Raw genomic sequence first — 57671 nt, 5'->3', positions numbered from 1 at the left:
TGGCAGGTGCGTTAAACACAACCCCCAAGGCTACGGTCGCCAGCAGTGTCGTTAAAATTCTTGTGCCCTTAAACAATCGGAAGCCCCTCGCCGATTAAATCCCATCCCGGCATTCATATACTGCGGCGATTTCGTTGGGAAGTATTATCATTTCTAATTCAGTGACCCAAGCCTGCTTCCGATATTCATCATCCTAGGGTTAATTACCAAATGGAAACCATGCATCCATTTGTTTTTTAATAAAAAATTTATAAAACCAACTGATTGGACGCAAAAGCAGATGATCCCCTCCGCTTTCTCAGGCGTATACATTTACCTCTTGTGTAGCCGCCGAGACACATGGAGACCGCTCTTCCCTGTGCACGGATACACTCGTTCCACGCCCACTAATTGTATAAATCTAGAACAGTCCTCTCCGGTTCAAATTCTTTTACAAGACATTACTTAAACAAGAAAAGGCGCTTCCGCGCCTTTTCTCTGGTTTCGACTTGCAACAACGTTCACTTTATACGTGCGAAATGTTCGCCGAGTGCTTGTCGTCGTCGAAGAGGATCTTGACGGCTTCTGTGTGGTTCTGAAGCACGGCGACGTCCTTCCAGCTGTCGGTCGCGACCTGGACGCTGACGGTCGTGTCATTACCGGCGATCGTGGTGCGAACATTCGCAGCAGCCTCTTCACCGCTTGCCTGATGGCCAAGCAGGGTGTCGAGAAGCTTCGAGACATCGACCGCATCGCCTTCGCTCGACTTGTAGTCGGTGATGATGTCGGCCATGTCGAGTTCGTGCAGCGCCGAAGGATCGAGCACGAACGTATCCGCGCCGGCACCGCCGGTCATCTGCGTCAGACCCGGCATGGCGGCGAGGATATCGTCACCGTCAGTCCCGACCAGCACGTGGTCAGGCGCATCGCTGAACAGAGTGTCGAACCCGACCTCGACGAAGGAACCGGTCGAACCGTCGGCATAGGTGAACGAGCCCTCAGCAAACAGCGCCTGGCCGTCGATATAACCTTCCGCGCTGTCGGCATCGAGCGAGATGCCGGTGATGCCGTAGTCGTGGAGGCCCTTGAGCTCGCCGGCATCGCTGATGCCGTTGCCATTGGCGTCCTGCCAGACCAGCAGCTTGTCGAAGCCGGTATCGGACGCATCGATCTTGCCGTCATGATTGACGTCAAGCGTCGAAAGCGCGGCCACACCGCCGGCATGAGCGCCACCGGCAAAGTTCGGGGTGAAGATTTCCGAACCGTTGTCGATCTTGCCGTTGCCGTCGACGTCAAAGGCAAGGATGCCGTCGGTCTTGGTCCAGGCAACCTGATCCTTGTGGCCATCGGCATCGATATCGAACTTCACGCCGTCTTCGACCGAGGTGAAGGTGAAGCCGTTGTGGTCGAGGTCGAGGATGATGGGATCCTGACCAGGCGCCTTGATGGAGGCCTGAAGTTCGTAGGATTGCGCAGAAGTGTCAAAGTTGCCAAAAACATAGTTTCCGCCGCCGACATACACAGCTTTTCCTACCTGAAGATAGTAAGTTCCTGCATTCAAAGTCGCTGACAGGTAGGATTCGTTGTCCGAGCTGCTGCCGCCATCGACCGGGTTGCCCTGGTCATTTTCAGCAATGGTGGTGTTGTTCGCAGAATTGCGGATACGTATCCAGGTGTCCATGCCGGTGTGATCGATGTCGAAGGTGACGACGGTTCCACTTTGAGTGACGACGAACTTGTAATAGTCCACCTGGCCGGGCGACGCCTCCGCTTTGATGGTGATCGACGGGTTGTGCGACGCGTCTGTGATGTCGGGATCATTCGATTTGACGAAGGCGGTCGTGGCTCCGGTGCCATTCAGGACATAGGCCGAGCCGGCAGCGTTCCCTGCACCACCTGTACCAATATTGTAGACATTTGCCGTCGCCGGAAGCACCGGATCCGTTGCTCCATTGATCGTCACCGTTACCAGTTTTGCTGTCCCGTCCGCCGTCGTGACGGTGAACGTATCAGTCAGCTGACCGCCTGCATTCAGCGCGTTGACGGTCGAGTTGGCATTGTCCAACGAATAGGTCCAATGCCCGGTCGCATCGATCGTATAGGTGCCGTAACCGTTAGATGTAGCCGTCGCGGTATTCACGACGGTCCAGCTATCTGCGACCCCATCGACGTCCGTCGAATTCAGATCGCCGGTGAAGGTCGGCATGCCTGCCGAGCCGCCGGTGACGGCTTCGGTAACCGACCCTACACTCACGCCGCTGATCACCGCTGCGTCGTTGACACCGTTTATCGTGATCGTCGCCGTTGCCGTCGAGGTGCCGCCATGACCATCGCTGATCGTATAGGAGAAGGTATCAGTCGCTGTTTGGCCGGCAGCCAGCGCCTGCAGCGTGCCGGAGGAAGACGCATTGAAGCTAACTGTCCCGTCGTTATTCAAGGTGACGGTGGCACCGGCGGCACTGTTGGTAACGGAAGTCACCGTCAGGGAGTCGCCATCGGCATCAGTGTCGTTGGCGGTTAGCAGCGTGGCAGCGAATGTCTTGGTAACGTCCTCGGATATGCCACCATTGGTGATGGCGCCGCCAACTTCGATGACATAGCCGTTGGAACCGCTGCTCGAGCTAGTGCCATCGTTCCACCAGCCGTCCTTGCGGGCGAGAAGATAGTCTTCGCCTATGCCCCAATTGTCGTTTGGCTCATAAACATAACCGGGAGTAGCGGCGAGTGGCCAGGAGTTGAAGCCTGAAGCCGTACCTTGAACCCCATTGGCGTTGACATTCGTGGTCGTCCAGAAGGTCGTGCCGGCTTCCGGACCGGTGACCCATTTCCAAACGCCTTCAGTCCCGGCGTCAGACGCGCCAAGCCAGTAAAATTTGTTGGCTCCCATCAGCGACTGAATAAAGGCGTTCTCTCCGGCACTGGTAACCGTCGCCAGATAGCCACCGGCACTTTCCGCGTTATTCGCGGCCGTCGACCAGCTTACCTGCGAATTGACGACCTTGTAGTAGTGGCCGTTATCCGCGTTGAGCGACCAGCCCGTGCCACTTGGAGCCGGGGTCGCTCCGCCGCCGAACGACAGCGTATCGTTTACGGCAACCGGCGCATGGTTGTTGGTGATTACGGCTGCGGTTGCACCGCTGGTGACCGTCTCGCTGAAGTTCTGACCGTCAACATAGGTGGTCCGGACCGATATCTGGTGCCCGACATCGGCGGCCGTAAGCGTGTAATCCGCCGTGGTTGCACCGAAAGCAGTGCCGTCACGCAGCCAAGTGTGGACGACGTTGCTCGCCGCGCCGTCCGGGTCGGAACCCAGCGTGGCGTGCAGAGTGTCGCCGACCGTCGGCGGGGTCGCCGGAGTGCTGTCGGAAATCGAGACCGTCGCCTGGCCATCGTTCACCGCCGTGATGGTGCCCCCGATCGAACCGGTCGAAAACCCGGTATTCGTGGTCAGGCCATTGGTCAGCATGGCGCTGTCGACAATCGTTGCCGTAACACCCAGGTTGAAGTTACCGGCGAAATCATGCGGCGCGCTCATCGTCAGGCCGCTGGTATCGACCCCGGCGGCATCCTCGATGACCCAGATCCCGTTCACCAGCGAACCCTGGCTGAAGGTCGCGCCCTCCGGGAAGCCGGACAGTGCGATCTTCGTGACCTTTTCGGAACCGTCAGCGTCGCCAAGGGCGATGTTGAGCCCGATGGCGGCCGCACTACCTTCGCTGCCGGAGCCGGAGCCAGAGATGGTAGCGGCGTCCGCGATCGGACGGATATTGACGGTGATCGTTGCCTGGCTCGTGAGATTGCCGTCGGAAACGGTGTAGCCGATGACCGAATAACCGCTCTCGTTTGCCCCCGCATGATAGGTAAAGGCGCCGCCTGTCTCCAGCGATGCGGATGCAGCGGGTTGCCCCCCAACCGTGATATTGCCAACCCTGATGAGGGTATCGCCATCCGCATCCGTGTCATTCGTCAATACGTTGACGCCCGAGAGGGTAGTATCCTCGTCGATGAAATAGATGTCGTTGTGCGCCACCGGGGCATCATTGACCGGCGTCACGGTGAAGTTGAATGTGCCGGTGCCGGGTACCGAGTTGTCCTCGTTGCCATCCTCGACCTTGACCGAGAAGGACGCGGTCGGACCCTCCGAACCGTCGTGGGTGTAGCTGATCAAGCCGGCCTTGAGTTCGGCGGCGGTGAACGACGTTGCCGGGGCTCCGCCATTGGTGATGACCCCGTGCGTCACGCCGGAGACCTGGAAGACCACGCCGCCATCGATATCGTCCGGATCGGTATAACCGAGTTCGGCGAAAGTGAGGACGTGGCTGCCACCCTCGGCGACGACCGCACTCAGCGTGCCGGCCAATACCGGCGCATCGTTGATGGCGATCATCTGGATGGTGGCGACCTGCGGCGCACTATCGGAAACCCCATCGTTGACCACGACGGTCAGGGTGCGGTCGACCGAGGTATCCGGGTTGTCGCTGTTGTCCTGGTAGACGATGTTCTTGAGGATCGTCTCATAGGTGGCGATCGATGCCGCACCGGTGATCGACAGCACGCCGGTGGCTGAATTGTAGCCAACGGTCAAGCCCGCGGCGGCGGCGGTTGCCGTCGCGTTGAGGAAGAGCGTCTCGCTTGCTCCATCAAGGTTATGGGCAAGCGTCACCGTCATCGACTGCAGCGTCGAAGAGTCGACATCCGCAAGGCTTGCCTGCCAGGCGAATTGCTGCGGCATCTGTTCCACGGCATTGGTCGCCGTATCGTTTCCGGCAGCAGCGCCGTTCAGGTCAACGACCGTCGCATCGCCGGTGCCGGTGATAGCGATCGTCAGCGAGGCCGTGGAGGTCAGGCCATGGGCATCCTTCATGCCGTAGGTGAAGACTTCGTTGACGCTGGCGTTCTGGGCAAGGGCCTGGGTGTCGGCGTCATTGTTGTCCAGCGCGTAAGCATAGCTGCCGTCCGCATGGATGGTCAGCGTGCCGTAGGTGCCGGCGACCGTGACATCGCCATTGTTGTCGGGGACGGCCGTCGTCGCGCCGTTCCCGAACCGGATCGACGTCACCATCTTGGTGTCGAAGAAATCGGCATCGTTATCGTTGGCCAGCACATTGCCGGTTGCCGAAGCGTCACCGTCCGTGCCGTTGGCAATGCCGCCAGCCTCGATCACCGGATCGCCCGCATTGGTGTCGGCTATGGCGTGTGGCGCATCGTTGATGAGCTCGATGGCCTGCACGGTGCCGCCGTTGCCGTTGTTCTCACCAGCAAAGGTGAACTGCTCGATGTTCTTCGCCGTCGCCACGACGATGCCGCCGCGGCTGAAGGTGAAGGTGCCGTCGGTTGCCCGGACGATGTCGTAGTCGACCCACTTGCCGGCCAGGATCATCGTATCTATGTCGCCGCCGGTGGTGTCGTCTTCATCGGTGACGACCACCTTGGTTCCTGCGAGATTGGTCAGGTTGATGGTGTCGTTGCCGGCGCCGCCATTGATGACGATGGTCGAAGGTTCGATGGCGGTGCCGGAGAGATCGCCGACATTGATCGTGCCGCCGCCTGCATGCAGGGTGATTTCGATGCCTTCGATTTCGTCGGCCCGCACGGTCGTTCCGCCGGTGCCGCTATAGGTGACCAGCACGTCCGGCCGATCGTCGGCCGGCGCAACATTTTGCGGATCCGCCAGGCTCGACTTGCCGATCGTGAAGGTGCGGCTCTCGGCATCGCCGTCGATCTTCAGGACGTCGTAGTTCGGGAAGGTCGAGCCGGCTTCCTTACCGCCGTCGATGACGTCGGCACCGCTGCCCACCTTGTAGATGATCGTGTCGTTGCCCGCACCACCGAAAATGGTATCGGCACCGGCCGAGCCCGTAATGGTGTCGTCGCCTTCACCGCCGTCCACGGTCAGGGAGACCGAGGCGTCGAGCGCACTAGCGTTGATGACGTCATTGCCGCCATTAGCTTCGATCTTCACCTCGGAGGTGCTGATCCCTGAAATCGACGGAATGCCGTTGCCATGGATCTGCAGAAGATTGGCGTTGCCCTCGATCGTGATCGTTTCGGCGTTATCCAGTGCGCGCAGGGTGATCTTGTCGGCACCGCCCATCTGGTTGAGGATGACCGATTCGACGTTGCTGGTGGTGACGTCCACGGTGCCATCGCCATCGACGTCCACGGTGAAACCGGTCGCTGTTACCGAAAGGACTGCCTGCTCACCGTTGGCGCTGCCATTGGCGATCAGAAGATCCATTCCGCTGTCGTCGTTGATGGTGTCGGTGCCGTCGCCGACGGTATAGTTGAAGGTATCGCCACCTGCTCCGCCATTGATCGCATCGTTACCGAGGCCGCCGGTGATATTGTCCGTGTTGTCGCCGCCGTCGATCGTATCGTCGCCCGCCCCGCCCCAGATCTTGTCGTTGCCGGCACCACCCTTGAGAAGGTCGTTACCGCCAAGGCCGGAGATCAGGTCGTTGCCTGTGCCGCCGTTGATGATATCCGCCGAATTCGAACCGCCGAGGGTGTCATTGCCCTCGCCGCCTTCGATCGTGATCGGTCCGCCGTCCGCAGTGGAGCCGGCAGCCAGAAGAATGACGTCGTTGCCATCGGTACCGACGATCTTCTCGACGCCGGAGAGATAATCCGGAGCCGTGCTGTAATCGGCCACGAAGCCCGATTTGCCGTCCCGCTCGAGGACGATCGTGTCAATTCCCGTACCGCCGATGACCTTGTCGGCAGTGCCGGCAAGACCAGCGATATTGACCGCCAGGAGGCTGCCATCGCCAAGCTGAATGTCGCGGGTACCGGAACCGGTGACATCCGCGCCGAGAATGAAGGTGTCGTTACCTTCGCCGCCGTCGAGAATGTCGGCGCCGAGGCCGCCATCCAGATAATCGCTGCCACCATTGCCGATGAGCTTGTTGGCTTCGTCGCCGCCGATGAGAACGTCGTCGGCAGAGCCGCCCATCGCATCGTTGACGCCGGTCACATTGTCGATGCCGATAATCTTGTCGGTGACAAGAGACCCGTCGGTTGCCCGGTCACCGGCAACAGTCTGTCCGAGGACGGTATGCGCAGCAGCGTCAAGGTTGACGAACACGCTGGTGGAGAGATTGGAATAATTGATCGAGCCGATCGAGCCAGCGGCATCGACGCGGACGGTAACCGTCGAAGAGGCGGCGTCGCCGTCCGCGTCGGTTGCAGTGAAGCCGAGGGCCAAATCGAGATACTGGCTCGTCGCATTCGGAGCCGTATGATCCAGCGGCTGAAGCAGCGAGAAGGTGTAGCCGCCGGTCGCAGCATTGAGCAATGCTGTAAAGACGATATGGTCCAGCGCCGGCGGGTTGGCAGAACCGGTGAACCCGGTAAGCACACCACCGATGACGGCGATCGTCACCGGATTGCCATTCGACCTGAGCGTCGTCACCGAAGCTCCGTTTTGATCCTTTGTCGCGACACTCCCCGTGAAGGAAAGCGTGCGCGCGCTGCCGGCATCCGCACCCCAGTTGAGGCCGGTCAGGGCGGCCGTGATGGTTTCCGTGCCACCTTCTTCAACCATTCCGGATGCGTTGACGCCGATCGTCGGCACGCCATCGGTAACGGTCACGATCAACTGACCGTTGAGCGCCACGCTGTCGCCGTCGCCGTCGGTCACCGTGACCGCGGAGGAAAGATCCAGCGCCAGCGCGCTGTCGCCATCGACGAAGGTGATCGAATGGCCACCGTTGACAACGGTATTCTGTGACGAACCGTCACCGTCAAGATCGAACTTCGTCTGGTTCGGGACGTTGCCGACATTCACATACCAGGTGGTGTGGGCCGGGATGTTGAGAACATAGTCCGTTCCACCGGGGTTATTGTTGTCCAGCGTCCAGGTGACTGGGGTATTGCCAGAATTGCTGACGCGGATGATCACGTCGCCGTCCGGCATGCGTCCCTCGAAGGCGAGGTCGTTGCCACCGATGTCGGGCACAGCCGCATGACTGCCAACTGCACCGAGAGCGGCAGCCGGTATCGATACGCCGCCGATGACCACGGTGTCTGCATGATCGAGCGGACCAGTCTGCGCAAAGGAATAATGGCCGGTGGCGGGATCGACGTTGAAGGTGAAGATCGTGGCTGTGCCGGCTTTCGCCACCAGGGCGTTGCCCACGATGGAATAGGTAAGGGCGACACCGCCGGAAGTCAGCGAAGTCAGGCTGGAGGACAAACCGGTGGTTTCGACAGAGTAGCGTCCGATGCCGTCGGCGCCCGGCGACACCAAGGCGGAAAGCTCGCCTGCAATCGAACCCCCTGCAGCGCTTTCGGTGATCGCGCCGGTGCCGATCACACCGGTGGAAACCGGCGTGTCGTCGTCGGCATTGATCGTCAACGTACCATCGACATGATCGCCGTCGCCGTCGGTCACGGTATAGGTGAGGTTGAACGACACCTCATTCTCGTTGTTACCCACCGGATGGTCGATCGCGGCGTTCTGGGTAACCGTATAGGCGCCGGTCGCCGTATCGAGCGTGATCGTCATGACAGTGGTAAGACCCTGCTTGACCAGCAGGGCATCGCCGTCACGCACGTAGCTGAAGCCGATGGGCGCACCTGTCGTCTTCCAGGCGATCGCCCCTCCGTCAGCGCCGAAGTCGTGGGAAAGTACGCCGGCGGTGTTTGCCAGGGAATGATCTCCCGTGCCGCCGGCATTGCCATTGGCGCCTGCGACATCGTCGTCGTCTACCCATACGGCGCTGTTTGCGCCGACGCTCGGGCCGTCGTCCTCGAAGGCGATCTTGTCGCCGATCGAAACTGACTTGATGACAACGTCGCCGTCGTAGTCGGTGGCGGTCAGAACGGCCGAGATCTTCCCGGAGAGATTGACGCCCTCATCCGGGGAGGCATTGCTCGGATGCTTCAGCGACAGATATTCCGCCACGCTAACACGGCCGTCGCCGTCGATGGCAATCGCAAAGGCCGCCAAACCGTTGGCACCGCCAACGCGGCCGACCACGACTTCTCCCTCCCGGTACAGATAGATGTGAGCGCCGTCGGTGGTCATCAAGCCGGAATCGATGCCGTTTCCACCGTCGACCCGTAAGGTCAGTGCAGTGGAGACATTGTCGTCCGCACCGCCCTCGACCGAGATATCGATCACGTCGTCGCGGGCATAGATCGGCCCGCCGAGATCGGCGTCCACGCCGCGGTTGCCAACGCCGGCGAACAGGCTGCCGATGCTGCCCGCGCCGCCGTCGTCGTTCTGGAAGCCGGACGTTTCGTCGATCGTCACCGTCTCATCGGTGAAGATCGCGATTTCCGGCACGTCGTCGGTGATGGTGATCGAGAACTTGCCGCCGAGGCCGACATGGTCGCCGTCGCCGTCGGTCGCCTGGATCACGGCGCCGAAGTCGATGGCGGGGATCGAGCCCGATCCGCTCTTGAGGGCCGTGTTCTCGCCATTGCCGGCGACGTGGTCGAGCTGGTCGTACTGCTGGTAGGTAAATGCGCCGGTGGCCTGATCGAGGGTCAGGGAGAAGACCGGCCGGTCGGTGAGCAAATCGAAGCCGGCACCGCCAGCGACATTCACATAGGCCACCAGGGCATCGCCGATCATCGCATAGGAGAGCGTGCCGCCCTTCGAGGTCAGGGCCAGTGCCTGCATCTTGGCCGCTGCATCGGCGACAAAGCTGAACCCGCCGCCGGCTGCCGCGCCGTCAGCGCCGAAGGCGACGACCGAGGCGATCGAGCCCGACACAGTCGCCGCATCGCCTAGTCCGAGCAACGAGAAGTCCGAGGCGGAACCGTCAGCGGTTCCGTCATCCGGATGATTGCCGGACGACAGCAGGTTGGAGATGTCGTCCTCGTCGGCCGTGACCGATACCTTCGCGCCGGATGCCAGCGGACCGTCATCGGCAAAGCGGATATGGCTGCCGATCGACACCGTGTCCCTGACGACGTCACCGTCGTAATCGGTGGCCGTGACGACCGCCGAGATCTTGTTGCCCAGATCGACAGTTTCGTTGGAAGTAGTCGGATCGCCCTGATGCAGCGACACATATTGAGCAACGCTGACGCGACCGGTCTGGTCGATGGCGACCGCGAATGCCGCGGTATCCGGGGTTCCGTTGCCGTCTGAGTCGAAGCGACCGACGATCAACCCGCCCTCTTGGAACAGGAAGATCGACTTGCCGCCGGTCGTCGCCAGGCCGGAATCAACCCCTGCGCTGGCAATTTCCAGGGAAAGAACCTGCGTGGTCGTCTCGTCCGCGCCCGGCGCCGAAAAAAGCGTGGTGACCAGCGCAAAGCTGTTGCGCGCGAAGATCGCCGCGTTGCCCATATCGGCATCGTGGCCAACATTGCCAACCGCCGTAAATAGCGATCTCACCGCCTGGTTGTCGGTATCGTTGGACTGATTGTTGACCGTTTCGTCGATCGTCGTCGAAAGCCCGGTGGTGGCGATCGACGGAACCGGCACGTCGTCGGTGATGGTGATCGAGAACTTGCCGCCGAGGCCGACATGGTCGCCGTCGCCGTCGGTCGCCTGGATCACCGCGCCGAAGTCGATGGCGGGGATCGAGCCCGATCCGCTCTTGAGGGCGGTGTTCTCGCCATTGCCGGCGACGTGGTCGAGCTGGTCGTACTGCTGGTAGGTAAATGCGCCGGTCGCGTGATCGAGGGTCAGGGAGAAGACCGGCCGGTCGCCCCAATCGATGCCGGCACCGCCGGCGACGTTCACATAGGCCACCAGGGCATCGCCGATCATCGCATAGGAGAGCGTGCCGCCCTTCGAGGTCAGGGCCAGTGCCTGCATCTTGGCCGCTGCATCGGCGACAAAACCAAAACCGCCGCCGGCTGCCGCGCCGTCAGCGCCGAAGGCGACGACCGAGGCGATCGAGCCCGACACGGTCGCCGCATCGCCTAGTCCGAGCAACGAGAAGTCCGAGGCGGAACCGTCGGCGGTTCCGTCGTTCGGATGATTGCCGGACGACAGCAGGTTGGAGATGTCGTCCTCGTCGGCCGTGACCGATACCTTTGTACCGGATGCCAGCGGGCCGTCGTCCTCGAAGGCGAGCTTGTCGCCGATCGAAACCGACTTTGTGACAACGTCGCCGTCGTAGTCGGTGACGGTCAGAACGGCCGAGATCTTCCCGGAGAGATTGACGCCCTCATCCGGGGAGGCATTGCTCGGATGCTTCAGCGACAGATATTCCGCCACGCTAACACGGCCGTCGCCGTCGATGGCGATCGCAAAGGCCGCCAAACCGTTGGCACCGCCAACGCGGCCGACCACGACTTCTCCCTCCCGGTACAGATAGATGTGAGCGCCGTCGGTGGTCATCAAGCCGGAATCGATGCCGTTTCCGCCGTCGACCCGTAAGGTCAGTGCAGTGGAGACATTGTCGTCCGCACCACCCTCGACCGAGATATCGATCACATCGTCGCGGGCATAGATCGGCCCGCCGAGATCGGCGTCCACGCCGCGGTTGCCAACGCCGGCGAACAGGCTGCCGATGCTGCCTGCGCCGCTGTCGTCGTTCTGGAAGCCGGACGTTTCGTCGATCGTCACCGTCTCATCGGTGAAGATCGCGATTTCCGGCACGTCGTCGGTGATGGTGATCGAGAACTTGCCGCCGAGGCCGACATGGTCGCCGTCGCCGTCGGTCGCCTGGATCACGGCGCCGAAGTCGATGGCGGGGATCGAGCCCGATCCGCTCTTGAGGGCGGTGTTCTCGCCATTGCCGGCGACGTGGTCGAGCTGGTCGTACTGCTGGTAGGTAAATGCGCCGGTGGTATGATCGAGGGTCAGGGAGAATACCGGCCGGTCGCCCCAATCGATGCCGGCCCCGCCGGCGACATTCACATAGGCCACCAGGGCATCGCCGATCATCGCATAGGAGAGCGTGCCGCCCTTCGAGGTCAGGGCCAGTGCCTGCATCTTGGCCGCTGCATCGGCGACAAAACCAAAACCGCCGCCGGCTGCCGCGCCGTCAGCGCCGAAGGCGACGACCGAGGCGATCGAACCCGACACAGTCGCCGCATCGCCTAGTCCGATCCACGAGAAGTCCGAGGCGGAACCGTCGGCGGCTCCGTCGTTTGGATGGTTGCCCGACGAAAGAAAATTGGAGATGTCGTCCTCATCGGACCTTACCTCGACAGCGCTGCCGTTGGCGACCGGAACGTCGTCCTTGATGTCGACCGTGAAGGTGCTCTCGGCGATGTCGCCATCACCGTCACGCACGGTGTAGGTGAATTCGAAGCTCAGGATGTCGGTCTCGCTGCCGGTTTCGCCGTGGCCGGGATGGTCGAGAACGCCCTGAAGCTCGAAAGTGTAGCCGCCGGCGCCGGTGTCGGAGAGGGTCACGGTGAAGACCGGTCCGCCCTCCTGGTCGGCCGCCGTCAGAACCGTGCCGTCCGGCGACAGCGTGTAGACGAGCGGCTGGCCACCTGAGGTCAGGTTCCCAAGCGCGATCTCGGTCTCGCCGCTCCACACCCGCATGAATGCCGAAACCGCAGCCGTCGAAACTGCCGAGCTATCGACCACCTTCGGCGCAGGCATGTCACCGCCGTCTGCGGGCGGCAGGTCGGAGATGTCGCCCGGAGTGAAGACCACGGACCGGTCTCCGGCCTCCTGGGTGCCGTCGTAGCCGCCGTCGACGCTCGTATTGCCGTCGTCCGCCCCCCAGGAAATGCCGAGCGAACCCTGAGCGGTATTACCGCCACCTTCGTCGACATTGCCTTCGCCGGCTGCGCCGATCACCGGCGCATCGTCGGCGATGGTGATCAAAGCCGTGCCGGACGCTGCGGCATCACCGTCGGCATCGACACCCTGGAACTGGAACGAGATCGTCAACGCATCCGAGTCTGAGCTATGATCCAGTTCCTGGAAGATCTCGACCGTGTAAGACCCATTTGCAGAGGTCGGATTCAGCGAGATCTCGAATACCTTCGCTGCTGGTTCCGAGCCATCGATATACGCCGTCAGCGTCTGGCCACCATTCCCAAGGTCGGTGATCACGTAATAAAGCTCACTGCCACCCGAGGTCAGAGCCCCGCCAGTGACGGAGAGACCGACATCTGCGGCATTTGTGTAAACGCCCTCGGCATTGGCCGGAACCGCGCCTGCCGCGTTTGCAAAACCGACCGAGCGGCCGAAGGTGTCGCCTTCGCCATTGCGTGTATCGGCATCCGCACCCCAGGAAATGCCGAGCGAGATATCGCCGGTTTTTTTGGCAGCCTCGCTGCCATCCGTAGCAGGATAGGCCGAAACATCATCTTCATTCAGCGAGGCGCTGCCCGCCTCGCGCTGTACCGGGCCGTCATCCCCGATCTCGATCGAGAACGAGCCGGTATCGGAATCGCCGTCCTTGTCCGTGACTGTGAACGTAAAGTTCAGTCGCAGGGCGTCATCGGCGCCGATCTGGCCGAGATCCGGATGATCGAGCGGCTGCGACTGCGTGTAGGTGAAGGCGCCGGTGATCGGGTCGGTGACCGTCAGCGTGAAGACGGTCACCGTGGTCTCGCCGACGGTGATCGTGCCGGTGACCGTCAGGCCGTCGGCCGAGGTCGACACCGTGACGGCCTGACCGCCGGACGTGAGCGGCGCAGCAATACCGCTGCCGGTCCCTTCCGCCATGTCGGAAGTGCTCTGGTAGTTCACCGAGGAGACAATGCCGAAATCGTCACCGCCGTCGAAACCGAGCGTGCCCGTGATCGTCTCGTTGCCGATAACGTCATCGGCCAGAACCGATTCGGAGAAGATGAACGGCGAACCCATGTCGAAGGCGTCCGGCTGATCGTCCGCCGCCGTCCGGTCGTCAAGCCCTCCGCCATCGCCAAATTCCGTATCGCCGAGCAGCGAGGCGAGCTGAATGGGGTCGTTCTGGCTTCCCTGGATCGAGTCGTCGAATTCAGCACCGGAGCTGTCAGGGCGTCCGGTTGCACTGAAAGATCCGTCCGGGCCGGCTGCGACGTTGATGCCGCTGTCTTCCAGCGCCGCGAAGAGCACCTGCTGGGGAACCTCCACCTCGCCGATCAGCATCGTCGGGATCTTGGCCGCGCCGTTGACGATGACGATCTCGGTTCCGTCCGCCTGCACCAGGATGAGGTTGGCGCCATCGACCCGGATATCGTCGATCGATACACTCATCGCCAGGTGAACGATGTTGTTGGCGTCCGGGGTCACTTCCGCAGCCGGGGCCGCTGGAGCAGCGGCCGGCGCATTCGGATCGGTCGGTATGCGGTTCGTCGTCGGGGTGCGGCCATCACCGGCCTGCGCCACCTGGATCTCATGCTCAATCGGAGAAGGCGTAGAAGAGGCTGCGATCTCCTCCTGGATTTCCGACGAGAAATTCTCAGTCAGATTTTCTTCCGAGATGTTCGACAGGCGCGGATCTTCAACGGACATGACTCTAACCCCCAATAAAAACTGTGCCGCAATCAACTCCGCCCCCAAATATAAAGCAAGACTTCCTTAACCTTCGGGATATAGCCGGTTATGTGCGGGGAACGGAATTATTCACAGAAGGTTAACTGCGGCGGCGGAAGACGTATTAAAGCCACACATCTTGCCCTGTCGGCCGCAAAACATGGTTTCCAAAGAGATAATTGAGGTGGTTGTTACGATCAGCCGATGGGCCTGATTGAAGACCTCACGCCTCAGGCGATCGATTCGCCTGTGAAAGGGAGCTGATTCGGTTCCCGAGTCTGCCCGCCGGCTACGACGGCGGCGCAGTCGGAATAGGATGGGTAGGCTATAGCCGAAGGTTCAATGGAGCCGGAAAGCTACATTTGCTTCTGGAAAGCCTGCAAGATGGGCGAGAAATTTACGAACATCTTGCTGCTCAAGAAATTATTGGAAAGCACAGGGGAATTCGCCAAATTATACTATATAATTTTAATAAAATTTTCCCGACTTCCCGATAAACCCCTGTCATCTGGTCAGGAGCCAACGGGTGAGATAGCCAATGCGTTCGGCAGGTCCATATCCCCGAGACGCGAAGGGCTACGCCTTTTGTACATGATGCTGGACAGGATCTCCGGCGTTTATTCTCCCAGGTCGTATTTCTTCGTCTGCCAAAATTGCTCTCGCGCTCAATAAGGATGGAATTCTTATGACAGCGATGCGTACCATCATCTTGTCTTTGGCGTGGCTATTGTCAGACGTGGCGTCTTCACAGGAAATCAGACCAGGCGATGCCCCACCAAACTCGGCGCAGATCTTTTTCACCGGACATAGCCTGATCGATAATCCCCTGCCCAACTGGGTCGAGATGATCGCTAAAAGCCGTGGCAAAAATATTGCCTGGGAGCAGCAGATCGTCATTGGATCCCCGCTGCGGTATAGGACGCGGGGTGACAACGACCAGGATTTGAGCTGGGCCGGATATAGGTACGGGAAGAACCGCAATGGCGATCAGATGGATGTCGTCGAGGAACTGCTCCGCCCGCGACGCATCACTACGGGGCGCCCTTACGACACCCTCGTCGCAGCGGAAAACCACCATTTGCTAAACATGATCGTGTGGGAAAACGCGATTGCCTATCTGCGCCACTTTCACGACCGCCTTCTCGACGGCAACCCGAAGGGCCGGACCCTTTATGTCCACACCTGGCTTGGCGTGGACAAGGATAATCCGTCGCCCTGGCTGGAACACGAGACGAATGCATCGGTCGCATGGCAATGCGTAGCGGAGAAAGTGAAGCTGACACTGCAGGCCGAAAAGCGCCCGGCCAATCTCTTCGTCGTGCCTGCCGGAACGGCTCTCGTGGAGTTGGTGAAAAAGGCACTTGATGGAGAGGTTGTCGGCCTGGCCGGAAGCCCCAGGGAAAAGCTCGATCGGATATTCCGCGACGAGGTCCATCTGACCGATATGGGCATCTATTTTGTAGCCGCGGTCCACTATGCCTCGATCTATCGCCAGTCGCCCGAGGGCGCCGCAGCACCGCCGACCGTGCCGCGGGATCTTGCCGGGCAGTTGCAGAAGATTGCATGGACGGTAACCCGCGATTTTCTGAAGCAGGAAAGCTCGCACCCGCCGAGCATGGCAGAATGCCGGCGGGTCATCGTCGAAAAAGTCTGCCGGAGCTTTTGGGTGCATGTCGGGGAACCGAACGAGGTAGGTCGCTGCCAGAGCTATTTTGCCGAAACCCATCCGAACCCCGGGGACAACCCCTTCATCTGGCCGGACCCGAATTGGAAGGCTCTGCCAAAGCCGATGCCTTAGCGCCGTCGCCCGTCCCCACAATCGGCACATCCCCGCAATCGGAATGTCTGTCCGAGCTTGATGATCGAATCTGATTTGCCGGACACGAAGGATCGATCTCACAGTCGCGGCCCACCGGCCCCCCTTCCGGTGTCACTCGACTGTCAGATGGGAGATGAACAGATAAATTATCAATGTTTCAGAACCTGCGCGCTGCGCCGTTCTCATGTCTTTTGCCAAATGCGATGGCATATGCACGATCGTCAGCCTGACGAACATCCATGTCGGGAGTTCGTCGCACCGGGAGGCATTGCCGCGGCAACGCCCCTGTCAGCGCTGACGTGGTTTTCTATCGTATCCCTTCACGCAGCTGCGAAGGCTCGACTTCGCAGCCGTGATATCTCGGGTCGGCCCGCCAACCGACCGACGAACGGCTAGTTAGCCGCTCCGTATGGGAAGAGGTCATTGAGTTTGTAGGCGACCTCGGTACGGTTTGTCGCTTTCAGCTTCTTCATGATGTTGCGGATATGGACCTTGACCGTGCTTTCCCGCAGATTGAGCTCGTAGGCGATGATCTTGTTGGCCTTGCCCTTGCGAAGAGCTTCGACCACCGCTTCCTGGCGCAGGGTGAACATTCCCGAGAGTGGCCGGTGCTCCGCCGCCGATGTCGCAGCGCTGACCAGGTGGCGCATGGAGAGGACGCTGCTTGCCGGAACGAAAATCCCGCCGGCAACGGCCAGGCTGATCGCTTCCACGCAGACGCCGATGCCGACGCAGGAGGGAATGAAACCTCGAGCCCCATATTCCAACATTTTCACGACCTGTGCGAGATCGTCGGAGTCGGAGAGCACGATGATCGGCGGCGACTTGAACTCGGCCGTCAATTTCGAGATGTCAGTCGCAAGTGCGGGATCGTCGGCCTTTCGGCTGCCTATATTGAACAGAACAGCCTGGACAGGCGGATAGAGATCTTTTTCCAACTTCCATTCGTCGATGGAGCCGACAGCGCAGACATCCATCTCGAGGCCACGCCCGATAAGGGCTTTGGCAAGGCATTCTCGATCAAGCGCTCTCGCGTCGATGATCACAAGGCATCCATCGTGGTTTACTCCCTCACTGCCTCGATCATCTCTTTCAGCGAGCTTTGGGATATCATTTATAATGCGAAAGGATTCTGCCACAGCAGGAGAACGGCTGTAGCCGCTTGGTGTGGAACTCATCTTACCCCCTTACCTGAAGTCTAGGATGATTGTCCCCTTCAGGAACCGCAACTATAAGTACGCCAACAGACTGTCTCTACACCTTTCAACCTTTTATTAACGCCAATATACAGCAGATACGTAATTTAGTCTATCCGCAAGTAAGCAGCTAGATAAAAATATTTATCAAAGCCGCGAGCTAAGTTCCGATAAGGAATTGGATATCTGCTTATAGTTAACGTGCGCGTCAAAATGCTCCCATAAAGCTCAATCCCGACCTCACCCCTGAACTCTCGGACACTTGACCTGTTGCGATGCAAAAAGTTGCGTTTCGGGACAACGATCACTGCGGAGCGGAAGCCACTGACATCCGGCAACTCCGGCGTGACAATTCTGCAGGCCGACATATCAAAAATAGCGAAACCGGAGGTTTCGGGCGGCTCCTGGCTAAAACAGCGGGCCAGCATTGTCGAGAATGCCCGTTGCAAGGCTTCCCGCCAAATAGCCCGCGGGCCAAGCCAACAACACGCCCGCTTCATAGAGGAAATTGTTGAGGCCGTGACGGTGATTAAAATACAGAATTGCCGGAAATACCGGCAGCCCGTAAAGCGCGGCCGCCCATACCGCACCTTCGAACCCGAACAGGTAATAACCAAGGGGTAGACATATAAAGCTTGAAACCGCGCGAATGAAATTCATGACGGTTTGATTACGCGGTTCGTTAACGGCAAGATAAATCGCAGATAGCGGACCGAAGCGCATGATGAGAAGGCTGAACGACAATATCTGGATAATTGGAGCGGCATCCCGATAGCGATCATCATAGAGCGCTTCGATGATTGCCGCACCGCTCGAATAGATTGCGCCCGCACTTCCGATGAAGGCAAGATCCAGCGGCAATCGCATTTTCCAGAACATGGAGCCGAGCTGCTCCGGGCGTTCCCTTGCGATCCCGCCTAAGGCTGGCATCGCCACGTTTGAAAATAGCCTGCCACCGGCACCTTCCAGCATCGAAATGAGATTGAAGGCCAGGCTATAGAAGCCAAGCATGAGGGGGCTGGTCCATCCGGCGAGAAAGATGCGGTCTCCATTGGCTGCTATCATCGTAAGGATCGACGACAGCATGATCCAGCGGCCAAATCGAATAAGGTCCTTTATCGCCGCAGCTTCCCAGTAGAGGCTGTTATGCTGACCCGGCAACCATATGTGAGTGAGAATGGTGGTCGTCAATGCGGCTAAAAGTGTCGATGCGACGAACGACCAAATCGAGCCGGTGTACCAGGCAAGCGATATCGCCACCGCCAAATTCACAACCTGAGCCACTATCTCAATTAAAGTTACGCGCCCAAGATCGAGGTGCCGAAACGCAGAGATCAATTTAGTGGATTGCAGCCCCATAATCACAGTACAGAAAGACATTCCCATGATGATGGCTGGCAGCGACGTGACCGTGTAGACCGATCCGGCCGGAAACAGGCCATACTCGGCGGCACGCCCGATCCCGATCGCTATCAGGACGCAGGCAAACCAGATCAAGCAGCCGTGGATGATTTGCAGCGTCCACGCGGTATCGAGATAGGATTGGTCGTCGCCAAATTGGCTCTGTATGGCTGCGGGCCTGAGCCCGAGATCAGACAGCATGGCGACCGACACCTGGATCATGGTGGCGACCGCCATAATGCCGAACATTTCCGGAATCAGCAGCCTTGTCAGCACCAGATTACTTCCGATGCGTATTAGCTGCGAGAGAAGATAACCCATCATCGACCAACCCGCGGCCTGAATAATGGTAGTGCGAAGACGCCGTTTCGGTGGCTGAACCGTCACAGGTGAAGAGTCCAGAGGCAACCGCTCCCTGGCGTGTGGGGAAGAAACCTGCTTCCAATCCGAGGGAATGATTGCTTCACTCACAGAATACTCCTCGTTCTTTAGGAAGACTTCCAGTTCGCTGGCGAAAGCACACAAACGGCGTGCCCTGAGCGCGTCATGGCAATTTGCGAAATCGGTATTTTCAGGATCCGGCCATCGTCCATTGACTAAGCAATCTCGGCGACCTGTTCCCGGGGCGGTGCCCCGCTTTGAACTTTGGCCTCCACATCGGCTTTCCGAGGGAGCGCAGCCGAGACGGCGGAGGCTGCAAGGACAGCACGCATGTGCTCGGAGAGCACACGAACATACGGATCGAGCACCATGCTGTCGTGGTCTCCCGGCACTTCCGACACTCGCAATTGCGGCACGTGCCCGGCCCACCCATTGTCCGGCAGCAATACATCGCGGTTCTGCTTCAGGTGACGGCCGCCACCAAGGCTATAAAATATATCGGGCTTGGGACGAAACAACGTGACGCTCCCGGAATAAGATCTGACATCATACCTGAGCAACGCTCTCCTGAACGCCATCTCTATCCGGACATTGTTGAAATACTCCGGCGATTCACCTTGATGCTCCAACTCAAGCTTGGCCCGCTGTTGCTCATGATAGGCACGGCGATCCCTCAGATACGTGCCGACAAATCCCATCTTATGCCGGCGTATATCCTGCAACTTCATGCTGATACGGTCACGCAAACCCAGCCCCGGCTGCCGCGGCATGGGCGTGTCCAGCATGATCACCTGGGAAACCTCTTCTCCCGCATCTTGAAGCTGCTGGGCCATTTCAAAGGCGGTTATGCCGCCACCTGAATAGCCGGCGAGAAGATAGGGTCCGTTGGGCTGCACCGTCCGGATTTCGGCGATGTAGTCGGCCGCCATCTCTTCGAACGTCGCGTGCGGCTCGTGGTCGCCGTAAAGTCCGCGGGCCTGCAATCCGTAGACGGGCCTGTCAGCACCCATGGTCATTGCCAGATGGCGAAGGTTCAGGACATTGCCGAACATGCCGGCACAGATGAACAGCGGGGTTGCCTTTGCATTCCTACCGGGGTTCATCAGGACCAGATGGACCGGCTTTGCCGTCGTCGGCAGACGCGCCGTGAGCTCGGGTCCCGCGGCCTCACCTGCATCCGGCACTTCCGCGGCAATCCGCTCGGCGCATTGGGCAATGGTCGGCGCCTCGAACAGCGTCGATATCGGCAGGTCGAGCGCATATTGTTTCTTGATCATCCGGAACAGGCGAACCGCGATCAGCGAATGTCCGCCCATGTCGAAGAAACTGTCGTGGATGCCGACCTTGGCGATGCCGAGGAGCTCCCGCCAATAGCCGGCCAGCGTCTCCTCGATCGGATTGCGCGGCTCGACGAACTCGCTTTCGAGGTCCGGCCGCTCGAAATTGTCGCCCGACGGCGTCGCGGTTTCGGCAGAGGCGGCAATCCATTCGCGCAGGGTTTCGAGATCGATCGAACTGATGATCGGCTGAGGTTCGGATGTGCCGAGCGCGCGTTGCAGAGCCGAGAAACCCTCCGCCGGCAGGATACCGTTGCGCACCTGGGTACCGAGCTTCAACATCGCCGGAGAAAGCGCGGCCGGCTTCGCTTTGACGGCAGCCGGCGCATCCGCTTGGGATGCGAGACCGAGCGCAAGATCGTTCTCCAGCCTGCGCATGACGAATTTTTCGGCTTCGAAGACGATATTGCCGTGAAGATCGGTGATCGTCACGTCGAAGGCCGCATAACCCTCGCCGAAATCGCTGCTGTCGGCGAGTTCTACGACACTGACGATCTCGGCCGGCAGGGGCATGTGAAGGGCCACCCGGCCATAGGTTGCCGGCGCCCAAAGCGAGGTCTCGGCGTCGTAGTCCTTGGCAAGCTGCATGGCAAAGCCGGTCGCGATGTCGAGCAGACCCGGATGCAGCAGGACGCCTTTCGCTAGATCATCGGCAAAGATCGGGTCCAGTTTCAATCCCGCAATGGCCTTGCCGCCTCCCATCGCCATGGAGCGCAGGACGGCCCAGCGGGGGCCAAAGCGGATATGCTTCTCCTGAACCGCGCGAAGCGTGCTGCCGCCTCCGGAGACCTGTGTCTCATCGCATTGAGACGCGACAGCGGCGATGTCGATCGTCGCGCGCCTCTGTTGCGGATGCGGCTTGAGGACGGCTTCGGCGTGCTTGACGAACAACGCATCCTCACCGTCAGCCGGGCCTGCCAGAACCACGACGCGGAAATGTTCCGCCGCCGGCTCCAACCGCACTCGAACAGCCTTCTTCTCTCCGTCGTTGAATGCAAGCGGTCTCAGGAATACGAGGTCCGCCACTTCCGCTTCGAACGGAAGTCCGTATTCCCGAGACGCCTGTGCAATCAACTCCAGATAGCCGGTGCCCGGCATGACCGCCTGGCCGGAAAGCAGCCGATGCTCGTCGAGCATCCATTCCGTCTCGGCGCTGACCAGCGCCTCAAGCCAGGGCAACCCTGTCTCATCCTCTTTCCAGTGCTGGAAGAACGGACCGCCAGCCGGCCCGGCAACCGGCTTGATCCACCCGCCACCTTCAGACCTGCCAAGCGCCCGGGCCGCAAGACCGACTTCATTCCAGACGCCCCAATGCAGCGCCACGGTGGCGCGGTCGGCGCGATGGGTACGGCTCTGCGCGAAGGCGTTGAGATAGGCGTTCGCGGCGACATAGTCGACCTGCCCTGCCCGCACCACATCGGTGCTGGTGGAGGAGAACATCAGGAAGAAATCGAGTGCCACGTTTTCGAATGCCGCATCCAGCACGGTGGTGCCGAGCACTTTCGGGGTCAGGACCCTGTCGAGGCTGTCGCGCGTCTTGGTCTGCATCAGGCCGTCATCAACCGTGCCGGCCGCATGGAAGACACCGTTGATTTGCCCGAACCGGGAGAGCGACGTCTCGACCGCCTGGCTCATCTGCTCCGGATTGCCGACATCACCGACCAGATAAAGAACTTCCGACCCCTTCTCCTCAAGCCTCCGGATTGCCGAAATCGCCCGCCGAACGACGTCATGGCCGTGGGTGCGATCGTAGAATTCCCAGTTTTCCCTCGGCGGCACAACGGTGCGGCCGACTAGCACGATCCGCGCCCGGAACCGGCCGGCGAGCTCGTCGGCAAGCGCCAAAGCGACGTCGCTCAAGCCGCCGGAGAAGAAGTAGACGCCGCCCTCGCGCAGTGTCGCCTGATCGGATGATACGTCTTTCAATGGCAGCCGCTGATGAACCTGCGACCAGCGCCGCCCTTTGCGCAGGGCAACGATTTCGGATCCCGGCTTGGCATGCAGATCTTCCCAGAGCTGCTCGATCAACGCCGGGTCGGTGGCCTCCTTCTTCTCTGCCCTCCCCGCCAAACCGGCGAAGGCGAAACGTTTGCCCTGCCGGTCGGCCTTGGGCGGCAGGTCGATATCGATCACCCTAACCGTTGAGCCAGCCATCTCCTTCGGCAGGACCAGGCTTGGCCCCAGGACGGTCGCCTTTTCGGGATAGGGCAGCGGCTCGCCCAAAACCTGCTGCATGCCGTTGGTGATGACAGTGAAGTGTATTTCCGGAACGCTGGCTGCGTCCCCCAGGGCCTGGGCGAGGTGCAACATGCTGTCGAAACCGCATTCCTGGTTTCGATGGAAGAAGTTCGAGCCGGGCCGGAAGGTTTCCCCCTGGGTCAGAAGCCACATATGCACGATACGCGACGGCAGGCCGCCATCACCGGCAAGTCCGGCAATGAGGGCATCATATCCGGCGCGGCCCAGTTCCGGGCAGAGCATATAGTCCTCGGCGCTGCGACGAATGAAAGCGTCGCCCAGGGACACCGTGACGACGCGGTGGCCTGCCGTCCTCAGCGTTTCGACCAGCTTCTGGCCGACCCCCGCCTCGTCGAGGAAAAAGAGCCAGGATTGGGCCTCCTTCTCGGCGCCCAGTTCGTAATCGGCTAGCGTCTGCTTCCAGGAGGGGCGATAGCCCCAGCGCGCGATATCGGGTTCCTTCGAAAGGACGGGCTCGGTGCTTTTGCCTCTCTCATTCGCTCCGGCGCGGTCTATGAAAAAGCGCTTGTGCTGGAACGGATAGGCCGGCAGCCTGACCCGGCGCGGCGAGCAGCCTTGCCATAGGCGGTCGATATCGACCTCGAGCCCGGTCGCCCAGGCCCGCCCCACGGCGGAGAGGAAATGGAGCCGATCGTCGCCGGCCTCGTCGGGATGCGGCAAGCTGTTGATCACCTGGTTTGCCGGGATCGACCCTTGTGCCTTTGTCAGCGACGACAGAACCCGCCCGGGACCTACTTCGATATAGATGCGCCCCGGCTCCGCCGACAGCGCTGCCATGCCGTTCGCGAAATAAACGGTCGAGCGAAGATGATCGACCCAGTACATCGGATCGGTCGCCTCTTCCGCGCTCAGCGGCAGGCCCGTACGATTCGACAGGATCGGAATGGCCGGCGCCCGAAGAGTAATACCGCGCAGAAAAGCCTCGAAGGCTTTGAGAATGGGCGTGACCAGCCGCGAATGCGCGGCGATGTCGATCGGCACGCGCGTCGCGTCGATGCCCTGCCCCGCCAGAAATTCCCGGAAGCGGTCGAGATCCTCGTTGAGGCCTGACACGACGCAAAGCGATGGCGCATTGACCGAAGCGATGTCGAGCGATGGCGGCAGGAGTTCGGAAAGCCGGGCGTGATCGAGCGGTACGCTCATCATGCCGCTAGGCCGAATAGTCTCGAACAGCTTGCCCCGCAGATGCACCAGGTTGACGGCGTCCTTGAAGGACATCACGCCGGCGACACAGGCCGCGGCGTTCTCGCCCATGGAGTGACCGATCAGCGCCTTCGGTTTCACACCCCAATCCATCCACAGGCGGGACAACCCCACCTCGGTGATCAGAATGGCGGGAAGTTGAAGCGAGGGGCGAAGGAATGTTTTCGCAGCCGTTGCGGAGTTCTCGCCGAGCCACACCGTGCGAATCTCATTCGCTGCGTCGATAGGCAGATGGGAAAGCCCCTCTTCGACGGTCCGCCGGAATGTCGGATCCTCCTCGTAGAGCCGCTTGGCCATGCCGACATATTGAGCACCGCCGCCCGGAAAGAGGAATATGGCGCCGGAATTGTTCGGCACGGGCTGATGAACGAAACCGCGGCTACCGGGGTTCGCAAGGACCGCGATGGCGTCCTCCCGGCCACGGACGGCGACCACCATGCGGTGGTCGAAATGTTTGCGGCCGTGCTGCAGCGTATAGCTGACGTCATCGAGCGAAAGGCCGGGCTGAGCGGACATCGCCGAGCCGAGCCGCTCGGCGGCCTGATCGATCGTCTTGCGCTGACGGGCCGAAAGAAACAGTAGCATGGGATCGGAATCGACGCCGACCTCCGTATCGGCCCCGGCCGCGTCGGCCACGTAACGGGTCGGCGCCTGCTCGATGATCGCATGCGCATTGGTGCCGCCGACGCCGAGCGAGTTGACGGCGGCCCGGCGGGGGCCTGGCGCATGCGGCCACTTCACCAGCTTGTTGTTGACCCGGAACGGGCTCTTCTCGAAATCGATCGAGGGGTTGGGGCGTTCGAAGCCGAGCGTCGGCGGAATCTCGCCCTCGTTTACGGCCAGCGTCGCCTTGATGAGACCGACGACGCCGGCCGCTGTGTCGAGATGGCCGATATTCGATTTGACCGATCCGACATGGCAGAAGCCGGTCCGGTCGGTGCTCTGCCTGAAGGCCGCCGTCAGTGCCTCGATCTCGATCGGATCGCCGAGGAACGTGCCGGTGCCGTGGCACTCGACATATTGGATGGTATCGGCATCGACGCCTGCAAGCCCTTGAGCCTCCAGAACCGCCTCCGCCTGCCCACTGACGCTCGGCGCCAGATAGCCGGCCTTGCTGCTGCCGTCGTTGTTGACGGCCGTGCCCTTGATCACGGCATGGATTACATCGCCGTCGCGCAGAGCATCCGAAAGCCGGCGAAGCACGACCACCCCGACGCCGCTGCCGAAAATGGTCCCCGCGGCACGATGATCGAAAGGCCGGCAGTGCCCGTCCGGCGAAAGGATCTCGCCTTCCTGGAAAGTATATCCGCGGCGATGCGGAAACTCGATCGTCACCCCGCCGGCAAGCGCCATGTCGCATTCGCCGGAGATCAGGCTCTGGCACGCATAATGCACCGCCACAAGCGACGTGGAGCAGGCGGTCTGCACATTGACGCTCGGGCCGCGCAGGTCGAACGTGAACGAGGCTCGCGTCGCCAGAAAATCCTTGTCGTTGCCCGTATGGCGCAACAGGAACATTCCTACCTGGTCGATCAAGTTGCGATTGCTGCAGACGTTGAAATAGAAATAGCTGCCCATGCCGCAGCCGGCGAAAATACCGACCGGGCCAGGCTGATTGTTCGGCGTCCGGCCGGCGTCCTCCATGGCTTCCCAGGCGCATTCCAGGAAATGGCGGTGCTGGGGATCCATGATCGCCGCTTCCTTCGGGTTCAGGCCGAAGAACTCCGCGTCGAACATTTCCATGTCGGGAAGGTCGGCGCCGCGAGGAACATAGTTGGGATGATGGATCCGCTCGGGGTCTTCGCCTTCAGCGATCAGATCCTCCGGCGAAAACGTCCGGACCGACTCTACGCCGTTTCGCAGGTTCTGCCAGAATTCCGAAACATTGCGTGCACCCGGCACTCTCAAAGCCATGCCGACGATTGCAATATCGCTGGCACAGACCTGGTTTGACCCCTCAAGCATCGACACCGCCCTAATCCACGGAGGCCAACCTGATGACATCACCCCAATGATGCCACGAGCCTCGTTCCGCTTCCCGCTGAAATCCACGAGCGCAAACCCGCAGCCTCAATGTGCTGCCAGCCAAGACGCAATCGCAATTACTCCTTTGGAAGCCGTCATCATCCGTATGGGGGAAAGGCGGGTACAGCCCGCAATTCAGGCTTAGGCGCGATCATCCGCATGGCTGGTCCGGCGCATGTTGAGTTTTAGACGGCACCCCGTTTCTATCGGAGTGCCTGGAACAGCAACGAGTGGGGACAAGCTTTATGGGCGAATTGAAGTGTGTTTTGATCGGTGGCGGTTTATTGCTGGTTCAATGCGCTGAAATTCTGCGGGGGCGCGGACATAGGATCGAGGCCATAGCGACCTCGAACGGATCGGTCAGAAACTGGGCCCAGTCCCAGGGCGTTCCCGTCATAACGCAGGAAGGCGATTACGCCGCCCAGCTGACCCAATACGACTACGACTGGCTGTTCAGCATCGCCAACCTGAAAATGGTCCCCGATGCGGTCTGGCGGCATGCGCGCATCGGCGCCGCCAATTTCCATGACGGCCTGCTGCCGGACATGGCAGGCCTCAATACACCCGCCTGGGCGATCCTCGAAGGCCATGACCGACACGGGATCACCTGGCACGCGATGACCGAAGGGATCGACGAAGGCGATATCTACGTGCAGCAGCATTTCGAGATCAGCGCGGACGAGACCGCCCTGACGCTGAACACGAAATGCTTCGAAGCCGGGATCGCGACTTTCTCCGAGATGCTCGGCGATATCGAGCGCGGCACTCTGAACCCGCGCCGGCAGGATTTCGCAACCCGCACCTATTACGGACAGCTCAAGCGTCCTTCGGCCGCCGGCGCGCTCGATTTCACCGCCCCGGCAGGCGAGCTTTCCCGTCTGGTGCGCGGCCTGGATTTTGGCCCCACCTATCTCAATCCGCTAGCAACGCCCAAGGTCCGTTTCGGCAACGACGTCTTCACCGTCAGGAACCTTCGCATCCTTGACGGCGAACTGAACGGGGAACCCGGTCTGGTCCTGTCCGTCGGAGCCCATGGTGCGACGATCGGCACCGCGGATATGCCGGTTCTGCTCGAGGCCGCCCGCAAGGATGGCGCCAGGCAGATCACGCTCTCTTCTGTACTACGTCCGGGCGATCGGCTGCCGCTTTCGAGCGAGGCGAGCAGGATCGCGCTGTCGGAAGCGGTTGCCGCTCTTGCACCGCATGAGAGCTTCTTCCGCCGCGCACTCGAAGCCGGTACCGATATCGCCCTTCCCTGCATAAAAGCATCGGAAGCCGGCCAGGCCCGTGATATCCGCATCATTCCTCTGGCCTTTTCCGGGCAGCTTTCGCGGCAGGAGCGGGTCGCATTGACGGCAGCCTTCCTGATCCGCGTTTCCGGCCAGTCGGTATTCGACCTCGCCTACACGAACGACAGGCTGATTGACCTCGGTGCCCGCCATCCCGGCTATTTCGCCACATCCATCCCGCTGCGGATCGACTCCACGGTGCAAGCCTCGGTCGAGGACCTGCTCGGGAATGTCGATCGCTCGCTGAAGGTGCTGGACGAACGTAAGGGTTATTGCCGCGATCTTGTCGACCGTTATCCCGGCCTCGCAGCGCTGGAGCTGACGATCGGCGTCGCAGACATCTCCAATCCGGCGCTCGCAGACGAGATCGAGGGCTGCGCCCTGACCTTCCGGCTCGGCGAGACCAGAGCCGATCTGCTCTATGATCGGACACGCATCGACGAGCGGCAGGCGCAGGACCTCGCGACGGCATTTGCGGTCCTCGCCTCGGCGTTCGAGGACCGCGCGACGTTGCTGCAGGACCTGCCTTTGATGTCGAATGCCGACAGGAACATGGTCCTCTTCGACTGGAACCGGACGGAGCGCGAATACGACCATGCCGCCTGTGTCCATCAGCTTATCGAACGGCAGGTCGATAGGACGCCGGATGCCGAAGCTCTGGCATTCCACGGCCGTTCCCTTTCCTATCGCGAGATGGACGAACGGGCCAACCGCATCGCGCAAGCGCTGGTGGCCCAGGGCGTCGGCCCGGACGTCACCGTCGGCCTTTATCTTCCGCGTTCGCTTGATCTGGTGGTCGGTGCGCTTGCTATCATGAAGGCAGGCGGCGCCTATATTCCGCTCGACCCGCATTTTCCGGCCGATCGCCTGGCATTCATGATCAAGGACAGCGGCGCCAAGCTGGTTCTGACCGAGCGGCGCCTTGCGAAATCCGAGACGCTTCATGGCAGCAATTTCCTGTGTGTCGAGGATATCCTGAAAAACCAGGCAATCGCGGATCGTCCGGCAACCGCCGTCGCCTCGAGCAATCTCGCCTACGTCATCTATACGTCCGGCTCTACCGGCCTGCCGAAAGGCGTGATGCTGGAGCATCGCAACGTCGTGAATTTTTTCGCCGGCATGGACGAACGGGTGCCGCGCAACACGGACCGTCGCAACGTCTGGCTGGCCGTCACCAGCCTCTCTTTCGATATCTCCGTTCTGGAACTCTTCTGGACACTTGCCAGCGGCTTCAAGGTCGTTGTCCACTCCTCCGAAGTCATCGAAGCCAAGGCAAAGGGCGCGTCTTCCGCTGGAAGAGGTACGAATCTCGATTTCGGACTCTTCTACTGGGGCAATGACGGCGGATCCGGGCCGGACAAATATCGGCTGCTGATCGAAGGCGCCAAATTTGCCGATGCCAACGGCTTCGATTCCGTCTGGACGCCGGAGCGCCATTTCCACGCGTTCGGCGGCCCTTATCCGAACCCCGCGGTCACCGGTGCCGCAGTCGCGGCTGTCACCAGGAACCTTTCGATCCGGGCCGGCAGCTGCGTTCTGCCGCTTCATCATCCCGCGCGCGTCGCCGAGGAATGGGCGGTCATCGACAATCTCAGCAACGGGCGAGTTGCACTTGCCTTCGCCTCCGGCTGGATGCCCGAGGATTTCGTCCTGCGGCCCGAAAACGCGCCGCCGAAGAACAAGGCGAGCCTGACCCGCGATATCGAGGTCGTCCGCAAATTGTGGCGCGGCGAGAGCGTCGATTTCGATTTCGGCACCGGCACGGTCGGGGTCGTGACCCAGCCGCGTCCGGTCCAGAAGGAACTCCCGGTCTGGCTTACCACTGCCGGCAATCCGGAAAGCTACCGGGAAGCGGCCCGGCTCGGTGCCAACGTGCTGACCCACCTGCTCGGCCAGTCGGTTGACGAGCTTGCGGAAAAGATCCGCATCTACCGGCAGACGCTGACCGAGACCGGCCGCGATCCGGCGGATTATAAAGTCACGCTGATGCTCCACACCCTCCTCGGTGAAGATCGCGACGAGGTGCGGGATCTGGCGCGCGGCCCGATGAAGGAATACCTGCGCAGCGCGGCCGCCCTCATCAAGCAGTATGCCTGGGCATTTCCGGCATTCAAGAAGCCGCAGGGCATCGCCCAGCCGATGGATATCGACCTCCAGTCGCTGGCACCCGAGGAGATGGATGCCATCCTGGAATTCGCCTTCCTGCGTTATTTCGAGGACAGCGGCCTGTTCGGTACACCCGAAGATGCGCTGGAAAGGCTGGATCAGGTCAAGGCGGCCGGCGTCGACGACATCGCCTGCCTCATCGATTTCGGCCTGGCCGACAATATCGTCCTGGAAAGGCTTCCCTTATTGGCCGAAGTCGTCAAGACGAGCAGGAATCCCGTGAGCGACGAGGTCGGCGACGGTTTTGCGGAAGAGATCCGCAAACATCGGGTCACTCATCTGCAATGTACGCCCTCGATGGCGCGCATGTTCATGATGATCGACGAGGACCGCGCCGCCTTAAGTGATGTCCGCCATCTCTTCCTCGGCGGCGAGGCGCTGCAGGGCTCGCTTCTCGCCGCCTTGCGAACCGTCACCGATGCGACGATCGAAAACATGTACGGCCCGACGGAAACGACGATCTGGTCTTCGACATTCACGGCCGGACCATCGACGGGCGTCGTACCGATCGGCCATCCGATCGCCAACACCCAGCTCTATGTGCTCGACAACGCCTATAACCCGGTTCCGCCCGGCGATGTCGGCGAGCTTTATATCGGCGGCGACGGCGTTGCCCGCGGATATCACAACCGCGAACAGCTGACGCGCGAACGCTTCCTGCCCAATCCGTTCATGGAGGGCCGGATCTATCGGACGGGCGACCTTGCCCGCTTCGACCGGAACGGCGTCCTGCATTTCCTTGGCCGCACCGATCATCAGGTGAAGATACGCGGCCATCGCATCGAGCTCGGCGAGATCGAAGCCCGGATCGGCACGTTCGCCGGCATCCGCGAGGCGGTCGTGGTCGCCCGTAAGGACAGCCCCGGCGACGTGCGCCTCGTTGCCTACATTCGCACAGCCGGTACTCCCCTCAACGAGCAGGAACTACGGGCCTATATCGCCGAGGCGCTGCCCGATGCGATGATACCCTCGCATTTCGTGACGATGGAAGCCTTCCCCCTGACCCCGAACGCCAAGGTGGACCGCAACAAGCTGCCGGCCCCGACGGAAAAGGTCCAGGCCCCGCCAGCCACGTTCATCGAACCGTCCAACACTCTGCAGCGGGATATCAGCGAGGTGTTCGGTCGCGCACTTGGGCTTGAGAAGGTCGGCATATTCGACAACTTCTTCGCTCTTGGCGGGCATTCGCTCCTGGCGGTCCAAGTCCATCGCGAGATGAAAGCGAAGCTGGCGCCGGACCTGACGATCACCGACCTCTTCCGTTTCCCGACGGTCGCTCTCCTGGCCGACCATATCTCCGGCAAGGGGAAAGCCGATATACAGTTGAGCCGGGCGTCCGAGCGGGCCGCATTGCGCCGCAACGCGATGGAACGGCGCCCGACGCTGGTCCACGTGGAGACCAAGGTCTAGCTATGCTGCTGGAGGGCATATTCGACCCTTCCGTGTCGGTCGCCGAAGCTGACCTGCTTGGTGACGTTTCGGAACTCTATCCTGAAGAGAGAACGGCGATCACCAATGCCGCGAAAAGCCGACAGCAGGAGTTCACCGCTGGCCGCATCTGCGCGAGGCAGGCCATGCGCCATCTGGGACTGCCTGGAATGGCCATACCCGTGGGGTCGGACCGGGCGCCGATCTGGCCGGCCGGGATAGCCGGAAGTATCAGCCATTCCACGACCCGCTGCGTCGCGGCCATCGGCCGCCATTCGGACGGCATCAAGGCTCTCGGCCTCGATCTTGAGGAAGCGACACCGCTCGACGACACCTATGCACAGGAAATCTGCACCCCGCGCGAGCGACAATGGCTCAACCGGCAGCAATGGGGCATTCGCGGCCGATTGGTGAAAGCGATCTTCAGCGCCAAGGAATGCACCTACAAATGCCAGTATGGCCTGACGCGCACGATGTTCGGCTTCGAGGCCATCCGCATCGAACTGAACCTGGCGGACGGGCATTTCGCCGCATATTTCGAGATCGACGTCCCGCCCTTCAAGACGGACGACCGGCTGGTGGGTCAGATCAGGCTGCGCGACGGGTATGTCGTCGCCGGCATGATTATCCGCTGAAGCCTCCGCCAGTATCCAGACCGCCTACCGCCAGGAACGACGTCCAGCCCGTTTCACCGCGAGGCAGACGATCAGCGATCCGCTGCCATATTTTCACGTAACCGACTGCTTTCGCTCAACGAATTGCATCGGATAGCACCATTGGGCGCAAAGATCGAACTTCAATTGATCCAGCAGCCATCAAATGGGCGTAGACCCGTTCGAGGTGGCTCCACCTGCCCCGAAATAGGATGAGCCCGCGCACACTCGAACGGTGTAGCGTGGTCAGCTTAGAACCCTCGGCCCTCCCGCTATGATTGACGGCTTGAAACGCGTCGCCGGAGGGGAGATCATGCAACAGAACATACTGATCGTCGCGGCATTACTATTGTCCCTCGTTGTTCTGGTTCCGACTGTCTTTTTCGCGATTGAATGTCTTGCCGGAAGTATCGGCGAGCGGAGCCAACCGCCACGTCAGAACGGCCGACGGCCGAAAGTTGCGGTCCTGGTCCCGGCGCATAACGAAGAGCTCCAGATCATCGATACCCTGCACAGCATCCAGAGCCAGATGCGCGACGGCGATCGGCTGGTCGTCGTGGCTGACAATTGCAACGACCTGACCGCATCGCTGGCACGCGAAGCGGGCGCGGATGTCATCGTACGGTTCGACCCGATCCGCCGCGGCAAGGGATACGCCCTCGACGCTGGCGTCAACTATCTTGGCCTCCTTCCGCCGGACGTGGTGGTTATCATAGACGCCGATTGCTGGCTCGAACCGGGAGCGCTCGACAATCTCGCCTATATGACCGCGGCAACCGGCAGGCCCGTCCAGTCGCGCTATCTGATGGTCGCCCCGCAGGATGGAAGCATCAACCTTGCGGTCTCCGAATTTGCGTTCCTTCTGAAGAATCGGATCCGGCTTCTCGGGCTGGCGAAATTCGGGCTTCCCGCGCAGCTAACAGGCTCGGGAATGGCATTCCCGTGGGCCACCCTGCGGGATGCCGCGCTTGCGAACGGCAATCTGGTCGAAGACATGAAGCTTGGGCTGGACCTTGCGCGGGCCGGCCACGCTCCGCTTTTCTGCGATGCCGCAGCCGTGAACAGCAGGTTCCCCTATTCGAAGAAGGGCCTCGAAACACAGGCTTCCCGATGGAACGCGGGCCGCTTCGCGCTGACGGCACAACTTTGCGCAGCTCTGTTTGACGTCAACACGTTGCGGAGCCGGGCCTATCTGGCTCTCGTCGTCGATGCGCTCATACCGCCGCTGACATTGCTGGCAGCGCTTCTCTTGCTCTCGCTGCTTGCGGCAATCCCGCTCGCAACTTCCGGAATTGCGGTCTTGCCATTGGCGATCTCGATCATCAGCATCCTGGCATTCGATATCGCGCTGTCGGTGGCGTGGTGGCGTCATGGCAGACGCACGCTTCCCATGCATGCCATGGCGGACATTCCAGGATACGTGTTCAGGAAACTGAGGCTCTATCCGCGCCATATCCTTCAGGCTGGCGGGGCCGCCTGGATCAGAACCGATCGAAACAGAAATCACTGATCGGGATAGACCGGCGGCATTACCTTTCGAAACCGGGTCAAGACATGGTATCCGAAACCATGCAGGTCTCTATCCGGTTCGGCTTTGTCGCTGACAATTTCTGAGCAATATGCTCTCCGACACGCAAGGCGTTAGCGGCAACCGTCAGGCTTGGATTGGCCCCTCCGCTGGTCGGGAAGAACGACGCATCAACGACATAGAGATTGTCCAGGTCGTGCGCACGGTTGTTGACATCCAATACCGCAGTCGCGGGATCCGGACCAAAACGGCACGTCCCACAGGCATGGCCGTAGTTGAGGTTGACTTCGGAGCCGAACATCATCATCCGGTGCCGCTTGAATGCCTTTCGATATAACTTGCGGAAGGTATTCATTCTTTGTCGCAACTCGCTGTGAATTGTATATTCGAAATAGATGCTGGCGGGATCTTCCGGATCGGGCTTCACGCGATTTTCGGGATAGGGCAGATCCTCGAGGATAGAGGTGAATATCGTTGCGTTGCCGGAGATAAGAGCGCCGATCATCGCCGGAATGCGCATGAAGGGCTTGAGCGGCTTCAGCCAGATCCAGCCGTTCTGGTCGATCAGTAATTTCAGGAAATGAAGCACGTTATTGGCGGTCGCAGTCAGGCCCGTGGACTGGATGACGCCTAGCTTGAGACCCTCATGTTCATAGAAATCGCGAAGGCCGATCGACTTTCCCGGCTCTGAAACGCGGGTTTTGCCCCGAGGCCAGACAGCGAAGAAATCGGAAGCGTGGAACATCAGGTTGCGCCCCACGAGATCCGACGTGTTTGCAAGGCCGTTCGGCCAGAATTCGTTGGTGGAGTTGAGGAGAAGCAAAGGTGTCGAAAGCGCGCCGGCCGCGAGTACATAGAACTTCGCAACGATTGCCAGCTCGTCTCCGTTCCTCCGGCACGACAATTGAGTGACCGCCTCGTCGTCGGCCGAGACCTTTTCCACGTTGCATTGATCGATGACCATGGCGTTGCCGGTCGCCAGTGCCGGCTCGATGAATGCCCGCCGCGCATCCTGCTTGCAGGATCTATGGCAGATGAAGCCGCCGCATTGGCCGCACCCGTCGATATATCGGCAGGCCGTGTGAATCCGATAGGGATGCATCCCATTTGATTGCGCGGAGTCGAAAAAATGCTGATCGCATCGCGTCATGGCAGGAGGTTCGATGACCTCCGATTGTGGCTGCAGCGGATCCTGGCTGCCGCGCACATGCAGGAGGCGCTCCGCCTTGCGATAAAAGGGTTCAAGGTTTTCATAGTCGATCGGCCAGGATGGCCTGCCGGATTTGTCGACGATTTTGAAGTCGCCTGGGGAAAACCGTTCGAGCGTTGCCGCATAGATAAGCGTCGAACCGCCGACGCCGCAGCCGAGTGCAGGAAAAAAACGTACGGCACGGGCGTCCACGGAGCCGGAAATCTGCTGCGGCCACCGGCCATTTCTCAGGCGCTTCGCTTCGTCCAGACTATCGGGGTCGTCACGTTCATCCTGCGAAAAGTGAGCCAGACCCTTTTCTATGAAAACTACGCGGTGGCCGGCGGTGGCCAGTGCGTATCCCATTGCCGCCCCGCCCATTCCCGCGCCGACGATGGCAACGTCCCATTCAAACTCCATCCCCATCCCAACTCAAAACAAGGGCCGTGGCGATCAAGCCTTCAGCCGACGAGGCTCCTTCGGAGGCAGAGCCCAGCATTTCAAATCGCTGCCAGTGTTCATTTTCTCGGCGAAGCGATAGATCCGCCTTCCATCTAAAATATAAAATAAATTCACATGCCCAATTTTAAGTCATTTCGAAAGGTTTACTAAAAATGTGAATGCGATTTGAACGTTATACCCTAAGGATTGTATTCGATCGGCCCAGCAACAAAAGTAGGTAATAGGGAGATCATTCTTAGGAGGTAGGCAGGATACATTGTGCCCACCCTCTCCTCGGCTATACTCGTATCGCTGGTAGGGGTTTTTTAACGATGGTCACACCATTTGAGCCGAACATCGGAAATGACTACATATCGTATGAGCACAAGCTTCCGCGGGGAGGACCGGAATATCATGTAATCGCCTATGTGGCGGCCGCAACGGACTTCATCTACCTTCTTGGAGCAACCGGTATCGGCTTCACGGGCTATCAGTATGTCGTTTTCGGATCTGCGCCCGATCCTTCACTTTTTATCGGCATCGGCCTTGTCCTGTCGACGATCTTCGTACTCGCCATGCATAGTGCCCAGGCCTACAGCCCGGAGAGCATTCAGCTCCTGAGGCCGCAAATCCGGCTGATCTGCATTCTTATCCCAAGCGCTCTTGCCTTTCTGCTGACGGTCATCTTCTTTCTGAAGATCGGCACGACGTTCTCGCGCGGGGCGATCTTGATGACCGCAGTCATCTCTCTGTCCGGGCTGATCTGCACCCGCCTGTTCTGGCACTGGTATCTGCCGTCGGCGGCAGCTGCGGCCTCATTCAAGATGAGGCGGGTACTGCTGATCTGCCACGGCGAGTTCTCGACCGAACATTGGCAGCACGAGGCCGCTGCAAGCGGCATGGTCCTCGCACAGGTCATCCGCCTCACGGATGAAAATCTGCTGCCCGCAAACGCCCTGCAGAGACTGAGGCAAAGCGAGACCGATAGCATAGATGAAGTATTCATCATCTGGCGGGACCCGAACGTCTCCAATCTTGAATTCTACCTTGGAGAACTCAGGCGCTCGGCCTTGCCGGTCAATGTCATCTTCGATGGCGTCGTCGGCCGGCTGACCAGCGCCCCGGCCCGCAGGATCGGCAGCATGACCGCTTTCCAGACGCAGCGGCCACCGTTGAACCTCTATGAACGCGGCACCAAGCGCGCATTCGACATCGTCTTCTCGCTGACGGCCATCCTCTCGCTGTTTCCGTTGTTGCTCGTAGTGGCGATTGCCATCAAATGTGATTCCAAAGGCCCCGTGCTGTTCAGCCAGGTCCGCAAAGGATATGGCGGCCGCTCGTTTCGAATCCTGAAATTCCGCAGCATGACCGTCATGGAAGATTCGGGCGACATTCGCCAGGCGACCCGGAACGATCCCCGAGTCACGAAGGTGGGGGCCGTCATCCGCGCGTCGAGCATTGATGAATTGCCGCAATTCTGGAACGTCCTTCGAGGCGAGATGTCGATTGTCGGCCCCCGCCCGCATGCGCTTGCCCATGACGAACTCTATGACGCCCAGATCGCCAAATACGCCTTCAGGCGGCACGTCAAACCCGGCCTGACCGGTTGGGCCCAGGTCAACAATTGCCGCGGCGAGACGCCGAACATCGAGAAGATGGAAGAGCGGATATTCCACGACCTCTGGTACATCAACAACTGGTCGTTCTGGCTGGATATGAAGATCGTCGTCCGCACCGCGATCGAGATCTGCGATTTCGGCAAGGCCTACTGATTCACTGCAGGATCGGCAGGGCTTATATCGATGGCGGCGCCGGGATGTGGGTGACATCCCGCATCCCGGCGGCCTCGATGAGAACCTCGCAGGGCGGCGCGTGGCTGATGAAATGGATCGGGCTTGCCGTCAGTCCGTAAGCGCCGCTGTTATGCACGGCGACCAGATCACCCTCTTCGATCCGCGGCAGCATCATCCCGACGGCAAGCCGGTCGATCGAGGTGCAAAGAGGGCCGACGAGATTGACTTTCTCCGGCTCACCCCGCCCGCCGACCTTATGCATCGTGTAGTTCCGATGCATCACCATCCCGAAATGGCCGGAAGCCGGCAGATGGTTGTTCATGCCGCCATCGCAGACGCCGATCCGCACGCCGCGCGATTCCTTGACCGAGACGACGCGCGTCAGAAAATATCCGGCCTCGCCTACGAGATACCGCCCGAGTTCGAGCACCAGCCGGGTCTCGGCAAATTGCGGCAACGCCTTGAGGCCGTCGAGATCCGGTGCGATGCCGGCAACGACCGCGGAGAGGTCGAGCGGCAGGTCGCCGTCGTGATAGGGAATTCCGAGCCCTGACCCAAACACCAGCTTCTCCGGCCGAGGAATGTAAGCTTCGCAAACCTCCCGGAAAATGTCGATGAAGTTGCGATAGTTCTCGCAGATCGCCTCGGGCTTCAGGCACTGCGTACCGGAATAGATGTGCAGTCCGACGATCTTGAGATTGGGCAGAGCCGCAATGTCGGGAATGTCTCTTGCGATATCTTCCCAGTCTATGCCGAAGGCCGACGGCCGGCCGGCCATCTGGTCGCCGAACCCTTTGGGAACCGTGGTCGGCGCGATGCGCACCAGGACACGCTGCACACGTGCGAGCTCGGCGGCGATCGCGTTCGCAACCACCGCCTCACGCACCGATTCCAGGATCAGTTCGCCAATGCCGCATTCTATCGCCTCCCGGATTTCGAACTGCCGTTTTCCGGGGCCTGTGAAGCTGATGCGCTCTGCCTCCCATCCCGCCGTTATCGCCGTCCTGAACTCGCCGATGGAGGAGACGTCGAGATATTCCGCCTGTCCCTTCATCAGGGAAAGCAAAGCCGGATTGGGGTTGCTCTTTGCGGCAAAGCTCAGCGCAAAACGCCCCTCGAAGGCCTGCCTCAGGAGCATCGCCCGGCTTTCGATCGCCGATGCCAGATAAACATAGGAAGGGGTTCCGAATAATGCGGCCGCACTCTGCAGCCAGACATCGAGCGCCGAATAGTGGTTCATCACGCGCTGGCTTCGGCAAAACGGATGATCCGCGCCGGCGTATCGAAATTTTCGAGCGTCACGTCTTCGGCGCGAATGGAAAGGCCCGTCGTTTGTTCGATAAATGCCAGCAGGTTCACCATCGATACGGAATCGAGCAAGCCAGAGGAGAACAGTTCGCTCTCGCTGTCGGCATGGGCGATATTCAGGGATTCCTGCAGGTAACCAATCAACTTTCCATGGGTAAGGCTCATTGCAGGTTCTCCCTTGTTTCGGTCACTTTGATCTGAGCTGCGGGCGGAGGCGCGCCTAGGGCAATTTCCCCGCCTTGCATCCATTCGCGACAAAGGCGCACCACGTCCGGCCGTGCCAGCTTGCCGCTCGACGTCCTCGGCATGCTTTCCGACCAGACGTGGAACTGCCGCGGCACCATGTAGGACGGCATCGCCCGCCGGCAGTAGCGCAGCAGGGCTTCTTCGTCGAACTCGCCGATCGGCGTTATCGCTACATGCACGGTTTGCCCGAGTTCCTCGTCGTCTACCCCGAAGGCAACCGCCTCCGCCACGACGCCGCTGCGGCAGACGAGATCCTCGATCTCATCCGGACTGAGGCGGAAGCCGCTGGTCTTGATCATTGCGTCATTGCGACCGATAAACCAGAGGTCACCATCGGCATCGATCCGGACGATATCGCCGCTATAGACGACCGGTTCATCGCCGATCAGGTGCCAGAGTTCCGGACACGGCCGGATCTTCTGCTCCGTCACCTCCGGCTTGCCCCAATATCCAAGGCTGACAAGCGGGCCGCGATGGACGAGTTCGCCCTGTTCGCCGGGATGGGCGATGCCTTCGCCATGCTTGATGACATAGACTTCGGCGCCGGGGATCGCCTGGCCGATCGCTCCCATCTTGCGGGTAAATTTCTGCGGCGAGAGGTAAGTCGAGCGGAAAGCCTCGGTCAGCCCATACATCAGATAGACATCCGCATCCGGGAAGACCCGCGGTATCTGCTCCAGGATGTTGAGCGAAATCTTGCCGCCGGAATTGGTGATCCGCCGAAGCGCGGGAAACTCTACGGGGTTGTCCTTCAGCAGCCGCACGATCTGGCTCCAGAGCGGCGGCACCGCGGCCACGCCGGTCACCCGATGCCGCTGCATGGCCAGAACGATTTCGGTGGCCATCGGTACCGCCTGGTGCACGACCGTACCGCCCATCAGCATCATGGTCGTCAACTGGTTCAGGCCATAGTCGAAGCTGTAGGGCAGGACGCTGAGCAACCGGTCGTCTTCCCTCAGGCCCAGATAGCGCGATACGGAGCGGGCGCCGGCAACGATGTTGCGATGGGTCAGCATCACGCCCTTCGGCATGCCGGTCGAACCGGATGTGTAGATGATCATCGCAAGTTCCGTATCGAGGCGCGCGATCTCGTCGCCTGACAGATCTTCCGGAAGATGATCCCAGACATCGAATATGGTCTCGGCCGGCAATTTGCCTTTGACCAGAACGCTGTCGACCGCGTCAGGTAGCTTACGCGCGCCAAGAGCCTCGGCAACCCTCGGCTCGACGATCATCAGGCGTGCACCACAGTCGTTGGCGACATATTCGAGCTGCTCGACCGTCCATTGCGTGTTGACGTTGACGATCACCCCACCGACCTTGGCGATGGCGAACATGGCGGTGACCTCCGCGAGGCTCTTGCGCAGGTGCACGATCACCCGGTCGCCCGGCCGGATATTGCGGCTCTGCAGATAACCCGCCAATCGATCAACGTCGGCCGCAACCGCGGCATAGCTCGCCGCGCGGTGACCGTCGATGATCGCCGGCTTGCCCGGCCTGGCGCCGAGGTTGTCAGCCAGAAGCTGGTAGAAGTTGGTGGTCAACGCGTTCATGGCAAACTCCTCCAGCGGATGTGGATCAGGGACTGGCATCGGTCTTGGTGTGTTCGCTCGAAAACGGGCCAAGGCGGGGATAGATCTTGGCCGGGGAACCGACGACGATCGAATCCGACGGCACGTCCGTGGAGACCGCTGTATTGGCTCCTATCCGCACCCGGTCGCCGATGCGGATATCGCCAAGAATGGTGGAGTTCACCCCGATAAAGACGTCATCGCCGATCCTGGGCGCGCCGGCGCTCATGTTCGTGCCGATCGTGACATTGTGCATGATGCCGCATCGTTTTCCGATCACGGCATCCGGATGGATCGAGATCGACCCCTCGACGTGGATGATGTGAAAACCCTCGCCGAGCGTCACCTCGGCCGGAATCCACACGCGCGTGAGTGTCGAAATGACCATGTTGATCGCGCCATAGATCTTCTGCGCGAGTCGCCTGGCCATATGGCTTCGGCGGCTCCCCGCCCATCGGCCGAAGCGATAGACCAGCAGCGAAATAAAGCCGGCATTGAGGATCGTCCTGCCGTGGCGCTCGTAATCCTTCCGCACCAGTTCGCGAAACGAGGCGGGAGGCGCCTGCGGGGATACCCCGCTACTATGGTCGCGCATCGCCGCGGATTGAGGATAGAGAAAACGAAGCCGTGACGTCATGCGAGCACCATCTCCAATGTGCGGTCGATATCACTCCATTCGACGCGGAAGTTTTCGCAGGTCCCTTCGCCGACGACGAAAGCATAGCCTTGGCCCTGGCGATCGGTGATGACCTTGAGAGCTGAAACTACCCGATCTGCCGGCTGGATGACGAACAGTGCCGAATCCGGCGGCATGACCATCAGTCCGTGAACCAGATGGCTGCCTTCAACGCCGGCGACGATGCGCGCGCCGGCACAGGCGTGGATGATATCGTCAACCGACGAAGCAACCGGATCGATGATCCGAAAACCATATTTCGATGCGAACTGTTCGGCGATCTCGGTCTCGTTCGACAGCCGCCGGCTGTCTCCCCTGTTTCCCCGCAGGATGAAGACGCCGGGATGAACGGGAAAAGGCGGCGCCGATGCCAGAAGCTTTTGACGGATCTGATCGGCGCGTTTCTTCTTGCTCGCATTCTGTCCCTTATCCCTGAAAAGGACGACCTCGTCGAAATGGACATCGCTGACATGGATGGGCTTGAGGTCGAGTTTAGCGGCATATTGCGGCTCGTGCTCCCATGTGATCGGTCGCGTCGTCACCGGAGTGTCAAATTCGTCCGCCAAAGGGTAGGTCAGGCAATCATCCGAAAGCCAGTTGCCGAACCAGCGATTGCCGACCCAGCTTTCGAAGAGCGCACCGCTGGTCGAGTGCCTGGGAGGCGCATAGACAGGCAGCCGGCGGCTGCGGGGTCTAAGGCTCCTTGAGCATTTCCGCGCGTAGAGAACGCCATCGATTAAATCGATATTCTTGAGCCGGTAACCAACCGTAGCCTCCTGGGTAGTTTCATAGTTTCCCCTGAACCCCCTGATGACCTCGACGATCGGGCCGAACTGAGTGCCCTTTATACGATCGAGATGATGCGGGAGAAACTTTGCGGGACGAATGAAGCGCCGGGTCTGCGGGGCAATCGTCCAGCGATCAGCGGCAACCGCTTCGATGTCCGGGAAAGGCATCCCGGCAATTTTTCTCAGAGAATGCACGATCGGCAAAAAAGATATCAAATCGACTATCCTCGCAAAGCGCAATCAGCGTCGGACAGAGGAGGTTCCCTTGTGCGAAACTCCGCATCCCGACCAGGATATTCGCATAGCTGCCAATGGTTTCGCCGCTAATCTTTGGGCTATCGGGTTACTCATTTCGGCGTATCGGGCAACGTAGGTTCCGCCAGCCTCCAGAAGCGAGGCCATTGGTGATGCACCGATCAGATAACGAACCTCGCGCTGCCCTCCCGTGTCCGGCATCCCATTTGATGACAGTCCAAGCCGTTCACTCCAGGCCTTTGCTGAAGCGCCAGGTAAAACGGACGATATTCCGGATGCGCAGCAATTGGCTGACGAGATAGCTGCCTTCACGGGGGTAGGCGCGCGCCACATAGTTCACGTAGTGGGATGCGAAGGCAAGTGGGACCGGTGCCCGGCAATCGCCCGCCTCATTCGACCTAGTTGCTCGATAGCGTTGCATGAAGTCGGCAGCAAATAGCCTGAGCGCGTCGGCTTTCCGGGCATCGAGCGCGACGGGCGGCCGTTGCTTGCGGATATCGATTCCGTAGATCGCCGCGAAGCTCACGGCAGCCATATAGTAGGAGCCAAGTTCCGTCAGATGAACCTCGTCGGAAAAGATCGCCTCCATGCGATCCGTCACATTCCAATCCTCGAATCCGCTAAAGGCTGGATCGGACGCCAGGCGCGCGACAAGCTCGGCAAGCGCTAGGGACGTCGGGATGAAACGAATGTAACTTTTTCCGCCGGAGGCCCCGATCTTGTCGTTTACCCGGTTCACGACGCAGCGCCAGACGGACAGAGCCAGCCTCTCATACTCGATCCACGGATGGGGGTCCTCCAAAGACGAAACGCTTATCCACGGTGTGTAGAAGTATGTGATCCCAGCTGGATTGGCTGTAGCGAACGCATGATGGTAGGCATGGAGGTAACGAACAGTTTCGCTCCACATCAACGCATCCAGAACACGATGTTGTTCGGTAATGATGAGAATGTCGTAAGGCTCCTCGGGCAACGGGACGAGTCTGCCGACGGTTCGCTGCTGGATAGAAGAACCGGTCACGTTCTCCAACCTCCAGGACACCGAGATCCCTTCCTGCCGGGCTATTCCCTCCAAATGATCAGGATAGGGACGATCAGTCAGGCTGTGCCCGGACACCAGGATATGGTCTTGGTTGCTTGCCGAAAAGGCTCGAGATGGAGCGTCGAGATCACGCTCTGCCCTAGTTGGATCAGGCTTGAACATGGCCGCACCAAGGGCAAGCGCACCGACTGTGGATGTCGCGCAGGCGGCTGCCAAAATCCTCGAAAAACACATTTGAAACGGCCTCCGACGACGGTTGAGCATAGGGCATGGCGTGCCGTCGGCCGAAGCTACCTTTGCAACCAGGAGATATTGCTGAAGGTCGCCTCGACGTTTCGCAAGCTGCTCCGCTCGGGACGCACTCATCTTAAAGTCGATTAGTACTTTCAGGCTCATCCGTTAGATGGAGGATTTGGAGCCGGAAGCTTACCTCTTTGTGCTCTGTTTGCAGGTGCCGAAGGTCGCCTTAGTATAAACCGTCTTGTCCTGGTTGGACGGGAAGGGGTTACCGATCATTGGGGGTCTGTCGATGCGTGGGATAACGAGTCTCGCGGGGCTTTTGCTCTGCCTGACATTTGGGGACGTTGCTGCTCAGACGACCTACCACCTGCAACCGGGGGATACGCTGCAGGTATGGATTGCCCAGGAGCCTGAGCTGACCCGCGAGGTCGTCATAGCTCCCGATGGATGGCTGTCGTTCCCGCTTGCAGGCCATATTCAGAGCGCGGGGCTTTCCCTTTCGGAACTGGAAGCGCAACTTCTGGGACGGCTGAAGACGTATTTCAAGGACAGCCCAAATCTCACGATCATGCTGCGCCCCAACACCCAGAATCCGCAGCTGATCTATGTCCTCGGCGAGGTCGATAAGCCGGGTGAATATCCGTATCGGGCCAACATGACCGTCCTCCATGGCATCAGCGTCGCCGGCGGCGTTTATCGCATGCCCTTGCTGGCCGCCGATCAGGACCGATCAGTGGTGGTAAAACGCGAAGTCGAACACTCCGAAAAGCGCCTGCAGGAACTGCGAGCGCGCATCATCCGTCTGGAGGCGGAAATGCGCGGGGAGAAATCCCTCGGCACGGCCGAAGCCCTTGTCGCCGATCCGGCCCTTGCCCAGGAACAATCACTCCTGAACGCCCGGATGGAAGCGCTCGCCATGGAGGAGAAGGCCCAGGCCCAGGCAAACCAACTCACGGAGCGGAACAGCCTCGCGATGCAGGAGCAAGCCGATACCCTGACGAAACGGATAGACCTGGCCAAGCGTCGCCTCCAGAGCATCACCGGGCTCGTCGCCAAGGGCGTGACTGAAGGCTCCCAGCAGATGGTTCAGGAAGGCACGATTGCCGAACTCGAGGGACAGGTCAGCCGGCTGACGTCTGAAATCGCAGTCGCCGAGCGCGCAAAAATGGCGGAGATCGCCCGTTATGACAGCGCGCGCCAGGCGCAAAGGACCCAATTGCTGGTCGAACTCAATGCTGCCCAGCGCGAACAGGAAGAGGTCACCGCGCGACTTGCCGACAGCACGCGGATCATGACGATCTATGGCGAGAGCGCTGCCTCGAACCAGCAAAGAGAGCGGCGGGTGCTCGGTTATCAGATCGTGCGAACCGCCGACGGTGAAACCCGGGAGTTCGCCGCAACCGAGACGACCCCGATCCTTGCCGGCGACCTGCTACGCGTCGTCTACACCGACCCCGCGAACACCCCGGATTCCGGGGTGGTACAGCCTTTGGCCAGCGTCGAACGCCGCTCGTCCGAGGCAACGATGAGGGCGGCTCGATGAGGGAGACTTCGTGATGACCAACGTATCTCGTACGCGAAGCAATGAGGCGACAGCATGATCAACGAGTTGGGACGCAATATCCTCTATTTTATGGAGATCGCACTCGCCAAACCCTTGTATGCCATCATACCTGGTCTGGTTACTCTTGTGGTGGGGGCCTACTTCATTTACGCCATGCCTCGGAGCTATTACTCCGACGCGCTGCTTCTGATGGAATTCCATCAGATACCGACAACGCTCGTATCGCCCACTGTATCGAACGATCGCCTGCTGTTCATCGAGCAACGGGTACTGTCACGCAACAGCCTGCTGGCGCTGGCCGACAAGTATGATCTTTTTCCAAATCTACGGGAGAGCCTGCCCAAGAACAATTTTGCCGGTGTGATACGCAACCAGATCACTCTCCAGATATCGGTGACCGACGGAGCCGACCGCACCGCAAGCAATGCCTCCGTCAGGATTGGCTTCAAATATGACGATCCTGTCGTCTCCGCGAATGTGGTTGCGGACCTCGTGTCGCAGGTCATCGAAGAAAACCGGCGCATCCGCACGGCGCGTGCCTCGGAAGCGACCAGGTTCCTGACGCAGGAAGCCAATAACGTCACTCAACGTTTCCGCGAGAGGGAAGGCGTCTGGACCAGATATCTCGAAGAGAACAAAGAATCCCATCCCACCCGGGTCCCGACGCTGCTGATCGAACTTCAGACCAAGGAACTGGAACTCTCCACACTCGATCGGGCGGCCATTGCGCTGAAAGAGGAGATCGGGATCTATGAGGCGCAGCTGCGCATGGGCGTCGGACAGACGACCGAGATTACGCGTTTTCACGGACAGCTCCTCGATCTCGAGCGTGATTTCGCAGTCAAGTCCGTGATTTATTCGGACACCCATCCACAAATCCGGGCCATGAAGCAACGCCTCGAGGAGATGCGGGCCCAGGTCGCACCCGCGCCGCGCGGTACCTCGGCGGACATGCCGACGCCTGAACAGATCAAGACGCTTTCACCCGAGCTCATGCTGATTGCGGAACGTATCGCGGTGGCAAAGCCACGCCAGGAACAGAACGTCGCGCAAAGGAATTCCATCGTGGAACGCATCGCCCGGCTGCGGCAGCTCATCTCTCACGCTCCCGAAGTTGGAGCGCAGATCGAAGCGAATGAAGCCGAGAAGGCCTCGCTGCAGCGAAACATGGACGAGATGCAGAGCAAACTTGATGCCGCGCGTCTCGGCGAGCGCCTGGAGGAAGGCGATGCCGCCCAGCAGATCGAGGTGATCGAGGAGCCGGAAGTTGCAAAAGCCTCTTCAGGACCGCGGCGGCTCTATTTGGCTGCCGTGCTTTGCGCTGCGGCGGCGATGGTCGCGACTGCGGGAATTTACGCTGGGCACCTGTTTGACCGAACCGTTCGCGGCACGTTTGATCTCAGCCACGCTCTGGCGGGAGAAGTGCTGGTGGTCATTCCACATTGGAAGCCGAAGCGACGCGTAGCCAGGGCGTTCCGGAATTCGGCATTCACCGAGCCAAGTCCGATTGCGGGAGGGTGACATCATTCGAATCCGGCAGGACCGCCTTCAGTTGAAAATCGTATCGATGGGATAGGGCAGGGAATTTTATGGAAATCATCAAGAATATCTCAGCTCGAGGAAGAATGGCGGAAAGGCTGGACGGGACCGGTCTCGCCGGGCTGAATGCCGGCTACCTCAACGGCTCGGTCAATGGAATCCATCCTCACGAGGAATGTCCGCCGCTGCCGGACCTTTCGCCGGTGTCTCCCACCTTTCTGTATGCCAATCGCATCATCGCTTTCGACAGCGACAGCTCGATGGCGCACGCCTATGACGTCCTGCGAAACCAGCTGCTGAACGAACACAAGAACCAGGACACGCGGGTGATCTCGGTGACCGCCCCGACGATCGGTTGCGGCACCACCGTAACCGCCATCAACCTGGCGCTTAGCTTTGCCCGCGTACCCGGATCCAATGTCCTGCTGGTCGACGCAAACCTCCGGGACCCCGCAGTGGGCGATCTACTCGGACTGTCGCCTCGCCCGCCATTCGAGGACCCGATCCGCGGGTGGCTCACGACGCTGGACATTCGAGGCCTTCATTGCCATCTGCTGCGCACCGCTTGGGGGCCGGGCAGAGTCCCGCTGCCGGCGGACCTGGCGCGCATGACGGCGCAGATCGAATTCGTGCGACAGATGCTGAAGCCGACGATCGTTCTCTTCGATCTGCCGCCGATGTTGAGTTCGGACGAGGTGATCCCGTTCGTCGACATGTCTGACACCGCCGTGATCGTACTCGCCATCGGTAAGTCAAAGCTTCCAGAACTGGAAATCTGCCGGAGCTATCTCGGCTCCGAAAAAAGCATGCAGGTGGTCCTGAACAAGACGAAGAGGCATGGCCTTTGATGGATGTCGAACATAGCCGGCAAGACGACGCCTCGCGGTTGAAACTGGTCGTCGTCATCGTCAACTATCGGACCGCCGACCTGACTGTCGATTGCCTTGCGTCCTTAAGCGTTCCCGGTACGGTGCCGGATGGGACACGGATCATTGCCGCCGATGGGGGGTCTGGCGATGGCTCGGCCGAGATTATTGCGGCCGCCATAAAGGCGAATGCCTGGACGAACGCCACGTGTCTCCCGCTCGACACGAATGGCGGTTTTGCCTACGGCAACAACCGCGCCATCGAATATGTCGTCGGGAACTTCGGCCGGCCGGACTATATCCTGCTCCTCAATCCCGATACCATCGCTCGCCCCGGCAGCATTTCCCGTCTGGTGGAATTCATGGACGGCAAGCCTGATGCCGGCATTGCCGGCAGCCGCCTGGAACATCCGGACGGGCGGGGCCAGGCCTGCGCTTTCCGCTTTCCCTCGATTGCCAATGAATTCGAAAGCGAGGTCAAGCTAGGCCCGGTTACTCGCCTGCTCGAGCGCTGGCGTATCGCCCCCGACATGCCGAAGGAGCCGAGCCGGATCGACTGGGTTTCCGGGGCCAGCCTGATGATCAGGACAGAGGTCCTGGACCAGATCGGCATGCTCGATGAAGGCTATTTCCTCTATTACGAGGAGGTCGATTTCTGTATCCGGGCAGCGCGTGCCGGATGGTCCTGCTGGCACGTGCCCCAAAGCCGCGTCATCCACCTGGTGGGCCAATCGACGGGCGTGACGCGCCACATCAATCCATCCAGGCGGCCGGCCTATTGGTTCGAGTCCCGGCGGCGCTACCATCTCAAGCATCATGGCGCCATGTTCTCGGCCCTCTCCGACCTTGCCTGGCTTTGCGGACATATCGGCTGGCGCATCCGCCTCCTCGCAGAAGGCAAGCCCCCAAGCGGACCGCCGCATCTGCTGCAGGATTTCATTCGCCACTCGGGGCCATTTCACAAGGTTTGACCGCTTTCGCAAACAGCAAGCGGCTCAAACAGCTCCCGGCCGGGCCATCAGTATTTCCAACGCCGCCGCCGACCTGTTGATGTCATGGCGTTCGAGCGTCCGGCGCCGCCCCGCCTGGCCTTTACGAAACAGCTCGACATCGCTTGCGAACAGGGCCTGCCGCATTGCACCGGTCAGCGCCTCCAGATCACCTGCGGGAACGAGCCAGCCGTTGTCCGGTTGAACGAGTTCCGGGATGCCGGCGATATAGGTCGAGATCACCGGACGCTTCAGAGCCATGCTTTCCATCAGCACGACGGGGAGGCCTTCCGCGAAACTTGGCAGGACCAGAGCCTTGGCTCGAAGAATTTCGCTGCGCACATCGTCCTGCGAGATCGTGCCGGTCAGCACGACCGTATCGCCGAGACCGAGCCGTTCGATTTCATATCCGATTTCAGCCCGCAACGGGCCATCGCCAACAAGGACGAGTTGGAAGCGCATTCCCTCTGCCCGCAGCTTTGCCGTCGCCTGAAGCAGAAGGAGATGGCCTTTCTGTTCGGATAGCCGGGCGATACAGACGAGACGTTGACCGGTGCCGTGCTCATCCACGTCGTCGTTCAGATAGCGCTGGTCAATGCCGCAATGGACGACCTCGATCTTCCGCCAATCTCCAAGGTCGGCCCAGCGCAGCAGCTGGCTGCGACCATAGGAGCTGACAGCGACGACGAATGACGAAGCCCTGATCTTGTCGCCGAGCCCCAGCATTTCGGGCCGATCGAATTCCTCCGGACCATGGACCGTGAAACTGAACTTCATGCCGCCGATCTGATGCGCCAATGTCGCAACCGTCGCGGGGTTAGTGCCGAAATGCACGTGAAGGTGATCGATCTCGTCCCTGCGGCACCAATCGGCCAGGATCATCGCTTCGAAGAAATAGACCAGATGGTGCAGGTAACGTCCACCGGACGTCCTCGCGAACCGGTACGCACCTCCCAATGCTTTCAACGAATTCCCAGGGCGGGCCAGCAGTTGGCGGGCGACGCTTGCCATGGCCCGTATCATCGGGGTGCGCAGGATATGGCTGGTACGTCGAGCTTCTCCAATGTCGTCGGAATCCTTCAGGACGCCACGAAAGGGACGCACCGCATATCGTTCGACCCGATGCCCCCTCGCCTCCAGCGCTACGATTTCGCGCCGTATGAACGTGTGGCTCGGCGCCGGATACTGGTTGGTGAAATACGCAATCCGCATTCCACAAACATCCCTTCATCTCTGCCGATCGCCGGCAATTCCCCTTGGATCCGGTATAGCAAAAACGGCTTTGTGGGCTCAGTGCGACAAAGAGCTTAACGCCGCGGTTCCGGCTTCCACCAAAGAGGTAAATTTACAGCCGCGATCCCAAATTCTACAGATAGAATATGGGCTTATCACGTTGGTAGGCTGGAGATCGCTGATGACGACCGCCAAACCAACCGCCGGGAATACGCACACATGGACACAGATATCCTGATGCACCGCAACTATTCCGGGGTCGGTGCCGATGTCGGCATCGTCGTGATTGGACGCAACGAAGGACAGCGTCTCATCGACTGCCTCAATTCACTCAAAACCCATCGCGAGCGTACGGTCTACGTGGATTCAGCCTCGTCCGACGGAAGCGCCGAGGCGGCAGCTGAATTCTGCGCGGAGGTAGTGCCGCTGGACATGACAATTCCCTTCACCGCGGCCCGCGCACGCAATGCAGGTTTCGACGCCGTCATGCGGCGCTGGCCCGATACCGTCTTTGTGCAGTTCCTGGATGGGGACTGCGAGCTCGACATCGGATGGATCGCGACCGCCACGACCTTCCTGGTCATGCGCAAGGATGTCGCGCTGGTCTTCGGGCGACGGCGCGAACGATATCCTGAACGCACCATCTTCAATGCGATGTGTGACCGCGAATGGGACGGGCCGCCGGGCGAAGTCCCGGCATGCGGCGGCGACATCCTCATCAGAGCCTCCGTCCTCGAGGATCTCGGAGGTTACTCCGGCGGACTGATCGCGGGAGAAGAGCCGGAACTTTGCATCCGCCTGCGCGAGAGAGGCTGGAAGATCTGGCGCATTCCCTCCGAGATGACACGCCACGATGCGGATATAAGCCGCCTGAGCCAATGGTGGCGAAGAAGCGTACGCTGCGGGCATGCCTACGCGCAGGTATCTCATCTCCATCGGAGATCACCATCCCGGATATGGACGAGAAATCTCCGGCGCGCAGTTTTCTGGGGCGGATTGCTGCCGCTCGTTGCGATCGCCGGAGCGGCTTTTCATCCCGCTGCCCTGGCGCTCCTGTTGCTCTATCCGCTCCAGCTGTTGCGCCTGGCTCGGCGTGCGCGACCGGCGTTCGGGAGCTCTTTGCTTTTTGCAGCTTTCGACGTCCTGGGAAAATTCCCGGAAATGCAGGGCATCGCGCAATTCTACCTAAACCGGCTGATCAATCGTCGGCAGCGGCTCATCGAGTATAAATAGTTCAAACCTATACGCCCGATAAGGTCGTACCTTGCGTCCCTTCAGTGCGTGCCCAATACGCGCATCTTCTTTCTGCCATCGTCCAGGGAATCGTGACGGGCCAATGGACTGATCGAGCCAAGAACCTTCAGAGGTTTCGGGACCTGCTGTGGAAGGTCCTCCCGATCCCCGGCGAAGCCTGGCGCGAGAATTGCTGCGCACATGGCGGAGAAAGTCCAATATATATAGGGTATGACAGATACGCTGCTGGTTGTAACGATGACCAAGAGCATCGCGATCAGGAGACCCAGAACTGCTTTGTAGTTCACCGCATCCGAGTTATCGCCGAATGATTTGCGAGCCAGCCTCGCCGAAACCCCGAAAAAATATAAGGTAAACAGGAACAAGCCAATTAGTCCATAATATAGCGCGATTTGAAGATAGGTATTTACTATATCGATGATGCCTTGCCCTTGTATCATGGTCTGCATTTCGGGTTCTTTCAGAAATGAATCCGACCCAAACAGCGGATAACGTTCGATAACTATTAAGGAGTTTTCGAAAAGGCTGGATCTATAAGTCTCGCTACCTTTGTCTGCCGATCCGACAAACGGAAGCAAATTTATAAAACGGTCAAGAAACGGGGGATGCAGGAACAGCACCGAGACCATTCCGGGCAGACATGCAAGAGCAAGCTTGAAAGACCTCTTCGGACCAGTAATGGCCAGGAACAGGACGCACAGTGCAAAGCCCAGCCACGGGCCTCGTGATACGCTCGAAAGTAGGCCGAGCACCAGTACGCTTAGCGCCACATAACGCCAGATACCCAGCGGGGCTGGACTTCGGAGAGCCAGGAGACAACCGGCTCCAGTCATGCAGACGAAGCCGAATGCGATCGCTTCGATAGACGTGACTGAAGCACGCAAGAGCCCGTCTCGAAAAAGATAGGCGGTTTTAAGAAACACGTCCCATTCCTGGACGACGACATAATAAACGCGCCAGCTTTTCCATATCTCCAAAACCCCGATGGCGCTCAAGGGCAGAACACCAATTACGAAGGCGAGGAGTGCTTTGTTCATATCAAGGCCCGAGCGTATCACTCGGCTGAAAACAAAATAAGGAAGGCAGATGTCGAGAAAATTGCCGGCCAGGATTCGGAGAATGGAATTGAAATCTCCCAGCCTTACAGAGAGCAGCGAAGTATACCCGAGAAACGCGACCACAAGAACGTCCAAGCCCCGAAATTCCCGGACATCTCGGTCCCTCCACAACCTCAGCGCAACCGGCAGGAGGATTGTAATCGCCAGCCAACGAGGAGGGTCGAGTTCGAGGATCTTGTTGAAGACCCCGGGTATGCCGCTGGGGATGGGCACGCAGGGTGCAACAAACATCAGCACTATATAAAGAAAAGCCGGCTGCTTGGAGTACCGGTGAACATAAATGCTCAAGAGAGCCAGGCCGACGGCGAAGTCAAGAAAACCTCTGGATAGAAAGGTGATGACGGTCGCCAACAGCCAGAAATTTCGCCAAAGGCGGAATTCAGCCGCGCCGATTATCGGCAACGCTATCTTACCGCCGACATAAAGGACAGGAGCACTGACGACCAGTATATAGCCAAGAGAGCGCAGAAATTCTGGCATCTAGCGTCTCTTGCCTTGCTGCAATGATCTGAGGAACGCCCGCATATCGTATATTTTCCCTGCCACCCGCTGCCAACGAGCAAGATACCCCGCTCCGCGGAAATGCTACTCATTCGGCTGCAGGTCGCCACACGGTAAAAGGGATTTCCGCCTACTAACTTTGGAGGCGAGATACGACTAATGCGTACCTTGTTTGCGGTCGCCTTCTATTATCTCGTCACTGGCAGTGGACACCTAAGTTCCGCGATAGGCACCGCAACAGATATCCGAGCGAATACGGAGAACATCTGCCGTGAACCGCCGAACGCTTCTTCAAATTCTGGCAGGTCTTGCAGCCGCCGAACCTTTCAACGGCTTTTCGTTTGCGCAAGCCTCGGCCAGGGAGGATTATCCAGGTCGTTTGGGCGTGAACCTGAGCCCAATGAATTATTGGGCGACCGAGCAGGTTTTCTCCGACCTGGCCTACAATGCTTCGCGCTGGCGCGTGCAGATAAAAGGCGCGCCCTTCACATGGGACACGCCGCTACCGCCGATGACACCGGACGGTTACCCGTTGAAAGTCCCGGAAAACTCTACGATCGAGAGTTTCCTGATTTTCTCTCCTGAACGGAGAAATCTACCTGTAAATCTCTCCGTTTTTTACGATGGCAAAGGTAAACTCGGATATCGCGAAGGCGCCGAACTGGAGGCGCGTCTGCCTGGACGCGACGATGTGCGAAATCTCCGCAAGAACGAGGCTTTCACCACAATCATGATGGAAACCGATCCCTCCGATCCGGTTCGCAACATCCGTGTCTACGAACGAGACAAAAGGCCCACGCAACGGTTTCGCGAACCGTTCCTCAGGCGGTTGAAGCGGATGTCTACGCTCCGCTTCATGGACTGGATGGCCACCAATAACTCGCCTGTCCGCAGCTGGGTTGATCGGCCACGTGTGGGTTACTTCGGCAAATCCGATGCCGGAACGCCGCTTGAGTACATGATCGAGTTGAGCAACGAACTGCAAATCGACCCTTGGTTCAATATGCCTCACCAGGCCGATGATGATTACATACGCCGGTTCGCAGAGCAGGTGAAGGACGGCTTAGACGGAAGTCTGATGGTCAATGTCGAGTACTCCAACGAGGTCTGGAACTCGGGCTTCGACCAGGCGGAGTACGCGAGGGAAAAGGGCCTCGCACTTGGACTTTCGAGCAATGAGTTCGAAGCCCAACTGCGCTACTACGCCCAGCGTACGACAGAAATTCTCGCCATCTGGAAAGACGTATTTCGTGAACAGGCACAAAGGATCGTCGGGATTTATTCTGCGCAATCCGTGAATGATTGGACCAGTGAAACGATACTATCGTGGAAGGGCGTGCGGGCGCATGCGGACGTACTCGCAATCGCCCCCTATTTCGGCGGCGGTCTCGGTTCGCCTGAGCGGGCTGAGGAGGTCTCCAGGTGGCCTTTAACCCAGCTGTTCGCAGAACTTGAACGAGAGGTATTAAACGACAATCGAAAGGTCATCGAGACCCAGGCTTCCGTTGCCAGGAAGTATGGCGTCAAGCTTTACGCCTATGAAGGAGGACAACATCTTGTCGGACATAGTGGCGCAGAAAACAACGAGAGGATGACAAACCTCTTCATAGCCGCTAATCGTGACCGACGGATGGGGGATCTCTATCTCCTCCATCTGAATATCTGGCAAAGATCCGGCGGGGATACTTACGCCCTATATTCTTCAATGACGGACTCGAGCAAATGGGGCAGCTGGGGGCTGCTGGAAAATGAAAGCGACAGTAATCCGAAGTGGCTGGCAGTAGAGAAAATCCTCATGCGAAGGGAGCTTCGCTCGGAACCTGACTCGGTAAGGGTTCAGCGATAGCTCTTCCCGCAGGCCGTCCAGTGATGAGCCGTATATGGATGACCGCGATCCACGCCTCGGCTGAGGCGTTTGCCTGAACTGATCTCCCTGATTTAGATACCTGCTCGTCCTTGCTCGATGAGCGGTGCGACGGTCTGCGAAGGCAGGTCTGGGGCCTTGCGCTGGCCGAGTCGTTTCGACAATTCCATGCTGGGCCGCTCTATCAGCAACCAGAATATAGCGGCAAAGGCAACGCAACCGAGCAGCGACACCACCCACCAAATGAGGGCCTCCAGCGGCGAGCGGGCTCCGGCCATCGCGGCGACCCGAAACACCGCGCCGATAACCAGGTTGTGGGTCAGGTAGAGCGAGTAGGAGATCAGCCCCAGGAACTGCAACCATCGCCAGTTCAGCCCGGAACCGATCCGGCCGGAGACAGCCGCGCCGAAAATACCGAGCGCGGCGGCCGAACAGACCACACCAAAGGCATTTCCCCATAAAACGCCTGCAAGCAAGATTACGCCGGCATAGGCTCCGAAAAACGGGGCCAGTTTCGGCTGCCGCCATGCCCAATAGGCCATCACGCCGAGAAGAAAGCCATACCAGAGCGGCAGGAAGAGCCCCGGCCATACGTCCGGGCCGAAGCCAAGCGGCCAGAAAAGACTGATGATACACGCTGCGACGACCAAAAGCGTTCTGAACCCGCTCATGCTCATGAGCAGCGCGTAGACGAGGTAGAACTGGATTTCGAGGCAAAGCGTCCAATACACAGTACTGATCGCCGGATACCCGAGCAGGTCCTGAAGATAGAAGAGGTGGGAAACGATCTGGGGAACGGTGAGGTTGGGCATCTGCTTACCAGCGACCAGATATGACGACAGCGCAGCAAAGGCGATGGTCACAGCGATGGAGCCCCAGTAGGCCGGATCCAGCCGAAGCGACCGCCTGAGGGTGAAACGGCCGAACTCCGGAAACGACATGGGTTTATCGTAGAGTGAATGGGCGATGACGAAACCGCTGAGTACGAAGAATACCGCAACGCCGAGCCCGCCGGTCGATAACACCGTCTCAACCCAGACAGGGAAGATTTCGAGGAGGCTTTTCACGTGGCCGGCCGAAACCACGTGATAAACGACAACCCCCGTCGCTGCTACGCCGCGCAATGCGTCGACCACCGTAAAACGCCCGACCCGCCTGTCCATCGCGCGCCCTCCTTTTTGCTGCGACAGAAACTAACAGCAACTTCCGGATGCTGGTAGATAAGCACCCACTCCCAATTAGGTGGCTGGCGCAGCGCCTCTTGGCGATGTCGGCAGCGTCAATTCGCCCATAAGGCTAAGCACCTGCCCGACCGAGAATGGTGTGGTTCAAAGAAGCGACCTCCAGACCGCGGCACACGCCGCAGAATGAGGCCGCCAGGATCGACGGACACCCCCGACCGTCCCCGTCCCGGGGCAGCCCGCCATATCACGCTTTCATGGCAATAATACTCGAACCGCATCGCGGTGGGCGGATGGTCGCCTGAACAACTGACCGGCTGCCTATGTTGGCAACCGGTCAGTCTACTACGCCGAAACCCGAGGCGTTCTGCTCAAGTCCGCAATATAAAATACCACAATCATAGATCGACGATATTGCAATCAGGCCACACCTCAAGTGTAATTTTCCGACGCCTAATTTAGACGAACGAATGCCGAATGAATTTCCGGCCAGTTCCGTGTACATTTCCCGAAGTCGCCTGTCAAAAGACACAAATCAACCTGTGATTATTAAATCTTGCCATAGATACAACGATTGAGAGAACCTAATCCTTTTGATTGAGTTGATGTCTGTTGCAGATAAGGGAATAATACTTTTGCCAAATAGACTGCTGAAGGCTCGAACGGGAAAAACGGTCGGGCCTTCTCCTTTTGGTGGACCTGACATTTATCAATGCTCGTGGTGTTATGTTGTCCGAGGCGTCCAGTCAGCCTCAAGTATTTCCCGTTTTGCGGACGCCCTCGCTGCTTCATCGGCGGGGGTTTCTTTTAGGAAAGCCCGCCACCCGCCCGTCTCCGGAGCGAATGGCTGCAAGCGTGCGAAGGCGAACGGCTTTACGGGACGTGCATTGCGGACAGCAAAGCCTACGCCTTTAGAGGTAGCCCCTCTGGCGCGTGCTTGAGCGGGTGAGGCTTATCAGCGTTCGGTGAACGCCCTCGACATGCTGTCTACGACCGGCTTGACCAAATAGCTGAAGAATGTCCTGACCGCAGTCTGGATCATGATTTCCGCAGGCATGCCGGGTTGCGGAGTAAATCCCTTGATGCGGGCGATCTCATCGGACGAGATATTGATGCGCGCGACATAGACGTCGTGGTTTGAGAGCCCTGCCTTGCTATCCTCCATTGCGTCCGCGGAGACATAGAACACCTCGCCCTGCAGGACCGGAGTGGTGCGCTGGTTCAATGCGATGAGGCGGACCGTGGCTTTCTGGCCGACTTTGACGCTGTCGATCTCGTTGCGAGGCACCTTTGCCTCGATGATCAACGGCACGCCGGCAGGCAGGATCTCCATGATCCCCTTGCCGCTTTCGATAACGCCGCCCGTCGTATGATAGTATGTCCGCACCACAGTGCCGGACACCGGAGCAAGGATCGTCGCGCGGCGCAGAACGTCATCGGCTTCGCGTGATTGTTCACGCGCCGCATCACGCTCGCCCTGGATCGACTGCAAGCGGTCGAGCGCTTCCTCCCGATATGTCTCCTCGGCGCGCATGATCTCCTGCTGTCCCTTCAGGAGCTGGGCCCCGGTTTCCGATATCTCCGCCTCCAGTCGGCCGATCTGCCCTTCGGCATCCGCGATCGCCCGCTGAAGCGCCCTGACCTCGGTTGCCCGCAGCAATCCCTTGGTCAACAGAACCCGCTTGATATCGTATTCCTCCTTGAGCATCGCAAGCTGGCGAGACATGGCCTCGCGGTGCCGGACATAGCCTTCGCTGCGGAACTCCAGCGCCTTCATGTTCTGCTTCAGCAGAGAAAGCTCGGTCGCCAGCTTCATGCGCTGGGCCTTGAAGTTGAGCTGCTGGGTGAGGATGATCGCAGAAACATCCGGGTCATCCCTGAAATCGTTCAGGTATGACGAAATCACCATCGAGTCGGCACCCTCGGATTGAGCGGTAAGCCGGGCGGCCGTGGCTTCCAGCCTGGCACGCCTGAGGAAGAATTCCCGTTTCTTGGCCTGCGAGGCGGTCTCGTCAAGCCTGACCACCGGTTGGTTCTCGACAACCTGGTCGCCTTCGCTGACCAGCAGCTCCCTGATGATCCCGCCCTCGAAATGCTGCACGATCTTGTTGCGGCCGGTCGCGACGAAACTGCCCTGGGCAATGACGGCCGCCGCAAGCGGGGCCGTCGCAGCCCAGGTGCCGAAACCGCCGAAGGCTATGGCCGTCAGCGCCAGACCGGTCACCGTCTGTTTCCAGACCGACCTGGGAACCTCCGAGTACCATTCGAGATCATGTACCTTGGCAATAGCAGACATGCCTCAACCCCTATTGCAACTGATGGCCGAATGAACCGGTATTGATATCGATACCGCGGGCTTCGATGGCCTTCAGCACATCCGCCCGCATCCCGAACAGCGCGACGGTGCCATTCACCAGCAAAAGAACCTTGTCGACGCTGCTGAGGAGGGCAGGACGTTGCGTGATCGTCGCGACGGTTATCTTGTGTTCCTTGGCGTGCTGAAGTGCATGGAGCAGCGCCGCATCACCCGCATTGTCGAGATTGGAATTCGGCTCGTCCAGCACCACCATCCTCGGATCGCCGAAGAATGCCCGGGCCAGCGCGATGCGCTGCTTCTGGCCGCCCGAAAGAGGAGCGCCGTCAGCCGCAACCACGGTTTCGTATCCGTGAGGCAGGCTGGCGATCATTTCATGGACATCGGCCAGCATCGCGGCACGGTAAATCTGCTCGTCGTCCGCATCATGCCGCATGCGGGCGATATTGGCCTTGATCGTGCCCGGGAAGAGCTGCACGTCCTGCGGCAGGTAGCCTATGTTTTCGCCGAATTGCCGCTGATCCCAGTTCCTCAGGTCCATCAGATCCAGGCGGACGCTGCCCGAGGTCGGCAGGATCGATCCGACGAGCATTTTTCCAAGAGTGGTCTTGCCGGCGCCGGAATTGCCGATGATCGCGAGCGA

Annotated in this window: 28 protein-coding genes (2 of these 28 running past the window's edge); 11 read left to right on the top strand and 17 right to left on the bottom strand. The window is 59.8% G+C overall.

Translation table 11 applies throughout. From position 1 onward, the window contains the following. Together J2857_RS00920 and J2857_RS00915 are read right to left on the bottom strand one after the other, a co-directional pair. A protein-coding gene (locus tag J2857_RS00920) for a TolC family outer membrane protein (RefSeq protein WP_210008123.1) crosses the window boundary here: on the bottom strand, nt 1-76 show its 5' end (the start). 1364 nt of this gene lie to the left of the window's left edge; the window shows 76 of its 1440 coding nt (coding positions 1-76); it begins with the start codon at nt 74-76; its stop codon lies beyond the left edge, outside the window. 429 nt (nt 77-505) lie between these two features. Then, the gene (locus tag J2857_RS00915; RefSeq protein ID WP_210008122.1) at nt 506-14350 is read right to left on the bottom strand and encodes a DUF5801 repeats-in-toxin domain-containing protein; all 13845 of its coding nucleotides are present in this window, start codon (nt 14348-14350) and stop codon (nt 506-508) included. A gap of 706 nt (nt 14351-15056) precedes the next feature. Between J2857_RS00915 and J2857_RS00910 the strand changes: the two genes are divergently transcribed. Next, entirely contained in the window at nt 15057-16169 is a 1113-nt protein-coding gene (locus J2857_RS00910) for a hypothetical protein (protein WP_210008121.1), read from the top strand. 413 nt (nt 16170-16582) lie between these two features. On the opposite strand, the gene J2857_RS00905 is transcribed toward J2857_RS00910, so the two are convergent. The 3 genes from J2857_RS00905 to J2857_RS00895 all read right to left on the bottom strand — a co-directional run bounded on the left by J2857_RS00905 (nt 16583) and on the right by J2857_RS00895 (nt 25932). After that, on the bottom strand, nt 16583-17368 hold the full coding sequence (locus J2857_RS00905) for a LuxR C-terminal-related transcriptional regulator (protein ID WP_210008120.1): 786 nt from the start codon (nt 17366-17368) through the stop codon (nt 16583-16585). 426 nt (nt 17369-17794) lie between these two features. Continuing rightward, nucleotides 17795-19258: an oligosaccharide flippase family protein gene (locus J2857_RS00900; protein WP_306872243.1), complete on the bottom strand. Its 1464-nt coding sequence runs from the start codon at nt 19256-19258 to the stop codon at nt 17795-17797. A 125-nt stretch (nt 19259-19383) separates the two neighbouring features. Further along, the gene (locus J2857_RS00895; protein ID WP_245362970.1) at nt 19384-25932 is read right to left on the bottom strand and encodes a type I polyketide synthase; all 6549 of its coding nucleotides are present in this window, start codon (nt 25930-25932) and stop codon (nt 19384-19386) included. A gap of 305 nt (nt 25933-26237) precedes the next feature. On the opposite strand from J2857_RS00895, the gene J2857_RS00890 reads away from it, so the two are divergent. From J2857_RS00890 to J2857_RS00880, 3 genes are all read left to right on the top strand, one after another. Beyond that, a complete protein-coding gene (locus tag J2857_RS00890) occupies nt 26238-30857 on the top strand; it encodes a MupA/Atu3671 family FMN-dependent luciferase-like monooxygenase (protein WP_245362969.1) in 4620 nt (1539 codons plus the stop codon). A 2-nt stretch (nt 30858-30859) separates the two neighbouring features. Beyond that, nucleotides 30860-31510, top strand: coding sequence for a 4'-phosphopantetheinyl transferase family protein (locus tag J2857_RS00885; protein ID WP_210008119.1), 651 nt, complete (start codon nt 30860-30862; stop codon nt 31508-31510). Nucleotides 31511-31841: 331 nt separating this feature from the next. Next, a complete protein-coding gene (locus tag J2857_RS00880) occupies nt 31842-33038 on the top strand; it encodes a glycosyltransferase family 2 protein (RefSeq protein WP_210008118.1) in 1197 nt (398 codons plus the stop codon). Between the two features lie 37 nt (nt 33039-33075). Here J2857_RS00880 and J2857_RS00875 read toward each other — a convergent pair whose 3' ends face one another. Continuing rightward, complete coding sequence (locus J2857_RS00875) at nt 33076-34665, bottom strand: GMC oxidoreductase (protein WP_210008117.1); 1590 nt, start codon at nt 34663-34665, stop codon at nt 33076-33078. A 353-nt stretch (nt 34666-35018) separates the two neighbouring features. Here J2857_RS00875 and J2857_RS00870 point away from each other — a divergent pair, with 353 nt between their 5' ends. After that, nucleotides 35019-36458 carry an exopolysaccharide biosynthesis polyprenyl glycosylphosphotransferase gene (locus J2857_RS00870; RefSeq protein ID WP_245362968.1) on the top strand — a complete coding sequence of 480 codons (1440 nt, stop codon included), beginning with the start codon at nt 35019-35021 and terminating at the stop codon, nt 36456-36458. 22 nt (nt 36459-36480) lie between these two features. On the opposite strand, the gene J2857_RS00865 is transcribed toward J2857_RS00870, so the two are convergent. From J2857_RS00865 to J2857_RS00840, 6 genes are all read right to left on the bottom strand, one after another. Further along, the gene (locus tag J2857_RS00865; RefSeq protein ID WP_210008116.1) at nt 36481-37719 is read right to left on the bottom strand and encodes a type III PLP-dependent enzyme; all 1239 of its coding nucleotides are present in this window, start codon (nt 37717-37719) and stop codon (nt 36481-36483) included. Beyond that, nucleotides 37719-37952 (bottom strand): acyl carrier protein, encoded by a 234-nt coding sequence (locus J2857_RS00860; protein ID WP_210008115.1) that lies wholly within the window; start codon nt 37950-37952, stop codon nt 37719-37721. The genes J2857_RS00865 and J2857_RS00860 overlap by 1 nt, the downstream gene beginning before the upstream one ends. Then, on the bottom strand, nt 37949-39586 hold the full coding sequence (locus J2857_RS00855; RefSeq protein ID WP_210008114.1) for an AMP-binding protein: 1638 nt from the start codon (nt 39584-39586) through the stop codon (nt 37949-37951). The genes J2857_RS00860 and J2857_RS00855 overlap by 4 nt, the downstream gene beginning before the upstream one ends. A gap of 25 nt (nt 39587-39611) precedes the next feature. Continuing rightward, complete coding sequence (locus J2857_RS00850; RefSeq protein WP_210008113.1) at nt 39612-40241, bottom strand: serine acetyltransferase; 630 nt, start codon at nt 40239-40241, stop codon at nt 39612-39614. Continuing rightward, complete coding sequence (locus J2857_RS00845; protein ID WP_210008112.1) at nt 40238-41236, bottom strand: glycosyltransferase 61 family protein; 999 nt, start codon at nt 41234-41236, stop codon at nt 40238-40240. The genes J2857_RS00850 and J2857_RS00845 overlap by 4 nt, the downstream gene beginning before the upstream one ends. A 313-nt stretch (nt 41237-41549) precedes the next feature. Further along, nucleotides 41550-42527 carry a hypothetical protein gene (locus J2857_RS00840; RefSeq protein WP_210008111.1) on the bottom strand — a complete coding sequence of 326 codons (978 nt, stop codon included), beginning with the start codon at nt 42525-42527 and terminating at the stop codon, nt 41550-41552. Between the two features lie 367 nt (nt 42528-42894). On the opposite strand from J2857_RS00840, the gene J2857_RS00835 reads away from it, so the two are divergent. The 4 genes from J2857_RS00835 to J2857_RS00820 all read left to right on the top strand — a co-directional run bounded on the left by J2857_RS00835 (nt 42895) and on the right by J2857_RS00820 (nt 47545). Next, nucleotides 42895-44148 carry a polysaccharide biosynthesis/export family protein gene (locus J2857_RS00835; RefSeq protein WP_210008110.1) on the top strand — a complete coding sequence of 418 codons (1254 nt, stop codon included), beginning with the start codon at nt 42895-42897 and terminating at the stop codon, nt 44146-44148. Nucleotides 44149-44202: 54 nt separating this feature from the next. Continuing rightward, nucleotides 44203-45690, top strand: coding sequence for a GumC family protein (locus J2857_RS00830; RefSeq protein ID WP_210008109.1), 1488 nt, complete (start codon nt 44203-44205; stop codon nt 45688-45690). A 68-nt stretch (nt 45691-45758) separates the two neighbouring features. Continuing rightward, nucleotides 45759-46556: a hypothetical protein gene (locus J2857_RS00825; protein ID WP_210008108.1), complete on the top strand. Its 798-nt coding sequence runs from the start codon at nt 45759-45761 to the stop codon at nt 46554-46556. Next, entirely contained in the window at nt 46556-47545 is a 990-nt protein-coding gene (locus tag J2857_RS00820) for a glycosyltransferase family 2 protein (protein ID WP_210008107.1), read from the top strand. The genes J2857_RS00825 and J2857_RS00820 overlap by 1 nt, the downstream gene beginning before the upstream one ends. Nucleotides 47546-47569: 24 nt before the next feature. Here J2857_RS00820 and J2857_RS00815 read toward each other — a convergent pair whose 3' ends face one another. Beyond that, entirely contained in the window at nt 47570-48775 is a 1206-nt protein-coding gene (locus J2857_RS00815) for a glycosyltransferase (RefSeq protein WP_210008106.1), read from the bottom strand. Between the two features lie 240 nt (nt 48776-49015). On the opposite strand from J2857_RS00815, the gene J2857_RS00810 reads away from it, so the two are divergent. Further along, entirely contained in the window at nt 49016-50029 is a 1014-nt protein-coding gene (locus J2857_RS00810) for a glycosyltransferase family 2 protein (protein WP_210008105.1), read from the top strand. Nucleotides 50030-50070: 41 nt separating this feature from the next. On the opposite strand, the gene J2857_RS00805 is transcribed toward J2857_RS00810, so the two are convergent. Beyond that, nucleotides 50071-51648, bottom strand: coding sequence for an O-antigen ligase family protein (locus J2857_RS00805; RefSeq protein WP_210008104.1), 1578 nt, complete (start codon nt 51646-51648; stop codon nt 50071-50073). Between the two features lie 292 nt (nt 51649-51940). Here J2857_RS00805 and J2857_RS00800 point away from each other — a divergent pair, with 292 nt between their 5' ends. Beyond that, nucleotides 51941-53515 carry a hypothetical protein gene (locus J2857_RS00800; RefSeq protein WP_348635644.1) on the top strand — a complete coding sequence of 525 codons (1575 nt, stop codon included), beginning with the start codon at nt 51941-51943 and terminating at the stop codon, nt 53513-53515. A gap of 92 nt (nt 53516-53607) precedes the next feature. Here the strand turns inward: J2857_RS00800 and J2857_RS00795 are convergent, their stop codons facing one another. The 3 genes from J2857_RS00795 to J2857_RS00785 form a co-directional block, all read right to left on the bottom strand. Continuing rightward, nucleotides 53608-54696 carry an acyltransferase family protein gene (locus tag J2857_RS00795; protein ID WP_210008103.1) on the bottom strand — a complete coding sequence of 363 codons (1089 nt, stop codon included), beginning with the start codon at nt 54694-54696 and terminating at the stop codon, nt 53608-53610. 973 nt (nt 54697-55669) lie between these two features. Next, the gene (locus J2857_RS00790; protein WP_210008102.1) at nt 55670-57010 is read right to left on the bottom strand and encodes an HlyD family type I secretion periplasmic adaptor subunit; all 1341 of its coding nucleotides are present in this window, start codon (nt 57008-57010) and stop codon (nt 55670-55672) included. A 10-nt stretch (nt 57011-57020) separates the two neighbouring features. After that, nucleotides 57021-57671 carry the final stretch of a type I secretion system permease/ATPase gene (locus J2857_RS00785; protein WP_210008101.1) on the bottom strand. The gene runs 1491 nt beyond the window's last position, so only the last 651 of its 2142 coding nucleotides appear in the window; its start codon lies off the right edge, out of view — the gene reads right to left on this strand; the stop codon is at nt 57021-57023.

Origin of the sequence: Neorhizobium galegae (assembly GCF_017877055.1) — a bacterium.
Lineage (GTDB): Bacteria > Pseudomonadota > Alphaproteobacteria > Rhizobiales > Rhizobiaceae > Neorhizobium > Neorhizobium galegae_D.
Note: the sequence above shows the minus strand (reverse complement) of the source record. Positions and strands in the feature narration are given on the sequence as shown.

Excerpts from the sequence above, each read along its gene's own strand:
- J2857_RS00855 (WP_210008114.1), bottom strand. The coding sequence starts at position 39,586 with ATGAACGCGTTGACCACCAACTTCTACCAGCTTCTGGCTGACAACCTC.
- J2857_RS00860 (WP_210008115.1), bottom strand. The coding sequence starts at position 37,952 with ATGAGCCTTACCCATGGAAAGTTGATTGGTTACCTGCAGGAATCCCTG.
- J2857_RS00835 (WP_210008110.1), top strand. The coding sequence starts at position 42,895 with ATGCGTGGGATAACGAGTCTCGCGGGGCTTTTGCTCTGCCTGACATTT.
- J2857_RS00895 (WP_245362970.1), bottom strand. The coding sequence starts at position 25,932 with ATGCTTGAGGGGTCAAACCAGGTCTGTGCCAGCGATATTGCAATCGTC.
- J2857_RS00865 (WP_210008116.1), bottom strand. The coding sequence starts at position 37,719 with ATGAACCACTATTCGGCGCTCGATGTCTGGCTGCAGAGTGCGGCCGCA.
- J2857_RS00815 (WP_210008106.1), bottom strand. The coding sequence starts at position 48,775 with ATGCGGATTGCGTATTTCACCAACCAGTATCCGGCGCCGAGCCACACG.
- J2857_RS00885 (WP_210008119.1), top strand. The coding sequence starts at position 30,860 with ATGCTGCTGGAGGGCATATTCGACCCTTCCGTGTCGGTCGCCGAAGCT.
- J2857_RS00830 (WP_210008109.1), top strand. The coding sequence starts at position 44,203 with ATGATCAACGAGTTGGGACGCAATATCCTCTATTTTATGGAGATCGCA.
- J2857_RS00840 (WP_210008111.1), bottom strand. The coding sequence starts at position 42,527 with ATGTTCAAGCCTGATCCAACTAGGGCAGAGCGTGATCTCGACGCTCCA.
- J2857_RS00810 (WP_210008105.1), top strand. The coding sequence starts at position 49,016 with ATGGACACAGATATCCTGATGCACCGCAACTATTCCGGGGTCGGTGCC.
- J2857_RS00915 (WP_210008122.1), bottom strand. The coding sequence starts at position 14,350 with ATGTCCGTTGAAGATCCGCGCCTGTCGAACATCTCGGAAGAAAATCTG.
- J2857_RS00890 (WP_245362969.1), top strand. The coding sequence starts at position 26,238 with ATGGGCGAATTGAAGTGTGTTTTGATCGGTGGCGGTTTATTGCTGGTT.
- J2857_RS00820 (WP_210008107.1), top strand. The coding sequence starts at position 46,556 with ATGGATGTCGAACATAGCCGGCAAGACGACGCCTCGCGGTTGAAACTG.
- J2857_RS00805 (WP_210008104.1), bottom strand. The coding sequence starts at position 51,648 with ATGCCAGAATTTCTGCGCTCTCTTGGCTATATACTGGTCGTCAGTGCT.
- J2857_RS00850 (WP_210008113.1), bottom strand. The coding sequence starts at position 40,241 with ATGACGTCACGGCTTCGTTTTCTCTATCCTCAATCCGCGGCGATGCGC.
- J2857_RS00825 (WP_210008108.1), top strand. The coding sequence starts at position 45,759 with ATGGAAATCATCAAGAATATCTCAGCTCGAGGAAGAATGGCGGAAAGG.
- J2857_RS00845 (WP_210008112.1), bottom strand. The coding sequence starts at position 41,236 with ATGCCTTTCCCGGACATCGAAGCGGTTGCCGCTGATCGCTGGACGATT.
- J2857_RS00905 (WP_210008120.1), bottom strand. The coding sequence starts at position 17,368 with ATGAGTTCCACACCAAGCGGCTACAGCCGTTCTCCTGCTGTGGCAGAA.
- J2857_RS00910 (WP_210008121.1), top strand. The coding sequence starts at position 15,057 with ATGACAGCGATGCGTACCATCATCTTGTCTTTGGCGTGGCTATTGTCA.
- J2857_RS00870 (WP_245362968.1), top strand. The coding sequence starts at position 35,019 with ATGGTCACACCATTTGAGCCGAACATCGGAAATGACTACATATCGTAT.
- J2857_RS00875 (WP_210008117.1), bottom strand. The coding sequence starts at position 34,665 with ATGGAGTTTGAATGGGACGTTGCCATCGTCGGCGCGGGAATGGGCGGG.
- J2857_RS00880 (WP_210008118.1), top strand. The coding sequence starts at position 31,842 with ATGCAACAGAACATACTGATCGTCGCGGCATTACTATTGTCCCTCGTT.
- J2857_RS00795 (WP_210008103.1), bottom strand. The coding sequence starts at position 54,696 with ATGGACAGGCGGGTCGGGCGTTTTACGGTGGTCGACGCATTGCGCGGC.
- J2857_RS00790 (WP_210008102.1), bottom strand. The coding sequence starts at position 57,010 with ATGTCTGCTATTGCCAAGGTACATGATCTCGAATGGTACTCGGAGGTT.